Here is a 51,916-nt window from a genome sequence, read left to right as displayed (position 1 = left end):
TCACCTTCTCCCGGGAAATTGGGCAAGGCCTTCCTCTTTGGCTTCCGGCCGGCGCCCGTCTGCGCCGCACGATGGAGCGTTACATCGTCGATTTGGAAGAAAAGCTGGGCTACAGCCACGTCTATACACCGGTTTTGGCGAACGTGGAGCTATATAAAATCTCCGGCCACTGGGACCACTACAACGAAGACATGTTCCCGCTGATGAAGCTGGATAATGAAGAATTGGTGCTCCGGCCGATGAACTGCCCGCACCATATGATGATCTACAAGAGCGACATGCGCAGCTACCGGGATCTGCCTCTGCGGGTAGCCGAGCTGGGAATGATGCACCGCTACGAGATGTCCGGAGCGCTTACCGGTCTGCACCGCGTCCGTGCCATGACATTGAACGATGCGCACATTTTCTGCCGTCCAGATCAAATCAAGGAAGAGTTCTCCCGGGTAATCAACCTGATTCGTCAAGTATACGAAGATTTTGGCATCAAGGAATACCGCTTCCGCTTGAGCTACCGGGATCCCAAAGACACGGAAAAGTACTTCCCGGACGACGCCATGTGGGAAATGTCCCAGCGCATGCTGAAGGAAGTCGTGGAGGAGCTGGGTCTGCCTTATTACGAAGCAGAGGGCGAAGCGGCTTTCTACGGGCCGAAGCTGGACGTGCAGATCAAGACGGCGCTGAAGAAAGAAGAAACCCTGTCTACGGCGCAGCTTGACTTCCTGCTTCCGGAGCGTTTCGAGCTTGAATACGTCGGCGATGACGGCCAAAAGCACCGTCCAGTTGTTATTCACCGCGGGATTATCAGCACGATGGAACGGATGACTGCCTTCCTGCTGGAAAACTTCGCCGGCGCACTGCCGACCTGGCTCGCCCCGGTTCAAGCGAAGATCATTCCAGTAACTCCGGTGTTTGAAGAGCACGCCAAGCAAATGGAAGAACGGTTGAAGCTGGCCGGCATTTTGGCGGAAGGCGACTACCGCAATGAGAAGCTAGGCTACAAAATCCGCGAAGCCCAATTGGAAAAGGTCCCTTATATGCTTGTAGTGGGCGAGAAAGAAGTTCAAGATGGAACATTCTCGGTTCGCAAGCGGGGTGTTGGCGATATCGGCGTGAAGAGCGTGGAGGAAACGATCGCCATGATTCTCGAAGACATTCGGCAAAAAAGCCGGACGGTAGAAGAGTAAAATAGACGGAAACAAACCATAATAAACCGGCGGCGAAGCCGGGATGAATAGAACGGCGGCATACGGTTATCCTAATCTCCGATAGACAGCAACGGCAAATGGAAGATGTGGAAGCAAAAATAAATCCATTTGACCGTAAAATTAGGAAGATGGCTTCGGAATAGTATCCTGCAGGCACTTCCTATGGAAGATGGCTTCGGGAACATCCTGGAGGCACTTCCTCAGGGAGGGTATCCGTTCATGTTCGCCGTTTTTTTCAAACGGACGAAATGGGTTCAAATGGCTGCGATTTTCATTGCAGCTGCTGTGGTATCGGCAAATTGGAGCAGTTGGTTGAAGGGCGCAGATGAGAAACCTGCCATAAGGCAGGAGGCAGAGAGCCAGAAAGCCGTTATCCAGGAAGCTCAAGTCGTACAAGTCGCACAGGCGGACCGGGTGGGTGAATCACAAACGCTTCAGCAAGCAAAGACAGCGGGGGCAGGGGAAAGGATAGAGAAAAGCGCAGGCTTTTTTGACTTTTTGGTGCGAGAGCATTTCCGCGCTGAAAACGTCGTGGCAACTGGATACTATGCCGGGATAGACTCCACAGGAAAATCTCCGGGCCATCCCGAATACGGCATAACGTATTCGGGAGTAAAGGTGAGAAGAGGGCTTTTTTCTACGGTGGCGGCCGATCCGGCTTTGTTTCCCATCGGAACCATCCTTTATATACCCGATTATGGCTTCGGGGTTGTCGCTGATACAGGTAGCGCGATTAAAGGTCGGAAAATTGACTTGTATTTCGAGACCAAACGGCAGGTTTACGACCAGTGGGGCAAGCGGGAAGTGCGGGTATCCGTACTACGCCGAGGCAATGGGCGCTTATCGGAGGCCATCCTGAATCGGCTCAATGAAAGAAAGGCGTATCTTCCTTCAGACAATGAGGTCAAGAAATCTTAAACACAATTGTAAAGCGTCGCATTCTCGCTTTTAGGGCGGGAAGCGGCGCTTTTTTAGATATCAGAAAGTATAAACTTCGAAGCCACAATTTCCTGATATCGCAAGAAAACCTACCTCTGAAACGCGGTCGCTCATCTTTGTAAAGCCTCGATAGAGGTTTTCTTATTGTTCCCATATCAGTTATTCTCGCAGGAAGAAAATGAGAACTTTTTATGTCATTGCGTAGGGATCCCATGAAAACCTGACAATAAATCCTTCACGTCGACAAAGAAACCATCTATAATGTTATAAAAAGTGACATAAGGGGACGAAATCTATGGTCTTTTCGAAAAAACAACTCATACATATGTCATGTTTTGTGTTAGTCCCGATTGCTTTTTCATTGGTTTTTTCTATCCTGCTGACCTCCGATTATGGAACGGTATTTCCTGTGATGTCGCTTCTGGGCATCGCCGCCGCGTTTGCAGGGTATGGACTGAAGGGGCGCTCGGATAAACCTGTTGGAAAAGTTGGCGTTCAAGAGCTGGACGAATCATCCTATGGCCAACTGGTCAATGAATCACAAGTAGCGGCGGATCAGTTGATCGGCATCGTTCAAGAGGTCAACGATTCGGTGACCCGGTTGAATCGAATTGCCGAGGTGTCCAGCGATGCGGAAGAGCTGCTGAAGCAAAAAAGTCAGACCGCGCTCAGCAGCATCGAAAACACCTTCGGCTCCCTTCAGGAGGTCGCGGCATCAGCCGAGAGGATCAACGGCATCTCCGGGCATGTTAAAGACGAAGGGGAATCCGCCCGGAATGCGATCGACCAAGTATGCGCCACGATTCTTCATACGGAAGGGATCATGAACGGGCTGTATGACAACCACCGCGCCGTTCAGGAGCGGATCAGCCAATTGGCGTCCGACGCTGCCCGCATCCAGGAAGTCAACGATTTCATTAAACAAGTAGTTGCCCGCACTTCGCTTCTGGCGCTCAACGCTTCTATCGAAGCCGCGCACGCCGGCGAAAGCGGAAGAGGCTTTGCCGTTGTAGCCCGGGAAATCCGTTCTTTGGCCGATCAAGGCCACGAAGCTGTGGGCCGCTCCGCCGGCATCATTTCCTCCGTAGAAACCAGCGTCTCGCAAGTGATCGAGGCCATTAATCTGGAGAAACAAGGCGTCCAAGAAAGCATCCAGGAGATGGCGGTGACCAAGGAGGGGGCGATGCTGATTCAAAACCGGATGCAAGAAGTGAGCCGGCTTGCCGCTTCAGCCGCCGAGGCCAGCGTCCGCCAGTCTGCCATGATGAGCAACTCGACGTTGCAGTTGGGCAGAGTCGTCGACATGGTGGATAGCACGATGTCTTCTGTGGACAGCACGATTTTACGGATGGGAGAACAGAGAGACCAGATCATTCGGCTTCAACATATATCCAAAGCATTGGGGAATACTTCCCACGAATTGCGTACTTCCTTGAAGTTGCCGCTGGATGACCAAACGACGGATGCCCCTGCAGCTAAAGCGGCGGAGATGCGCGCTCTGCTCCAGGAGATGGCGGAAAGGGAAGATTTACAGAATCTTGATGCCGAAAGTCACCGGAGCATACTTGGCGGCATTTTGCGGGAGTATGGAGAGCTGGAAGCGGTATGGTCCAACCGTGCTGACGGCACGTTTATCTGCTCTTTTCCTGATGCAGGCTTGCTAAATGCCAAGGGCAGAGATTGGTGGAAAGAAGCGATGGAAGGAAAATGCTATATTTCGTCGGTCTATGTCTCTGCGATTACAAAGAAACCTTGCTTTACGGCTTCGATCGCGATTTTGGATAAGTCGGGGCAACCGGCGGGCGTGTTAGGTGTTGATTTTCGGCTTTGATTTTTGAAAATAAGCGCATATCTCCAACAAATTTCCCCTGGAATGATTTTGTTATTCCGGGGGTTTCTATGTTTTCTTTGAATGAAATAAGAGATAATGGGTAATAAGCCCGGATTTTAGCTGTCCCTTAGTTCTTTTTAAGGTTTGCTTAAGGTTAAGTGGTGATAATGAATCATGTAAGGCAATACGAGAGGCCAACAAACATCATGTACTTATTGGATATAAGGAAAGGGAGGATTTTCAAAATGGAAGAGAACAAAAACAGTTATGATGCTTTTTTTGAAAGATCCGACGATAATCGCGAATCCGCAGATCAGCATACAAATGAAGGATCTATGGATCAAGAGGTACCGCGGGTTGAACGAGTCGAAGAACCGGAGGATAAACAAACGGAGGATAAACAACCGGAGGATAGCGATCCCTCCTATTATGCATATGGACCTTATCAATCCCGGGAATCTCGGCCGGCGCCGGCTAGTTGGGACAACGGAGTTGAGGTGACGCCTGCGCGTCCGGTAAACGCTCGTGAAGAAGGGTATAACCAGCAACGACTGGCAAACTGGTCGACATCATCGGCAAATAACAAGACGAAGAAGCGCTCCGGAGTACGTGGTACTTTCGCGACGATTTTAGCGACAGTGGTGGTTGTTGGAGCATTGATGGTCGGAGCGGACAGGACGAATCTTTTCACAGGAAACGGCTCGAAATCCCTGTCTGCCGCAAACCCGATTGTCAGCAGCGTGAATAATTCGAAAACTTCAACAACAAACAGCGGAAGCAATAAGGTCGCTCTCGATATTGCGAGACCGGATAATATCTCCACCATCGTGCAAAACTCCAGTCCGGCCGTGGTGAAAATCGAAACCTACGTCAAACCGCAAACAAGCCGGAGTGGAAGCAGCTTGTTTGACGATCCATTCTTCCGCGAATTTTTCGGCGGCAGCTCCGGTTCCGGTTCAGGTTCCGGCTCCGGTTCCGGTTCTAGCGATCAACAAAGTCAAGAGCCGGTTGAACAGGGAATGGGCTCCGGGTTTATTTTCGAGAAAGACGGCTACATCTTGACCAACGAGCACGTGGTTGAAGGTGCCGATCAAGTCAAAGTATACGTCGAAGGCTATGACAATCCGTTCACCGCGGAAGTTCTTGGAACCAGCTTTGATCTGGACCTTGCGGTCATTAAGATTAAAGCCGATAAGGACCTGCCCACGCTGCCATTGGCAGCTGACGTCAGCACCACTGCAGTCGGCGATTGGGTCGTGGCCATCGGCAACCCGTACGGTTTCGACCATACGGTTACCGTCGGCGTGCTGAGCGCCAAAGAACGTTCCATCGACATTCCGGAAAGCTCCGAGACCCGTCATTATAAAAACCTGATTCAAACCGACGCATCCATTAACCCCGGGAACTCCGGCGGTCCGCTGCTTAACCTGAACGGCGAAGTTATCGGCATCAATACGGCGGTAAACTCGGAAGCCCAGGGCATCGGTTTCGCCGTTCCGATCAACACCATTCAAGAAGTGTTGGATAAACTGAAAAACAACATCGAAATTCCGAAGGAACCGTCTCCTTATATCGGCGTGACCTTGCAGGATATTCAACAACAATACGTATCTCAACTGCAGCTTAAAAACACGGACGGCGCTATGGTAGCTCAAGTCGCCATGGGCAGCCCGGCCTTTAAGGCCGGCATCAAGACCTACGACGTCATCACCAGCTATAACGGTACCGCCATCAAGAATTCGAATCAACTGGTCACCCAAGTACAGAAGAACAAGGTAGGCGACAAAGTCACTCTGGGCATTATCCGCGACGGCAAATCCCAAACCATTACGGTAACCATTGGCGACAAGAACAAGGATCAACAACAGACGACGAATCAATAATGGCGCTGCAGCACTCTGAAAAAATTGAGGAAGCAGACTGGCTTAAGGGTCAGCCTGCTTCTTTTTTCAGGATAAAATCGTTACAATGGTGGAGAAGAGAGGGATTCGGTTATGAAAGAACGGATACTGGTTATCGATGACGACGAAAAAATCACATCCATGCTCCGCCGCGGACTTACCTTTGACGGTTATTCGGTGACGACAGCCGGCGATGGAATGGAGGGGCTGAGGAAGGTCATGGAAACGGAGCCCCAGTTGATCATACTTGATGTGATGATGCCGAAAGTGAACGGCTGGGAGGTATGCCGGCGCATTCGGGAGAGCGGGGCGGACATGCCCATTCTTATGCTTACGGCCAAGGATGAAGTGTCTGACCGGGTGAAAGGACTCGATATGGGAGCGGACGATTATTTGGTCAAGCCTTTCGCACTGGAAGAGCTGTTAGCCAGAGTAAGGGTCCTGCTGCGCAGAACTGCTGATAAACTCCACTCTCAGAACCGTGTGGAATTTGAAGATACCACAATGGATTTTGATACGAGGGAAGTGTATCGGGACGGCAAAAGGATCGATCTGACCACGAAGGAATTCGATTTGTTCCAGCTCTTTTTACTGAATCCGAAACGGGTACTATCCCGTGATTTGATCATGGAACGAATCTGGGGCTTCGATTACAGCGGCGAGTCCAATGTTCTGGAAGTCTATATCGCCATGCTGCGACAAAAGACCGAGGAATACGGAGGCAAGCGCATCATTCAGACGGTCCGCGGTGCGGGATACGTGCTAAGAGGGGATACTTGATGGCGATCCGCACAAGATTAACCTTGTGGTATTCGGGAATATTGGCGGCGACCTTGCTTCTCTTCGGCGTTGCGGTTTACGAAATTATTTCCTATACTCTGTACGAAAATCAGCGGGAGCAGCTGGCAAAAGTCGAACAAATCGCCGAAACCCAAATCTCTTTTGTCGCTCTGGAAACCCAGGGGGGAACGGTTCTATATCCGCAGATGCATGAGCTTACGGACTTTCGATATGCGGGCTACGTTATGCAGTTATATAAAATTGATGAAAACAAGGTATACCCTTTAGGCAAGCTGCAAGGCCCGCTATCCCAGCTCATGACCGCCCATATCGTGACTGACCGGAACGCCTTCATCAAAATGAAAGATTTGAACGGCGAGGATTTTTACCTATATAACAAACATTTGAGCTATCAATACGGAGATACGCCGATTCAACTTGTACTGCAAGTGGGCGTTTCAGTGAACGGCATCTCCCAGGGCATGAAGCATTTATTATACTGGCTAATGCTGATCGCTTTTTTGGTCATCGTGATAGCGGCGTCAATCGGTTTGTTCCTGTCGCGGAAGGCGTTCAAGCCCATTGAGGATGTCATTGAATCGGCAAATCTAATCCAGATCGATACCGACCTGGGGCGGCGTATCGATTATGTCGGTCCGCCAGATGAAATCGGCAGGCTAACCACCACCATAAACGGCATGCTGTCCCGAATTCAAACGATGTACGGGGTGCTGGAGGAATCCAATCGCACACAGCGTCGTTTCGTCTCCGACGCTTCCCATGAGCTCCGCACCCCGCTGACCACAATTCGAGGCAATGTGGATCTGCTGCAGAAGGTTTGGAGTCAACCGTCGGATCGCGGCGAATCCCCTGCCAGCACGATGAGCGAGGATGAGGTGAAGGAGCTGTCGCTGGACGCCATGAAGGATATCTCGGGTGAAGCGGAACGCATGAGCCGGATGGTCAACGATCTGCTGTCCTTAGCCAGAGCGGATGCCGGGCAGATGATCGTGAAAGAGCCGGTGGAGCTGGCGCCTTTGGTGGAAGAAGTAGTCCGCAATGCCGAACGTCTGCCCCGCCATGCGGAATGGCGCATCGGCAATCTGGAGCCCCTCCACGGTGTGCACGTTTGGGGCAACGCCGACAGCTTGACTCAACTGCTGTTCATATTAATCGAGAACGCTTTTAAATATACACCCGATGGCTGGGTGTTGATCGATACGGCTTTGGTGCCGGGACAGGTGGGCATTCGCGTTCAGGATACCGGCATTGGTTTGGATAATGAGGAAATTCCCCACGTATTTGACCGCTTCTACCGCGCGGACCCTTCTCGGGGAGCAACAGCGGGTACGGGGCTAGGGCTTTCCATCGCCAAATGGATTATCGACGATCATGGAGGGTCTATTGAGGTCGTATCCCGAAAGGACGAAGGGAGCGCCTTTGTCATCTGGCTTCCAATACACGGCCGGATACAGGGGTTTGAGGAATAGCATATTGGGAAAGGGGCATGCGCTGGCATGCCTCTTTGCTTTCATCGACCTGCGGAATCCGGTATACTAATGAAGGAAGAAAAATTGATAGAAACGCGGTGTTGAACATGGAAGTTGTAAAAATATCCCCGCGGGGCTACTGCTACGGTGTTGTCGACGCCATGTCTCTGGCGATGTCGGTTGCCCGCAATCTGGAGTTGCCACGCCCGATTTATATACTGGGCATGATCGTCCATAACGCTCATGTGACCGATTTTTTTGAGAAGGAAGGAATTGTGACCCTGGACGGCCACAACCGGCTGGATATTCTCGATCAGATTGAGAGTGGAACGGTCATTTTTACGGCCCACGGGGTCTCGCCAGAGGTACGCAAGCGGGCGCGGGATAAAGGGTTGACTGTCGTCGACGCCACTTGCCCCGATGTCACAAAAACCCATGATCTTATACTGGAAAAAGTCGCGGACAACTATGAAATCATCTATATCGGCAAAAAAGGGCATCCCGAGCCGGAAGGCGCCATCGGCATCGCTCCGGATCATGTGCATCTCATTGAAAAAGCGGACGAGATCGACGATCTTTCTATCTCATCCCCCCGAATCGTGATCACCAATCAGACAACGATGAGCCAATGGGATATCCGGGAGATTATGAACCGATTAATAAAACGATTCCCAACGGCGGAAGTGCATAATGAAATTTGCCTGGCCACACAGCTGCGCCAAGAGGCGGTGGGCGAGCAAGCGAAGGAAGCGGATCTGGTTATCGTCGTTGGCGACCCCCGCAGCAACAATTCCAACAGGCTGGCTCAGGTGTCGGAAGAAATCGCCGGCGTCAAAGCTTACCGAATCGCTGACCTCGGCGAGCTGCAGGTCGAGTGGTTGAAGCCGGTGCGCAAGGTAGCGGTAACCTCCGGTGCATCGACGCCGACTCCCATCACAAGGGAACTGATTTCCTTCCTGGAGAAATTTGATCTTAACGATCCGGAAACATGGGAGATTAAACGAACGGTTAATATGAAGAAACTGATTCCCGCAGCCAAAACCAGGGAATAGGTCCGAGGCGCAAAACCGCAACCAGCGGTTTTGCGCTTTTTCCTGTTTTTAACTGTAAAAGTTTCGTGTACACGGAAAAAACCGTTGACGGATGATGCTTGCCTTGCTATAGTTACTTTAACGATTAAAAGCGTATAAGCGTTGAAGCGTCAAAATGCCACGAGTACTCATCGCTTTCCTACAAGGAGGAAGAATCATGATTGTTATCGTATCCAACCGGGTCCCGGAAGATCGGGTTTCTGAAATTATCCATTATATTGAAAAGCATGATCTCAGCACCCACGTTTCTCGCGGCGAGGATCGTACCGTTATCGGCATTATCGGCAAAGCCGATCCGATGGTAGCCGAACACCTACGGCAAATGAAGGACGTTGAGCAGGTTGTGAAAATCACCAAGTCGTACAAATTGGCCAGCCGTGATTTCCATCCCCTGGATACGGTTATCGATATTAAAGGCGTGAAGATCGGCGGAGCTGAACTGACCGTCATGGGCGGACCTTGCGCGGTTGAATCGCCGAAGCAGATCGACGAAATCGCCCGACTGGTGAAAATGGCAGGCGGACAAGTGCTGCGGGGCGGCGCATTTAAACCCCGGACCGGTCCTTACAGCTTCCAAGGCATCGGTGTCGAAGGATTGGAAATGATGGCCGAAGCTGGCCAAAAGCATGGTTTGCTGACCATTACCGAAGTCATGACGCCGGAATACGTAGATGTCTGCGCCAAGTACGCCGACATTTTGCAGGTTGGAACGCGGAACATGCAAAACTTCGATCTTTTGCGGAAGCTGGGCACGATCCAAACCCCGGTTCTGTTAAAGCGCGGCTTCAGTGCTACCTATGACGAGTTTTTGAATGCGGCAGAGTACATTTTGGCTGGCGGCAACCCGAACGTCATGCTTTGTGAGCGGGGCATCCGCACCTTTGAAACCTATACCCGGAACACGCTGGATCTGGCAGCTATCCCGGTACTGCAAAACTTGAGCCATCTCCCGGTTATCTCCGATCCTAGCCACGGCACAGGCCGTCGCGAGCTTGTTGAGCCTATGGCGAAGGCCTCTGTCGCTGCAGGCGCAAACGGCCTCATTATCGAAATGCACACCGATCCCGACAATTCCATGACGGGCGACGGCGTACAATCGCTATTCCCCGATCAATTCGCGCAGCTTCTGCAAGATTTGGAGAAACTGGCGCCAATTGTGGGTAAAAACTTCCAAACTGCCAAAGAGCCGATTCTTGCAGGCTCCTGGGCAATCTAACCGTTGCGATCGAGCCGGCCAGGTGGGATATCTGGCTGGCTTTTTGCTGTGAACTGAAGTTGGCGTTTTTATGGAAAAAATGTATTCAATGTGATTATACCTTACATAATAAACAAAAATAGCTGACATAAGTATTGACGAAGATTACCACCCGATTTATAATAATCCCAAGAATTTTTTTAAAACTTGAACAATATGCATTAATAACACTAAAAACGTTCGGAAATGGGGAGGTTATTTCATGTCAGTTGCAAAAGTATTGGAGCTTATCAATGAAAAAAATATCGAATGGGTCGATTTCCGTTTTGTCGATCTGGCTGGCCGGGCGCATCACATTACCCTTCCAGCTTCAGAAGTAGAAGAAGAAACCTTCGTTAACGGCGTAGCCTTCGACGGTTCCTCGATCACCGGTTTCAGAGGCATCGAAGAATCCGACATGGTCATGATGCCGGATACGGAATCGGTTTATGTCGATCCTTTCACATCTCATCCGACTCTGAACGTAATGTGTAACATCTTCACTCCGGAAGGCGAGCGCTATGAGCGCGATCCCCGCAGCATCGCTCAAAAAGCTGAAGAATATTTGGCGAAGACCGGAATTGGCACCGCCGCTTTCTTTGCTCCGGAATCCGAATTCTTCATTTTTGACGACGTACGCTATGAATCCTCAATCAATAAATCCTATGCGGAAGTAGATTCCGAAGAAGCGTTCTGGAACACCGGCCGCAAGGAAGAAGGCGGCAACCTCGGCTTCAAGGTAAGACAAAAAGGCGGTTACGTTCCGGTCGCTCCTGTTGATACCCAACAAGACATCCGCAGCGAAATGTGCCGTCTCCTGATTGAATCCGGCCTGCGCATCGAGCGTCATCACCACGAAGTGGCCACCGCCGGTCAAGCGGAAATCAACTTCCGTTTCGATAGCCTGACCAAAACCGCTGACAACCTGTTGAAATATAAATACATCGTACACAACACCGCAAGACAATACGGAAAAGTAGCAACTTTCATGCCAAAGCCTCTCTTCGGGGACAACGGTAGCGGGATGCACGTTCACCAAAGTATTTTCGACGGCGACACACCGTTGTTCTTTGAAAAAGGCGCTTACGCCAACCTGAGCGACATGGCTCTTTATTACATCGGCGGTATTCTCCACCACGCTCCGGCACTGATCGCTTTGACCAACCCGAGCACCAACTCCTTCAAGCGCCTCGTGCCTGGCTACGAAGCACCGGTTAACCTGGTATTCTCCAAGGGCAACCGTTCCGCAGCCGTGCGGATTCCGGTAGCCGCCGTTACTCCGAAGGGCTGCCGCATCGAGTTCCGGACGCCAGACTCCACGGCTAACCCGTACCTGGCTTTCGCAGCCATGCTGCTGGCAGGCCTCGACGGCATCCAAAACAAAATCGATCCTCGCGCTCTCGGTTACGGTCCGCTGGATAAGAACATTTTTGAACTCGCTCCGGAAGAGCTGGCGGAAATCCGCAGCGTTCCAGGGTCCTTGGACGAAGCCCTCGACGCTCTCGTAGCCGACAGCGCGTTCCTGACCCAAGGCGGCGTATTCAGCCAAGATTTCATCGATAACTACGTTGACTTCAAACGCGCTGAAACGAAAGCCGTATCCATCCGGGTACATCCACACGAATACGCTCTGTACTTCGATTGCTAATTCTCCGGCTCTTATTCCTCCCCTTATCCTAATAAAGAAACCCCCGGCATATGGCCGGGGGTTTCTTCGTCATGGAAGCCGCTTAACGATGCAGCAGCATGCGGAGCTTTGATTTCTTCTGTGTCATTTGCGAACGGGAAGAGCCGAGGGATGGATACATGGCGGATTGGCTATCCTGTATGTCTTTGATGGATTGGGTGACGGCATCCAGCGTGCAAGCCAGTTCATGAATGGAGTTGCGGATTTCTTCCAGCTCTCGGCGATGTTCGAGAATTTGCAGGTTGACAACATCTCCCGCTTTACGGGACAGGCGGTGCTCGACGCTTTCCAGTTTGCCTCGCAGCTCCTCCCAAACCGCCAAAGCCGTACCGGCTTCGCTTCTGTCCGTCATTACCCATGGGGGGATTATGGGCAAGGGGGGAAACGTTACATCCCGGTCAGGCAAAACGGCCTCTGCAGCAGCGGCAGCCTCATCTTGCATGTCGGCATCGGCTTGATTAGATGAAATGGTATCCAGAAGCTCGATATCCTTCATGGCATCGCCATTTTCAAGACTGTCTCGTATAAAGCCGATCACCTCCATATCCTCTGGCGAAAAGACGTAGTGGCCGGAGCTGTCTTTGTGGAAGCGATTCGGAAAGGAAGAAGCCCAACGTTTGATCGTAGTGGCGCTTACGCCGAGATAACGGGCGGCTTCTTTCGTTTTCATATATTCCACAGGATTTCCCTCCCCTAAAGATTAGTACGTAACAATTCGCCCTGAAAAACCGATTCCCTGCCCCGTAGACAAAGGAAGTCAGCGTTCGCTAAACAAAGTGGTTATCTTCTCTGTCTCGCTAATTGTCGCGAATGTTGCCGCTAAATGGCGCCCCAAGAGGGAAGGTAAACAACCGCTCATACATCGGTGATCTGCTCATATGCGTTTCAAAGAGTACGATCTCATTCGCCGACCATCCAAGTGGAGAATCCCAATCCTCGGACGACATGCCCTGATGCAGGGCATCCGGCCCACCATCATTTCCCCGGAAATGTTTTGCTAGGGTGATGTGGGGGCGGTAGGGCCTGTCTTCTCCGGGAAAGCCATGAGGGGTCATCGCTCGGACCACCGACTGCTGCAATTGCTTCAATGCGGCTATATCTCCAGATAGCCCAGCCCAAAGAATGCGCGGCGAAGCCGCTAAACCGAAACTGCCCAGCCCTTGAATGGAAAGATCGAAGGAAGCGGATGCCAGACTCAGCTCTCGCATGGATTGTTCAATATGCGCGATGCGATTGATTGGTACGGCGCCGAGGAATTGCAAAGTAATGTGCAGGTCCTCTTTATGGACCCATTTCTTAAACGAAATCGAACGAGACAGCCTTTTGCAACGTACTGCCAATTCTTCCTGTAAGTCGGAGGGAAGGGGGAGTGCGATAAACAACCGGGACTCGGCATTGTCCATGAGTGTAACCTCCATAAAAATAGATACTTTTATAATACCAATTCCGGACAAAAAGAAACGCTTCTCCGACTGCTGTTTTAGCAGTCATTGGAGAAGCGTTAGCCATCGTCTTGTGGTCAAGCTCGCATATCGGCGATAGGAGTTTGCCGTTCTCGAGGGGGATCGGCCAATTTATAACCGACGCTGCGGACGGTCATGATATACTCGGGAATTCGGGGATTGGGTTCGATTTTTTCCCGCAGGTGGCTGATGTGCACATCGACGATTCGGGTTTCACCGGAATAGGAATAATTCCATACGCCTTGCAGCAGCTGCCCTCGGGTCATCACTCTGCCTCGATGACGGCAAAGATAATGCAGCAGTTCGAACTCTTTCGGGGATAGCTCGATGAGGGTATCACCGACGCGTACTTCACGACTTGCAGGAGAAAGGCGGATATTGCCTGCGACAAGGACGATGGCATCATCATCTTTCGCTTCCTGAAGCGTTCCACTTCGGCGAAGCACTGCTTTAATTCGGGAAACCAGCTCTTGGGGGCTAAAGGGTTTTGTCATGTAATCATCGGCCCCGTTATCGAGACCGGTGATCCGGTCGCTTAAATCGCTTAGCGCACTCAGAATGATGATAGGCATATTGAATTTGGCACTCCGCAGATTGCGGCAAACCTGCAATCCGTCTATTCGGGGAAGCATAAGGTCGAGTACGATTAGATCAGGCTGAAATTCTGCACATGCCGGGAGGACGGTATCTCCCTCGTAAACACAACGAACCTCATACCCTGCCGTCCGCAGGTTGAAGTCAATCAGCTTGGCAATCGAGGGATCATCTTCGACGACGAGTATCTTTTGCATAGTCATGATTGCGGACACTCCCTTTACAAATGGATGGTGAAGCGGCGCGGTATAAAGCGGCGATGTTGATTCATTTCTTTCATCATCTCTCTCAAACGTTAAGGATCGATTAATTTATTATCAAAGCGCTGTTAAATTTGTACCTTTGCCAGAATCATGTATAATAGAATGGGATGCGAGGTGACAGCTATATGGCGTTTCATATCGTATTGGTTGAGCCAGAAATCCCAGCCAATACCGGCAACATTTCCCGTACCTGCGCCGCAACCGGAACATGGCTGCATCTGGTTCGCCCCTTAGGTTTTTCCACCGATGATAAGACATTGAAACGGGCGGGACTCGATTATTGGTCTTCGCTCAATCTGGAATATCATGAGTCGTTTGAGGAAGTGAGACTCCTTTATCCTGACAGCCGCTTTTTCTTTTCCACAACGAAAGCGGACAAGTCTTATACGGATTTTTCATTTAGGGATGGGGACTTTCTTGTTTTCGGTAAGGAGACGAAGGGACTTGCTCCGGAAATTTTGCAGGCTAATCCAGGTACTTGCATGAGAATACCGATGGGAGACGGAATCCGCTCTCTCAACCTCTCGAATTCTGCTGCTATCGTACTGTATGAAGGGCTGCGCCAGACGGGATTTATCGGATTGCATTGATAGTTAAAAACAGTGAAGAGTAAATGACATCATCGTGAACGGACCTTGAAATCTTCACATGGACGTACACGCACAATGGGAAAGGGGAACCATATGAAACCGGCGGGGATCGTTAGAAAAGTAGACCAATTGGGTCGTATCGTACTGCCAAAATCGCTGCGCAAAAGATATCAGATGAACGAGGGGGATCCTATCGAAATTCTCGTTCAAGGGGATCAGATTTTGCTAGAGCGCTACCGGCCGAGATGTGTATTTTGCACATCGGTGGAAGAAGTATCCGAGTTCAAAGATCGCTATATCTGTGCAGCGTGTCTAAGAGACATGAGCCAGATCCGATAATAAAACCACAATAACAAAAAAAGGGCTGGAGCAAATCTCCAGCCCTTCTTCTATAATCGCATCATTTTACAAGAAGCGCTTCATTTTACAAGTTCGTTACAGCCCTTTGGTTTTGTCGTCGTTATAGGCCGCTGTCAGAATGGCGCCAAGGGCCAAAATGAATACCGCAAGAACAATCCAAAAGGAAAAGGTCATTGGGTGCGTACCCCCTCTTATAAAGTAACGAGTCTTATTTTAAATTTATTATAACGAACATCTTGGTAAAAGAAAAGCCGAAGGCCGCAAACCTGTGATAAGATGGAGCTAAGCTCAGACATTATAGTGCAGCATGGAAAGGGTTTCTTTTATGAGTCCTAGATGGTTACAGCTTCCGTTTCGCCGGCAGCTGCCGCCTCCTGACAAACGCCTGTCCAAGGATGCGGTGACATCGCTGTTCATTCATTTCTTTTTCCAATTCGGATCCTCCATGTCCGGTGTCTTTATGAACCTCTATTTGTGGCGGTTGACGGAAAGCCTGACGATTAATGGAATTTACAATATCATTAACTTCTGTTGCGGACCCTTCGGATTTGCCATCGGCGGATGGCTGGCCAAGAAGCGGGACCGGATGGTGACGTACCGGGTAGGACTGGCGCTGGTCGCTCTCTTTTATCTGGTTGTGATCATTGTGCGCGAAGGTCTGGTGGATTATTATCCGCTATTCGCTATATTTGCCGGCCTTGGCGGCGGCTTTTACTGGGTTGGTTACTTGACTTTGACTTATGACGTCTCAACCGAGAAGAACCGGATCCGCTACATGGGCTTCAATACGATTTTCTTCACGACAGCGGGACTCATCGGGCCTGCGCTTGCCGGGTTTGTCATCGCCCACAGCAGCGGACTAAGCGGCTATATCGCAATATTTGCCTCCTCCTTCGTCATGTTCTTCATCGCAGCCCTTGGCAGCATGAGGATCAAGGCGCACAGTTCCCGCAGCAAGCGGTATTATCTCCACCTGGGAAGATTGATCATGGACCGCAATCAGGATTGGGTGCGGGGATTGTTTGGTTTTTTGGTGCTGGGTCTGATGCAAGGCATCATGCTGTTTCTGCCGAATATTTTACTGTACCGCGCCTTGCCGCGTGAAGATACCATCGGTTATCTGGGCGTCGTCTTCTCCGGCGTGACCATTTGCATGGGTTTTTATCTCAGCAAATATGCGAGAGAAGAGAGAAGAACGATTTATTTTCTGCTGGCGGCAGTAGGGTATATCATCGCTTCCGGCTTCCTGCTGTTCGATATCAATCTCTATACCGTTATCTGTTATCTTATCGTGTATAATCTGTTCGCTCCGATGCAGGGCAATGCGCTCAGTACGTATTATTACGGCATTATGGCGCGGCTTCCCTTGAAAAACCAATTCCGCATCGAGGCGATGGTGATCCGAGAATATTTCTTGAATGCGGGCCGGGTCATTTCCATTGCCGTGCTCATTTTCGTTGCCGGGGATTTAGCTAATTTGCCGCTGGCTCTCATCCTTCTGGCCGCAGGAACGGTGCAGCTGCTGATCGTCCTGCTGACGCGGAAGAAGCCGCAGCTTTTGCAGAATTTCCATGATACGCAATATAATAAGTAGTAAAGAAGCTCAAGCAAATGGATTGCTCGAGCTTCTTTTTTTCGCAATTCGATATAAATCCGGTACAAGTATGCCACACTCCGAGCCACATACTGTTCCGGGACAGATTTTAGCAGACCGCTCGGACTATGAGATTTAACGGAGCAGCGTTCATTGGCGATCACACACCATTAAACTTCATCTGAAGTTACGGCCTCATTTCCACTGAAGCCGAAATAGGTGGCTGCATTATGGTACGCGATATCCTCAGCCATTCGTCCAAGCTGTTCGATGTCGTCCGGAGCCTCCCCGCGCTCTGCCAGTTGGCCAAGCCATTCGCAAAGCACACGTCGGAAGTATTCGTGGCGCGTGTAGGATAGGAAGCTGCGGGAATCGGTCAGCATGCCGACAAAACGGGACAGAAGGCCGTTTTCAGCCAGCATCGTCAGTTGGTGCCACATGCCGGCGCGGGTATCGTTGTACCACCAGCCCGAACCGAGCTGCATTTTACCGGGAGTGTCTTTCTGATAGCAGCCCATCAAAGCCAAGAGAGCCGGATAATCGCCTGGGTTGAGGGAGTAGAGGATCGTTTTAGGCAAGCCGGATGCACTCTCGGCACGGTCAAGCAGCTTCGACAGCGACTCGGTGATGGACAGGTCGTTTATGCTGTCATAGCCGGTGTCGGGGCCGAGCCGCTTGAACATTGGGGTGTTGTTGTTACGGTAAGCGTGGATGTGAAGCTGCATAGTCCAGCCCTGTTCTTCGTACATGGTGATCAGCTCGCTCAATAGCTCAGTCCTGTAAAGGGTAACTTCGTCATCCGTCAGATTGGCTCCGGAAAGACGGCCTGCAAAAATCCGCTCTACCGTCTCCCTACTTGCCCCTTGGTACCGTAGCACATCTAGGGCATGGTCGGAGAGGCGGCAGCCGTGGGCATGGAACAGCTTCACGCGATCTTTCAGGATGTCTACAAGCTCAGCGAAGGAGGATGCCTTCCGGCCTGAAGCCGCTTCAAGTCGGGCAAACCAGCCGATAAAGCCTTCGGAATCGATGTTCAGCGCCTTATCCGGCCGAAAAGTCGGGTAGACGCTGAAGCGATGCTCTTCCGCAGCCAGCTTCCGATGGTACTCCAGAGTGTCGGCGGGATCGTCGGTCGTGCAAACGACTTTGACATTTGAGCCGGCGATGAGGGCGCGGCGGGTAAAGGCCTTTTCCGCCAATTTGGCATTGACCTGTTCCCAAATGGTTGGCGCAGTCTCCTCATTTAGAGGGAGATCGACATTGAAAAAGCGGCGCAGCTCCAAATGGGTCCAGCTGTACAGCGGATTACCCACTGTCTTCGGTACGGTAGTCGCCCACGCCAAGAACTTGTCATAATCCGCGGCGTCTCCCGTAATATGGGATTCCGGAATGCCGTTCGCCCGCATCAGCCGCCACTTGTAATGATCGCCATACAACCAAGCCGCAGTAATGTTGGCAAAGGGACGGTCTTCGTAAATTTCTTTCGGGTCGAGATGGCAGTGATAATCGATGATCGGCATCGGATTGGCATGATGGTGAAATAAGTGCCGGGCTGTTTCGGTGGACAGCAGAAAATCTTCATTCAAAAATTTGGCGCTCATAAGGTTACTCCCGTCTTGAAGATGGCCAGCTCGCGGACTTCGTTCTCTTCGTTGCGTGTCTTGCGGCCGCTGGCGACTTCAATAATATAGGTAATGAATTGCTCCAACACGGTTTCCATAGGCATCTCTAACAGGGGACCTGCATTGAAGTCCATCCAATGCCCTTTTTTATGGTAAAGATCGGTATTCGTCGCGATTTTGACAGTCGGGACAAAGCTGCCGAAGGGCGTCCCGCGTCCTGTCGTGAACAAAACGAGCTGACAATCGGCAGCCGCCAAAGCGGAGGAGGCGACGAGATCATTCCCCGGGGCCTGCAGCAGGCTGAGACCTTTCTTGGTCAGCTTCTCTCCATATTGAAGAACGTCGACGACAGCTGAAGTTCCCGCTTTTTGCGTGCAGCCGAGAGATTTATCCTCCAATGTGCTGATGCCACCGTCCTTATTGCCGGGTGACGGATTTTCATAAACCGGCTCCCCGTAAGAGAGGAAGTATTGCTTAAAGTTATTGATCAGCGATACGATCTCTTCGTAGATCTCGTTGTTTTCGGCGCGGGCCATAAGCATCTTTTCCGCTCCGAACATTTCCGGTACCTCGGTCAGCACCGAGCTTCCGCCTTGGCAGATCAGGAAATCGGAGAAGGCGCCCAAAAGCGGGTTGGCCGTAATGCCCGAGAAGCCGTCAGAGCCGCCGCATTTGAGGCCGACGTTCAGCTCGCCGAGCGGTACCGGCTCCCGGACGTCGTTTCTAGCGGCCTCGTACAATTCTTCCAAAAGGCTGAGACCGGCTTCTACTTCATCGCCAACTTCCTGGGCGACGAGAAATTTGACCCGCGACCCGTCGTATTCGCCAAGGAGCTGCCGGAATTCGGAGACGATGTTATTCTCGCAGCCGAGCCCGAATACGAGAACGCCGCCTGCATTGGGGTGTTGGACGGCGTCCAGCAGGATGCTGCGGGTCATGCGGTGGTCGTCGCCAAGCTGCGAGCAGCCGTAAGGATGCTTGAGCACCGTAATGTTGTCGAACCCGCCCAACTCTGGATGTACGGCTTTGAATTCCGCAAGCATTTGTTCAGCGATGCCGTTTACGCAGCCAACGGTAGGAATGATAAACAAATCATTGCGGATTCCCACTTTGCCGTTTTTGCGGCGGTAGCCGTCGAAGGTCAGATTGCGCAATGGATAACGAATGGGATGGAGGTCAGGAACATACTCGTATTGCTCCTCGCCCGCCAGATTAGTCTTCACGTTGTGGGTATGCACCCACTCGCCGGTAGCGACCGCACTGGTGGCATGACCGATGGGATAACCGTATTTTACAATGGTATCGCCCTTAGCTAATGGAGCCAGGGCTATTTTATGTCCGCGTGGAATGGCTTGGGACGCCGTCAGCCTGACGCCGCTCTCCTCCAGCAGTTCTCCTTCCTGTATCGGCCGAAGAGCGACGGCGACGTTGTCCCTTGCATTCATTTTCGTCAAAGTACGCATCTTTTCTTTCCCCCTAAACCAGTTGTTGTAAAGCGCTGCGGGCTCCCTTTTCCTCCAGTTCGCGAATGTGTGCGGCAAGCTTCGCGGCAAGACCCGGAACGGAAGTCAGATCGCTCCCCCACAGGCTTTCTTCCTTCAGAATCGTCTCCACGAAGGTTTCTGGATTTGCCCAGGCCTTGTCGAACAAGGCGTTAACATCGGCTCCATCCTGTCTCGGAATTTTGTCACCCCGGTAGCTGTAGAGGAGGGCCGAGAAGGATAGGGTGATCAGTGGCGGGAGCTGTCCGCGTTCGGAAGCATATCGGAGGAGAATCGGCAGAAGCCGCGTCTTGAACTTGGGGATACTGTTCAAGGCGATGGAGCTGAGCTCATGTCGGATAAAGGGGTTGCAGAATCGTTCCAGTACGGCATCGGCGAACGATTTCAGTTCATCTTCCGGCAAGTCGAGCATCGGGATAAGCTCATCGTTTTCCAGTTTCCGAATGAAAGGGGAGAATGTTTCATCCTTCATGACTTCTTCAACGGTTTCTAAGCCAGCCAGCAGTCCGAGAGGAACCATGGCGGTGTGCGGTCCGTTCAACAGATGCACCTTGCGTTCCCGATACCGCGTCATATCGGCGGTGACCACGACGTCAAGGCCGGCTTTGGCAAGGGGCAGGCAGTCGTGGAGCCATTCCGGACCTTCGATGACCCACAGCAGGAACGGTTCCGCGGTGACCATCAAGTTGTCGCGATAGCCGAGGCGATCCTCAAGCTCAGTGGCTTGCGCCCGGGGATAGCCGGGTACGATCCGGTCGACCAGGCTGCAGCAGAAGGTGTTTTCTTCTTCCAACCAGCGCAGGAAACCATCGCCGAGATGCCAGTCGGCCGCATAGCGCTTTACGATTTCCAGTAGTTTCTCTCCGTTGCGGTCGATGAGTTCACACGGGATGATAACGAAGCCCTTTTTGCCGAGCTCATATCTCCGGTGCAAAAGGACGGTCAGCTTGGCCGGAAAGCTGCTGGGCGGAGCGTCATCCGGTTTGTCGCCGGGCACGTAAGCAATCCCAGCCTCGGTGGTGTTGGAGGTGATGAACTCCAAAGCGTCATCTTCGGCAAGAGCTAAAAAAGCCGCATAATCATCATAAGGATTCAAAACACGGCTAACGCTTGAGATGATCTCGCTGGATTCCACCGTATCGCCATTCAGGATGCCGTTCAACAGTACCGTATACAGGTTGTTCTGCTCGGCCAGCATGCCGATGAGGCCTTGGGCGATGGGTTGAACCAGCACTGCGCTGCCGCCGAACAAGCCTTGCTTGTTCATTTGCTGCAGCTGCCAATCGATGAAGGCACGCATGAAGTTGCCCTCGCCGAATTGGATGACGCGCTCAGGATAGGAGGGAAGGTCAGGGAAAGCTTCACGGGAGAGGCGCTTCGTTGTAATCATGATCATGGCTCCTTTGACTTTGTTTGCACACGTTAACATTTTATCTTAAAAAAAGAGCGCTGCTCTTCTTTTAGATCATGGGGAATCCACGGGGCTTTGCTCCGCCGGACACGCGACCGAGCGGCGATGAATGAGCTCGGTTTTCGTAAACTTTTGTACAGGCGGGGTGTTTGGATGTTCCATAAGGCTGATCAGCAATTTCATCCCTTCTTTGCTTATTTCAGAGACCGGCTTGCGGACGGTGGTCAAGGAAGGATTCGTGTACTGGGCGAACATAATGTCGTCAAATCCAATTAAGGACATGTCTTTCGGGATGTCGACGCCCTGGTCATAGCAGGCATTCATGGCTCCGATCGCCATGTCGTCGTTGCAGCAGAAAACGACGGTTGGCGGTGCGGCAAGAGACAAAAGCTGCATCATCGCAGCATAGCCGCTCTCGATGCTGTAATCGCCCTGTACGAAATAGCGCGGATCGAGGGTTATCCCATGAGCGATCAGGCTGTCCAGATATCCTTGTTTCCGCTCGGCGGAGGACTTGAAACCAGATTTTCCCTCGATTATAGCCGGCCTGCGGTGCCCCATGGCGTAGGCGCTGTCAACTGCATCTCGAACGCCTTTGCGGTCGTCCGCAGCCACATTGGTTATACCGGGATCGTCAAGCAGCCGGTTGAGCACGACAAGAGGAATGCCGCTTGCCTTGACATGGTAGATAAAGCCGTTGTCCATGTCGCTCTGGCTCATGACCAGAATGCCGTCGTAGCGCCGGGGATTTATGGCCTCCAGATTATGGACGCTGTCGATGCCGCTTACCGTCAATAAGTAATTTTCATCCAAAACCTGGTGAATGCCCTTCACCGCATCGACAAGAAAGCTTGAGGATGTCCCTTGATCAATGCTGGAAAAGAACAGACCGATGGTGTGGGATTTTTTAGTGACGAGGCTCTTGGCGCTGTAGTTAGGCACATAATTCATTTCCGAAGCGATTTTCATGATGCGCTTGCGGGTATCCGGCTTGATAAGCGGATTGCCATTGAGCGCGCGGGAAACGGTTGTATGAGATACTCCTGCGACCCTGGCAATATCTTTAATCGTGATCATGGGACCTCGCTCTGAAAAATAGGATGGTTAACGCTTTCAGTGTAGTAAGATCTGGGGCAGAAGTCAAGAAAAAGCGTCATTGCACACGTGAAAATAATATTTGTGAAGCACGACGTAGCTTAGGTTATTCAGAAAATGATGCGAATCCCGAAATTACTTTCTCAGCAAAAAAACCGCTCTCCACATTGGGAGAACGGCTTTTGCGTGAGCAGCGGCAGCGCAGGCTTAGCGGCTGTTCGAAACTGCTTGATGATAAGCCTCAACGTAGGTGCGGGCTTTCTCGGCGATCAGGGAGAAATCCTGCTTTTGAACGGCTTCTTTGGTTAGATCCGAACCGATACCGACGGCAAAGGCTCCGGCTTTGATCCATTCCTGCAGATTTTGTAGGGAGACGCCGCCCGTGGGCATCAGGTTGGCTTGCGGCAGCGGGCCGCGGATGCTCGGAATGATGGACGGGGTGAACAGGTTCCCCGGGAAAAGTTTGACCACGTCGACGCCCAGTTCAAGGGCGCTGACGATTTCCTGAATGGTCACGGCTCCCGGCATGACCGGGACGCGGTACCGGTTGCAGAGCAGGATCGTTTCTTTATTAAAGCTGGGAGAAACGATGAAGGCGGAGCCGGCAAGAATGGCTGCCCGGGCGGTTTCCGGGTCTAGCACCGTTCCAGCACCGATAATGGCGTAGTTGTCTGCCGCGGGATTGTCGCTTTGGTATTTTTTCGCCAAGGTCGTAATGGCTTCGAGGGCGAAAGGCACCGTAAGAGTGATTTCGATGACGCGGATTCCGCCCTTGATGGATTCCTCAGCCATGCGCACGACTTCCTCCGGCGAATCGCCGCGAAGCACGGCAACGACACCAGCTTCGTGAATTTGTTGAATGAGCTGTATTTTTTTCATGATATCCTCCTGCGATCAATAAGTTAAAGCCATATAAGCTGGCATTTTAGCGATTTAGTGTTCTGGTGTTTTAGCGTTCTAGCGTTCTATCGTTCGATGTGAACCTGCCGGTGCAGGACGGCTTCCACTTCCCGCAAGGTGGGCAATGCCTCCCAGTCTCCTTGAGCTTGGACGACCAGGGAACCGACGATGCCGGCGATGCGGACGGCTTCCGGGAGCGTCATTCCTTTGGCCAGACCGGAGAGAAAGCCGGCACAGAAGCCGTCTCCGGCGCCGACGGTGTCGACGACTTGCGGCGCTTTTTCAAAGGGAAGAGCAGTCTCCACCACGCCACCCTTGACGATCCAGTTCTCGTCGAAGGCGCTCTTGACGATGACAGTGCCGGGCAACTCGCCAAGGTGGCGTAAGATTTCCTCTTTGTCGTCCGTTTGGTACAACAGCTTCAGTTCATCAAAGCCGGGTAGGAAATAATCCGCCGATGCCGCCAACTCCAGCAGCACGGGGCGCGCTTGCTCTAGTGTCCACAGCTTGAGGCGCAGGTTGGGATCGAAGCAGATTTTCACGCCGGAGTTCTTGGCGATAGCGATGGCTTCCCGTACCGTATCCAGGCATGAGCCGCTGAGAGCGGGGGTGATGCCAGTCAGGTGGAGGATTTTCGCATCCGCTATGTAGGAAGCGTCAAGATCGGCAGGGGTCATGCGACTTGCCGCCGAGCCTGCCCGGTAATAATAGACGGACACTTTGCCCCGTACGGCTTCTCGCAGCATGAGACCCGTGGGGGCAATATTCGTTTGTTTTCCGTGGGAGACGTCGACGCCTTCACCCCGGAGAGCTTTCAGTATGCCGGCGCCCAGCGGATCGTCGCCCACTTGGCCGCACCAGCCGGCGCGGCAGCCTAAACGGGCGAGGCCGATGGCGACGTTGCTTTCGGCGCCGCCGAAGCTTTGGGCCATGGAGCCGCCCTGGCCGATGCCGCGAACGCCTTCAGGGAACAACAGTCCCATGGATTCGCCGAAGGTGATGATATCCAAAGAAGCCGATCGTTGCGGATTAGAACTCATATTAGCGCGCCATCCATCCGCCGTCTACGCAAAGCACATGACCGTTCATATAATCCGAAGCGGCGGAAGCGAGGAAGACCACGGGTCCTTTCATATCATTAGGAGTACCCCAGCGCCCTGCCGGAATGCGGTCGGTAATGGACTGGGTGCGGTGCTCGTCCGCCAGGATCGGGGCGGTGTTGTTGGTGACCATATAGCCAGGAGCGATGGCGTTGATGTTCAAGCCCTTGCCAGCCCACTCATTGGCGAAGGCTTTAGTCAGGCCGGCGATGCCGTGTTTGGCTGCCGTATAGCCGGGAACATTGATGCCGCCTTGATAGGTGAGCATCGAAGCGATGTTGATGATTTTGCCGCTACCCCGCTCCAGCATATGGCGGCCGACCAATTGGCACAAAAAGAAAACAGAGTTCAAATTGATATCGAGAACGTCGTGCCAGTCCTTGCTGCTGTGGTCAGCCGCGGGAGTCCGGCGGATGATACCGGCGTTGTTGACCAATATATCGATATTTCCGGTAAAAGAGAGGGCCTCGCTCACGAGATTCTCCAAGATGTCTTCCTTGCCGAGATCGGCTTTCAGGGTCCAGCCTTTTCTCCCTAGATCTTGCACCGCTTCCGTTGTCGCAGCGCTTCCCGATTGGGAAACGGAGATGACATCGGCGCCGGCTTCCGCCAGTCCGAGAGCCATGCCTTGACCGAGTCCTCCCGACGCACCTGTGACGAGGGCGGTTTTGCCAGTCAAATCAAACAAATTCATGCGTCTACTCTCCTTGTCCGTAATCCAGCCGGATGCCCGCCGCTTCATATTCCTTCGCCGTTTCCGGCGGCATGCCGCTGTCGGTAATAATGAGCGAGATGTCGGACAGCTCCGCAAACGTGCGCAGAGCGCTTTGCCCGAACTTATGATGATCGACGATACCGTAGGCCTGCCCGCAGACGGCGAGCAGCGCTTTTTTGAATTCGAGCAGCTCTCCGGTGTAGATGGTAAAGCCATGCTGCGGATGAACGCCTGTTGCCGAAAAAAACGCCTTGCGGATATTCAGCTTTTGCACGAATTCCGCCGCTTCCGGACCGGCCAGCATGTTTCGCACGCGGTAGCCGCCGGGCACGACAATGCGGATCGCCTCTTTGGGGATCAGCTCGCTGATGATTTTTAGGTCGTTGGTAACCACCGTGAGCGGCTGATTGTCCAGCCTCCTGGCGATCTCCAGCGTAGTCGTGCCGCAGTCCAGCGCGATGGTGTCATTCGGCTCGATGTATTTCAGCGCCCGGATGGCGGCTTCTACTTTTTCATCAGCATGCTTTCCAGCAGGGCCTTTGAAGGTCAGGATACCAAACTGGTCACTCTGCGCCAAAACTGCTCCCCCATGGACCCGTGTGAGCAATCCCTTCTCTTCAAGCCTTGCCAGATCTTCACGAATGGTTTTGCCCGTTACTTGCAGCCGCTCGCTAAGCTCGTTAACGGATATTTCCTTTTGGGCTAGCAGCATTTCCATTATGATTTCTTCTCTGCGTAATGAAGTCACCGGTTACCGCCGCTTTCTTTTAGATAGGTATAACGCCCGTGCCGATGCCGGTCGACGGGCGTGTTCATCCCTCTATTTTAAAGTCTCCATGGCGACGGCGTCCATATCCTCGAAAATTTGATTTTCGCCGGCCATGCCCCAAATGAACGTATAGTTGCTGGTGCCTACGCCGCTGTGAATCGACCAGCTCGGAGAAATGATCGCTTCTTCGTTGCGCACCACCAAATGGCGGGTTTCATCCGGCTCGCCCATCAGATGAAAGACTACTCCGTCCTGGGGCATATCGAAATAAAGATAGACCTCGGAGCGGCGGTTGTGAGTATGGCAGGGCATCGTATTCCACATGTTGCCCGGCTTCAGCATGGTGAGGCCCATGACGAGCTGGCAGCTTTTTACGCCATTTTGGTGAATGTAGCGGTAGATGGTACGTTCGTTCGAATTGGTGAGGCTGCCCAGATGGTTGGGAGAAGCGTCGCTGATGGCGATTTTCGCCGTCGGATAAGCATGGTGGGCTGGGGTAGAGTTTAAGTAGAACCGAGCGGGTTGGGTCGCATCGTCACTGGCAAATTGAACTTCCTGAACGCCGAGGCCGATATAAAGTCCGTCTTTGGTGTCCATGGAATAAACTTCGCCGTTAACGGTTACGGTGCCTTTTCCACCGATATTGATGATGCCGATCTCTCTGCGTTCAAGGAAGAATGCTGAACCCATTTCCTTCAAATCCGCTTCCAGCTTGATGGCGCTGCCGATAGGCACTGCTCCGCCGACGATAAAACGGTCCACATGGGTGTAAGTCAGGTTCAGTTCTCCTGGGACAAATAACGTTTGGATGAGGAATTCTTCCCGCAGGCGAGTGGTGTCGTAAGCTTTCACTTCTCTCGGATGGGAGGCATAACGGATATCCATCGTATAATCGCTCCTTAACGGTTTGATGTTCGTCAAGGTATAATTTACTCTAATTTGAACGTTCAATCAAGTTCATTTAGGTTCTTTTTATGTGCAAATTTTGCGATTTTATCGTGGGGGGAATCAATCACCTTAAGGTGCCGACAATCGGCGACTCCACCGATTCGGATGCGCCTGCTGCTGCTGTTTCGAAGGCAAGGTTCCGAACAGACAGGATATCAGACAGTGCAGGGGCAAACTCCTCCAATCCCAGCACGCCTGCCGGAGTCAGTTCGTAAATGCCCAACCCAGTGCGGCGGAACCAACCGTAGTGGTTATGATACAGGATGCTCTGCACTTGCTTGAAGCCGGTAATCTGCCGCAATTTTCGGGTCGAGAGGGGACCGTGCTGCTGCAGAAAATAGCCGCATAACAGCGCCTTCTCTCGGTACGCTGTCATCAGCTTGCGCCGGGTGCTGCCCCCGGTGTTGTAGTCGCCGCTGCGCTCGCGGAATTCCGTCATAAGACGTGCGGCTCCTTTTTTATTTTTTCGAGGGGTATAGGGTTCGGGATCGCAAAGAATTTCCACCACAGGGGACTTCCGCTGGTAAAAGCGAACAACCATGAGGCCCAAGCCCAGCATGCGGCATAACCGCGTCAAATCATTCCAGCCGAGGCCGTGTGGAGCGCGGCCGTTGCGGTTTTGCTCCGTTGCCAGATAAACTCGGTTCGATCGGCGCAGTCGGTCGATGCCCTGAATCACCAGGGGCAGATTGAAGGTTTTCTTCAATTCTACCAGCACCGGTTCTTCCGATTCCCGAATGGCGACCATATCACAGTTCATCACTTCGCCTTTTACTTCATAACCCATCTTTTCAAAAAAACGTTTCACCGGTTCGTATAATTCCGTTTCGCTGCGAACGGGCATTGTTTCTTCCGCTCCTTATATCGGGAAAATTCCGCCTCTATAGCCGTCTTGAGGGGACGGTTGCGATACCGCCATTATACCATAGCTTTGCGGATTAGCCGTACGAATGTTCGCTTGCGTTGTTCGACTGCTGCTCAAGAAACGTTTGAATTTTCGGTAAACTTCGACCTGTCCCATGCATACGTATTATTACGTTAATTATTTCATGCAGGAGGGAGGAAGCTTTCCATGGACATCTTTCGAAAGATTTCGGAGCATCGGGCGGAAAATGAGAGACTGGCGTGGACGGGAACGTTTGCCGAGTATTTCGACAAGCTGCGAAAAGAACCGTGGCTCGCCATGACTGCTCATACCCGTGTATATCGAATGATCGCTTCCGCAGGAACGACGGAAGAGAACGGAAGGATCAAATATAAGTTTTTTGAAAATGAAATTTTCGGGTTGGACCACACGCTGGAGAAGTTGGTTGAAGAGTACTTCCATTCCGCTTCCCGCCGTCTGGATGTCCGCAAGCGCATCCTGCTCTTGATGGGCCCGGTGAGCGGAGGCAAATCAACCTTGGTGACGATGCTGAAAAGAGGCCTGGAACGCTTTTCCCGGACCGATGAAGGGGCAGTGTACGCGATCAAAGGCTGCCCCATGCACGAGGAACCGCTGCATTTAATCCCGCTGGATCTGCGGCCTGACGTGGAAAAGGAGCTAGGCGTGCGGATCGAAGGGGGGCTCTGCCCGTCTTGCCAGTTGCGACTCAAAACGGATTACGACAACCGTATTGAGGATATGGAAGTGGAACGGGTGCTCCTTTCCGAAACGAACCGCATCGGCATCGGGACCTTCAGTCCGTCGGACCCGAAGTCGCAGGACATCGCCGACCTCACCGGCAGCATCGACTTCTCCACCATAACGGAATACGGCTCGGAGTCCGACCCCCGGGCGTACCGTTTTGACGGCGAACTGAATAAGGCCAACCGGGGACTGATGGAATTCCAGGAAATGCTGAAATGCGACGAGAAATTTTTATGGAACTTGCTATCTCTTACACAAGAAGGCAACTTCAAGGCGGGGCGCTTTGCGCTTATATCGGCGGATGAGCTCATTCTGGCTCACACCAACGAAACGGAGTACCGCTCCTTCATCTCCAATAAGAAAAACGAAGCACTGCAATCCCGGATGATCGTCATGCCGATCCCCTACAACCTGAAAGTGAGCGAAGAGGAAAAGATCTATACGAAGCTGATCGGCCAGAGCGACATGAACCATATCCACATGGCTCCGCACAGCTTGAAGGCGGCGTCGATCTTCAGCATCCTGACCCGGCTCAGAGAATCGAAGAAACAGGGCATGGATCTAGTGAAAAAAATGCGGATGTACGACGGGGAAGCCATCGAAGGTTACAAGGAAGCGGACTTGAAAGAAATGCAGTCTGAGTTTCTGGAAGAGGGTATGTCGGGCATCGACCCCCGGTATGTCATCAACCGCATCTCCAGCGCACTGATCCGCCAGGATGTGCAGTGCATGAACGCTCTCGACGTGCTCAGAGCCATCAAGGACGGCTTGGACCAGCACCCCTCCATCACCAAAGATGAGCGGGAGCGGTACCTTAACTTCATCTCCGTTGCCCGTAAAGAATATGACGAACTGGCGAAAAAGGAGATCCAAAAAGCCTTCGTCTACTCCTTCGAGGAATCGGCACGGACGCTGTTCGAGAATTACCTCGACAATATCGAAGCCTATTGCAACTGGGGGAAAATCAAAGACCCCCTCACCGGAGAAAGCGTCGACCCCGACGAGCGGTTGATGCGATCCATTGAGGAGCAAATCGGCGTATCGGAGAATGCGAAAAAGGCATTCCGCGAAGAAATATTGATCCGTATCTCATCCTACTCCCGCAAGGGGAAAAAATTCGATTACAGCACCCACGAGCGCTTGCGGGAAGCGGTGGAAAAGAAGCTGTTCGCCGACCTCAAGGACGTGGTGAAAATCACCACCTCCACCAAGACGCCGGACGAACGCCAGCTGAAGCGAATCAACGAGGTAACGGCGCGTCTTATCGACAGCCACGGTTACTGCCCGATTTGTGCCAACGAGCTGCTGAAATATGTGGGCAGTCTGCTGAACCGGTGAGGCGTTAGTGAATAAGATAAGAAAAGAGCGGTGAATAGCCGCTCTTTTCCTTGTATTAGAACGTCCCGATCAATAATGCCGTAATCGAGGTGATAGCCGACGATTCTGTCCTTGACTGCGCCCTTGGGGTATGCCTTATGATGCAAACAGAGGTGAGCTCATGGGATATACAATCGGACAGTTTGCGGGTATGCATCGCGTATCCAAAAAGACGTTAAGGTACTATAGAGATATCGGTCTACTGGAGCCGGCGAATATCGATCCGGTCAACGGCTATGCGTTTTATGAAGTGAAGCAGCTCGAACGCATGAGGCAAATTCAATATCTGCGCAGATTACGTTTCTCCTTGGAAGAAATCCGCGATCTTCTGCAGCAGGAGCCCAAGTCATGGAGGGAGTCTGTTCAAGCTAAGCTAGCGGCCATCCGCTCGGAAAAACAATCCCTAGAAATCGTCGAACATGAGCTGTCGGAGCTGGAAAACCGCGTTTGTCAAGGAAAAGGGATTTACACGGCGGAAAGCTTCCAAACTCAATACCGTGCGGATGTTTTCGAACTCCCCGAGCCCCTTCCCGTCATCGGACGAGCAGCGCGCGTTCCTTACAACCACAAGGAAGAGAAGATGATCATCATAGAGGATTTGATCAGCTCATTTTATGGCAACGACGAGCCCGGCATGATCCCACAAAAGGCGCTTCCTACGAGAAGTTTTGGGCTTGTGTGCGAATGCGAAAAGGATATGAGTGTGGGCACTTACATGATGGGGATGCAGGTGAATAGTTTGAGTGCCATTCCTGAAGGCATGCGCAGCTTCATTTTGCCTGCGGGGCTGTATGCTCGGATCACCTTTCAAGCGGGTGACAGAGAAACGCTCACCAACTCGGCGCTGGAAGGCGCTTACGATTACCTGTACAACGGATGGCTTTCGAAATCGGGCTATAGGATGACCGAGATGCTCGCCGTGGAAGTTTACGAGGAAGACCGTTTGGAAGTGCCGGTTCAACCGGAAATGGAGCTTTGGCAGCCGGTGGCCCTAAAATGACAGGAGGTCATTGTGATGTCTGACTATGATTATTTTAAGAGCGAACGGCTTGTTTACCGCCCCTTCCAACTGGACGATTTGCAGGCTTATGTCGCCATGTGCAACGAAGGCTCCCGTCGGCGGTGGTTTTACTTTCAAGAGCCTGCTTGTTTGACGGAGGAGTTTTGGGTGAAAGAATTTGAACAAATCAGGGCGGTATGGTCTAGAAAGGTTCATTTACTTGAGGAACGCGCAGGCTGTGGCCTGGCTGTTACGTTGAAGGAAACCGGGGATTTGATCGGTTTTGTCGCCTTGACGAAATTTCACGGACCGGATGAGGAATTGAAAGATGTGGAAATCGGATACCACATCGGGGAAGCCTATCAAGGTCACGGTTATGGAACGGAGGCGGCAAAAGCAGCGGTGGAATGGGGGATCGCTCATTTGCTCCAAAGGGGGGCGGAGCCGAAGATCGTAGGGAAAGCGGAGCACGAAAACGTTCCCTCCCGTCGGGTGCTGGAAAAGGCCGGGTTCCGTTATGCCCATGCCGAGCAATATGTGAGTGTTTACGAGCTCTTGGCAACGTAAGCCGTCTATGAAACAACCATTTTAAATATTAAGAATGAATCGTGTTATATTGAACTGTAGTTGGATAATGCGCAGTGTGGAAAGTTTATATTGGAGAGGGCGCTAGCATGGACAAGAATGCAGTTTATAAAACAAACAGCTTCTATTGGAATACAAAAGGAAATGACTTTTTAGGAGTAATCGTGCTTCCTTTTTTCGGGGCATTAGTCTCAGAAGAAAAATGCCAACTTTTTGGTGATGTCTCAGGAAAAAAGATGCTGGAGATAGGCTGTGGAAACGGTCAATCCTTACAGTATCATGGGGACCGCAAAGCATCTGAGCTATGGGGTTTGGATATATCAGAAAAACAAATCGAAAAGGCAACGCAACATTTGACGTCGTGTGGCCTTTCAGCAAAATTGATCTGTTCTCCCATGGAAGAAGAATGTGGGATACCAGAGGACTATTTTGACTTTGTTTATTCGATTTATGCCATAGGCTGGACCACCGACCTTGAGGGTACTTTTTGTCGGATCGCTTCTTACCTAAAAAAAGACGGCGTATTCATTTTCAGTTGGTCTCATCCTATACACAAGTGTGTTGTTGCAGAAAATGACAAGCTTGCTTTTAACAAGAGTTATTTCGATGAATCTTGGTATTCGGTATCTCTTGATTTAGCAGGAGAAGGTGACCTAACGCTTTCGGACCGTAAACTATCAACCTATGTGAATGCGTTGGCAAAAGCGGGATTTGTCATTGAGCAAATGATTGAGCAATCTGATGATGAAATTATGCAATCGTTGGACGATAACAGTGATTTTGCAAAAAAAGCTAAGATGCTTCCTTTAACTTTTGTAATCAAGGCAAGAAAACGATAAGTGTACTGTATTAGCCTCTTCCACGGATATTTCATAACTATACAGAGCGTACATAACTCGATAATCTGAATCCTGCAATAAGTGCAGGATTTTTTTTATGATCGCACTGTTTTGGCTGCCTAAAAGGAGGGGGATATAGCCGAGAGACTTATATGACAGTTTCGACTGGCTTCTTCAGATTCACTGTTGTATAATTGGTTCACACACGAAACAGTTTACATACGAAACTAATGGAAGGTGCAAACCCATGCATGATACGAACCATACCGTAGCCGGCGAAGTCTACAAGTCCTTTTTTGCTGTCACCAAGCAGTTAAAACAGCTGTCGCACCAAAGCGCAGGAGAGATCGGCCTTACCATGAGCCAGATGGTTATCCTGAATCATGTCCGGTCGCAGCCGGGCTTGACGCAAAAGGCGGTCACCGAACACTTGCTGTTTTCCAAAAGCCGGGTGAGCATTCATATCGACGTACTTGTGGAAAAGGGGCTGGTCATCCGGGAAATCCCGGAAACAGACCGCCGGGAAACAAAGCTAATCTTGACACCGGAAGGGGAAGCGCTGTGCGAACGCTACAATAAGGAGGCGCTTCCGTTTACCGCGCTACAGGCAGCGTTACAAGCATTTTCCCAAGACGAGATCGACCGGATGCTGGAGTTGCACAGACGGCTGCTGAGCAACCTCCGGAGTTGATTCTACGGAAAAGAAGGAAACCAATATGGGAAGAATGTACGGCGGGGCGGGCATGGCCGGCTCCGGCTTCAGACGAATGAAGTTTGATGACAATTTGGAGAAACCGAATATATCCAAAGCGATGCTGCTGCGGATCTTCAACTATTTTAAGCCTTATTGGAAGCAAACCCTTTTGGTTCTGCTTATTTTGCTGATGACGTCGGTGCTTGGTCTTCTGCCGCCGATTTTCATCCAACAGATTGTAGACCATGCCTTGCCCGGGAAAAACATGAGGCTGCTGGTTACCCTGGTGCTTGCTTCACTGGGAACGACGTTGGCATCCGGCTTACTCGGAGTTCTGCAAACCTATCTGAACTCCTTTATCTCCCAAAGCATCGTTTACGATTTGAAAAACCAAATGTTCCGGCACCTGCAACAGATGCCTTTGCAATTTTATTCAGCGGTAAAACAGGGGGAAGTGATCACCCGGATGACCAGCGATATTTCCGGCATCCAGGGGGTATTCAACAGTACGGTGGTCAGCTTCGCCAGCAATTTGTTCATCCTCTCCAGCACCGTCATCACGCTGCTAGTCATGAATTGGAAGCTGGCGCTTCTCGGTATCGTCATCGTCCCGCTCTTTCTCATACCCACCCGCAAAATGGGCAGCGTACGCTGGAAGCTAGCCAAAGAGACCCAGGAAAAAATGGCTGAGCAAAACCAGATCATTCAAGAGACGCTGAGTATCAGCGGCTATCTCTTGATGAAGCTTTTTACCAAAGAGAAGCAGGAATATGCGGGATTTCAAGCCGTCAATAAAGAGTCTACCCGGCTGCAAATCCGCGAGTCCATGGCGGGCCGCTGGTTCTTTATGACCCTGTCGACCTTTACCAGCATGGGACCGATGATCATTTATTTGTACGGCGGTTATCTCTTCATTCATGGGGAAATTTCCGTGGGAGCTATTATCGGCTTTGTCGCGCTGCTTGGCCGGATTTACGGGCCGTTCAGCCAATTGACCAACCTTTATGTGGACATCAAGCGGTCGACGGCGCTGTTCGAGCGGATTTTCGACTATTTTGATATGGAGCCGGCGATCACCGATAAACCGGAAGCAAAACCTGCGGACTTGGCTATGTGCGACATCGTTTTTGACAGTGTCGGCTTTACGTACCAGCAGGACAAACAGGCGCTGCAAAACATTTCGTTCACCGCAGACGCGGGAACCATGACTGCATTAGTCGGGCCAAGTGGAGCCGGGAAAACGACCATCACCAACCTGATTCCTCGGCTTTATGAGGCGGGCACGGGAAGCATCCGCATTGGCGGGACGGATATACGCGATATGACTCTGGACTCCCTCCGTTCACAAATTGGCTTGGTCACGCAGGACAGCTATCTTTTTAACGGTACGATAAAAGAGAATCTATTATACGCGAATAGCGGCGCTTCTTACGAGGAGATCGTCGCAGCTTGCAAAGCGGCCTATATTCATGATTTCATTATGGATTTCTCTGATGGTTACGAGACGGTGGTGGGGAATCGGGGCATCAAGCTGTCCGGAGGGGAGAAACAACGCATTTCTATCGCCCGGGTTCTGCTGAAAAACCCGCCGATCATCATCATGGATGAAGCGACGTCCTCCTTGGACACCGCCTCCGAATATTATGTCCAGCAGGCGATGGGACTCTTATTGCGCAACAAGACTAGTATCGTCATCGCCCACCGTCTCTCCACCATCATGGCGGCGGATAAAATCCTGGTGGTGCAAGGCGGAACCATTGTGGAGGAAGGAAGGCATGAGGAGCTCATCGTCAAGAATGGCGTTTATACGGATTTGTACAACAAGCAGTTCGAGCGCAAAAAGCTTGAGGCGGACGCATAATCGATAAAAATGGAATAGAGCTAATGGCGAATGGCCGAGGAAAAACAGATGGAGCCGCTCTAGGTATTTCTTTTTTATAATGAAAATCGGAATGTAACTTGGTGCGGCACGCCTATATAATGGACTCTGACAGGGACTTGTATGCAAAAAAAGAAAGGACCTAGAGGAGTGTGAAATTCATGGATGATCTTATTAGGCAAATGCTTATCATGAAAAACGAAAATATGATTCATATGGTGATTGAACGCGTCAAAAGAGACTTTCCCGAGGACATCGCAATCATTGGGTTGACAGGATCGTTTAGCACAGGAGATTTTCATGAAAAAAGTGACCTGGATCTCATCATTATCAATAATACGGACCGCGGTTGGGGCATATCGTTGTGTTTTATATTGGATGATGTTGGATACGATTTATATTGTACTCCGTGGGAAACAAGAATAGAGGCCGAAGCCAATCTGGAGAGTCCAATGGTTTCGCATCTGATTGATATGCAGCTTTTATATTGTGCAAAGCCGGAGTATATGGAAAAATTCAATTCCTATAAACAAAGGGCGCTGGATACTTTGGCCAAGCCCATCGGCAGTGAGTGTATCGGGAGAGCGAAAAAACACATAGACATTGCGAAACAGGACTATGCCAATACCTTGCTTTCGGATGATCTCGGTACGGTTCGGTATGCTTCTTGTGGAGTTGTATACAACCTGGTAAACGCATTGACCCATTTGAACAATACTTATTTGAAACGCGGTATTAAGCGATACCTAGAGGAAACAAAGGAATACCGATACATTCCTGAAAACTATGAAAACAACTATATGGCCGTGATTTGTGCGAAGACGGTGGATGAAATAAGAAGAGCCTCTTGTCGATTGCTGAAAAGCATGAATGACCTCTATCATAGGATGGATAAGAAGTTTAGCGTGCAGCCCGTCCCGACATTTGATAACCTTCGCGGTACATACGAGGAATTGTGGTGCAACTGCCGCAACAAAATTATCGCAAGCGCTGAATTAAATGATAAATCATACGCTTTTCATGCAGCCATGGGCGCGCAAAACTTCCTTGATGAAATGACAGAATCGATCGGAACAAAAAAGGTTGATCTTTTACAATATTTTGACGCCGATCAACTTTATTTAATTAAAGACAAATTCCTGCAGGCGATGGATGATTATCTGGATGAATACAACAAGGTAGGAAGAAAAGTGGAACGATACGATGCGTTTGAGCAGCTATATGACCAATATATGAAAATGAAGACGGTTTGATTGACGGGTTGCCAAGGCGGCGAGCAGCAATTCAATGTTGCCGACTGGAAACTCCTCACATGTGGAGTCGGTCATATTGATGGTTCGAAAATGAGATGTGACAGTACCACTCAAATGTAATGTTGATGAAGGTTTAGTAGACTTACCTCAGCTGAGAGAGCGCTTCGCTGGCAGTGAAGAGGTAAGCGGTTCGATCCCGCTAAGGTCCACCACACACGATAAACGCACGCAGTCCGTCGGGGCTGCGTTTTTCAAAATTGGGGCGTTCCGTGCGTAGGGTGTGCTGAGAAACTTCAACGGACGAAATATCTGGATTATCAACATAAAACTGAACAAAAATAATAAGGGCTCTTTTTTCTGTCTAACTTAGTGTAGCCGATCCAGAGTTGATTATTAATAATAAGGAACTCAGGAGTGTATCAACACTACTTGTTAGAATTTAAGTATAGTGTTAATCAAAGGTGAGGGTTATGTTATGCCAAAAAATGATAATATGCTAACAATTCTATGGATGTTGAATTCGGGAGAGAAATTGACTGCGAAGCAAATATCGGAAAAGTTAGAGATAAATATAAGAACAGTTTATCGGTATATGGATGCACTATGTGCCAGTGGCGTCCCTATCATATCCGACACAGGGCACAATGGTGGGTATAGCTTGCTGCACAATTTTATCAAATCTCCTCTGCTATTTAGTATTAATGAAAAAAAGACACTGCTTCATGCTGCCCTATTTGCAAAAGAAGCCGGCTATCCTTTGAGTGAGGCATTAGAGAATGCAACATCCAAGTTGAAAATGTATTCGAATCAGGAGCAGGAAAGTATACTAAGCCATCATTTAGCCGGATTTGAAGTAATAAACCGTAGGGGATACCCCGCTGTTCAGCCGGTATTGCAGGAATTGGAGCACGCTGTAGCAAATGAATGGTCTGTAGAAATTTCTTATCGTAACAGTCATGATGAGCAGTCCCCCAATAGGGTAATAGACCCCTATGGCATGGTTAATTGGAACAATAAGTGGTACACAATTGCATTTTGCCACCTGCGGAATGAGATCCGCAGTTTTCGGGTAGAACGAATTCTGAACATCACACGCACGCCATTCTCATTTAGGCGTCCCAATGAATTTTCAGCGCGTACTTTTTTTATGAAAAATCTGTTACCAGATGTAGTAGATAAATCCGGATTAATTTCTTTAATTATTGGTGGCAGGGCAGAGGCGTTGGATGATTTATGCATTCATTGGTTTTTGGAGCATCATTTGCAGGAGCGGACATCAACGCAAGCCATTTTTTTACTTGAGGAAGAATTACTGTATACACATGTTCCGTATATAATTCTTCCCTATGGGAAATCCATTCAAGTTATAGAGCCACAGAATCTAAAGAATAAACTTGTGGAGGTTGCTTCAGAGTTAATGGAATATTACCAAGTTTAACAACTTCACTGACAGCAGTTGTCAGTGAAAGTGTTTTATTATAATGATAACCACTCATTACAGATGAAAGGTTGCTGTTACCTAATGATTTTTATGAGGAGACCAAAAAATGAATAGTACAGTATATCTTTATGTGTTTGATACCATGTCCGATTGGGAAATAGGTTATTTAGCCGCCGAACTGAACTCTGGAAGATACTTCAGACAGGGGCTGGCTCCAGTAAAAATAGTCACCGTTGGAATAGAAAAGACTCCAGTAACTACAATGGGCGGATTGAAAATAATGCCTGATGTTAAAGTGGATGAGTGCAGCATTAAAAGCATAGATGCACTGATTTTACCTGGTGGAAATACATGGACAGAAGCTGTTCACGTACCCATATTAAAAATTGCCGAGATGTGTTTAAAGGAAGGGATAGTAGTTGGAGCAATTTGCGGTGCTACCTTAGGACTTGCTCAAGCAGGATTGTTAGATTCACGTTGGCACACAAGCAATGATTTGGCCTACCTTAAAATGATTTGCCATTCTTACACGGGCGAAGAATATTACAAAATGGAATCTGCTGTCACCGATGGGAGATTGATCACTGCATCCGGAGTAGCTCCATTAGAATTTTCTGTTCATGTTTTAAAAGTGCTAGATGTATTTTCTCCCAAAACATTAGACGCTTGGTATCGTCTTAACAAAACTCATGAACCTAAATACTTCTACGAGCTAATGAGCTCAATCCAATGACAGTATAGGATAGGGAATCGGCGCTTGCGCGTATGATGTGCGGACTCCGGAGCAGCAGCGGAACTGAATCAGTTATGTGGTTATGCATTTGCTTTTTTTAGAAGGGGCCGTGAGCCCCTCTTTTTTTTGTACCGTTCATGAATCCTTTTCCTTTTTTGGACATTTGCCTCCTTTGATTTCATTGTTACCATATCCCTTCCCTTGGCGGAAAAAACAATCCGATAATGGATCTGTCCATAGCACGACGTTATCCTAGAGCATATTTTATGCTGGATTCTTTTTCTTACTGGGAGGAGATGTTGATGAAAACGCTAAAGAAACGTATTTATTTGTCTCCTCCCCATATGGGAACCGAGGAGCTATGTTTTGTAGAGGAGGCATTTCAATCGAATTGGATAGCGCCTCTCGGTCCGCAAGTGGATGCATTTGAGAAGGAGATGGCGCAATATGTCGGCGCGAATGAAGCCGCGGCCGTTAACTCCGGAACAAGCGCGATTCACCTCGCGCTACGATATTTGGGCGTTGGACAAGGGGACATCGTTTTTTGTTCGACCTTCACGTTTGTTGCCAGCGCCAATCCGATCTTATATCAAGGGGCCATACCTGTATTTATCGATTCTGAACCGGATTCATGGAATATGTCGCCCTCGGCTTTAAAATCGGCATTCATGTATTGCGAACAAGCAGGCAGGCTGCCTCGAGCGGTTATCGTCGTCAATATGTATGGACAAAGCTCAAATATGACATCCATATTGCAGATTTGCGATCGATTTGGCGTGCCGGTTATCGAAGACGCGGCGGAATCGCTAGGAGCTTTATACAATGGAAAAGCCAGCGGTACCTTTGGCAAGTTCGGTATCTTTTCCTTTAACGGCAACAAGATCATTACAACATCGGGCGGAGGCATGATTGTTTCCGGCGATCGCGATGCCTTGAATAAGATTCGTTTCTGGGCGGCACAAGCGCGCGATGAGGCGCTGCATTATGAGCATAGTGAAATGGGATACAACTATCGGATGAGCAACATCTTGGCCGCCATCGGGAGAGGACAACTACAAGAGATCGATAAACGAATTGATGCGCGGAGACAAATTTTCCACCGATATTATTCGGCTTTGTCAGCCAACGATGGCATCGCGTTCATGCCAGAGCCGGCCGGCAGTAAATCTACCCGTTGGCTGACCGCGCTGACGGTCAACCCGTCGCTTGCCGGCGTTTCCGCTACAGAAATCATAGAAGCGTTGGCGGAAGAAAACATAGAGGCCCGTTCCGTCTGGAAACCGATGCATCTTCAGCCGCTATATAAACAAAATGCGTACTTCTCTCATAGCCCGGAGATGAGCATATCCGACCAATTGTTTAACCAAGGCCTATGTCTACCTTCCGGTTCCAATCTATCGGAGGATGATCAAGATCGGGTGATTGAATGTATAAAAGCAATCGTCAAAGGAGGGATTCGTTAGCTGTGATAACAATGGAAGATATTTTAGGGAGAGAATCGGTTCCTATTCAATTGCATGAAGCAGCTGAATTTGTGCAGGGTAAGGCGATACTGGTAACCGGGGCCGGAGGCTCGATAGGATCCGAGCTTTGCAAGCAAATCTCCGGTTTCCATCCCGAAAAGATCATTTTGCTCGGGCACGGCGAGAACAGCATTTATAATATCGAAAGCGAATTGAAAAACAAATTTCCCGAAATCGATGTCGAAGCGGTTATTGCCGATATCCAGGACAAGAAACGACTGAACGACGTATTTTCGCATTATCGGCCTAAAATTATTTTTCATGCGGCGGCGCATAAGCATGTGCCGATGATGGAGAATAACGCTTCCGAAGCGGTAAAAAATAATATATTTGGAACCCGGAATGTTGCTCAATGCGCCATATCCTATAAAGCGGAATGCTTCGTGTTTATTTCATCGGATAAGGCGGTACGTTCATCCAGTGTCATGGGAGCTACCAAGCGGCTCGCCGAATTTATGCTGTTGAATATGGGCAAATCCCAAGCAACGAAATTTCTAATCGTTCGGTTCGGGAACGTTCTTGGCAGCCGGGGAAGCGTTGTGCCTCTGTTTAAACGCCAAATCGAGGATGGGGGACCCGTTACGGTAACGCATCCGGATATGGTTCGCTACTTTATGACGATTTCGGAAGCGGTGCAGCTTGTCTTACTGGCCGTCACAATGGCCCAAGGAGGAGAAATTCTTATTCTCGACATGGGAAAACCCGTTAAAATTCTCGATTTGGCCCATCGGCTCATTCGTTTAACCGGGTTAGAACCGGATAAAGATATCCAGATCGTCTATACAGGGATACGCCCTGGCGAGAAACTGGCGGAACAACTGTTCAGTCCCGAAGAGAAAATAAATAAGACGAAACACGATTTCATCTTTGCTTGTGAACCGGCTGAATTCTCAAATGAAAATTTGTTAACTACGATATCGAGTTTGGAAAAGATGGTTTCTTCTGAGAATACGTTTGATCTTTCGGAGAAAATACGTTCCGTTACCGGACAATTCCTGGCGGAATATCCAATAGGAACTGTTTCGAGACGAAGAGAAGATAGGCCCGCAAATGAATAAAATAAATATCTTATATTTTTCTATCAATTGGTCAACTTTCACTTACAAACCCGATCATTATTTTAAGCTGGAATTAGCGAAGCGGCGGGATGTCCACGTACGCTTCGTGAAAGGAGAATTCAGCGACAAGAGAAAAAGCGGCGGGTATCTGCCGGATATTCTTCGTCAGCTTGATTTTGTTCCGGACTTTATCTATTTTGACGATTTTGAATCGGTTAGAGGGGTTTACGGGATTCCCTCAGGTCTGAATGAAATAAATATTCCCAAAGGTATATTATTTCACGATGTCTTTAGAGTCAGAGACGAGTTCAGAGATTTTGTGATTGAGAATCAATTTGATCTGGTTTTTGCTCATTACCGTGACAGCTTTTTACGTTATTTTCCGGAATTTCAGGATCGGTTCAGGTGGCTGCCTAACCACGTTTATCCGAAGGTGTTTCATAACTATCAATTGGAAAAAACAATTGATTATTTAATGATGGGTAAGGTCAATTTTAAATACCCACTTCGCAAGAAAATATTGCGGGCAATGGCGGATATGGAAGGATTTGTTACGCATGATCACCCGGGATATACGTGGTTTTCGAAAGAACAAGCGCAATCGAGCTATTTGGACGAACAATATGCGATGGAGATCAGCCGCGCGAAAATGTTTCTCACCTGCGGATCAAGATATCATTTTGCCGTCGGAAAGTTCTTTGAAGTCCCGGCTTGCGGAACATTGCTGCTGGCCGATTATTTTCCCGAGCTGATAGACTTGGGATTCGTCGATAAACATACCTATGTTCACATCCACAAAAAGAATTTTTTGGACGAAGCAAAATATTATTTGGAGCATGAAGATGAAAGAGAGGAAATTAGCCGAAACGGCTATAACTTGGTTCATTCCCGTCATACAACCGAAATCAGGGTCAAAGAATTCGTAGACGAGCTTTGGAGATTTACGGGAAAAACCAGATAGGAGGGGCTGGTAGAGCAACATGAGTGCGTTCAATATTTTATTTACTAGTGCCGGACGAAGAGTATCGTTAATTAAATATATTAAAGATGCGCTGGTTCAATTATCGCCGGAAGGGACCATCGTGACTGCAGACAAGCAAAAAACCGCTCCCGCCGCTTTCGTAGGAGATGTTCATGAAATTCTCCCGGAAGCGGCGGAAGCGGCTTACATTCCGAAGCTGCTCGAAATTTGCATCAAGCACGACATCAAGCTTGTCATCCCCTTAATCGATACCGAATTGCAGGTACTTGCCGATCACCGTTCAGAGTTTGAAAAAATTTCCGTCTGCGTTCTTGTCAGCTCTTCGGAAACCATCCGAATTTGCAGCGATAAAAGAAATACGGCTGCGTTTTTTAGAAAAATACAAGTGACCTCGACGGATTCATTGGACGTACAGCAAATTTTGTCGGACCCGATTGCGAGCTATCCCTACATTATAAAACCGGCTTTCGGCAGCGGCAGTGTAGGAGTTACATCCATCAACAATGCGGAAGAGTTAGCATTTTTTTTGAAATATATACCCGAGCCGATCCTGCAGAAATACATTAAAGCCAGGGAATATACGGTTGACGTCTTAATGGATTTTGCGGGAAAAGCGTATGCGGCTGTACCGCGATTGCGCATGGAAACAAGGGCGGGAGAAGTAAGCAAAGGGATGACGGTCAAAGACCGCAGAATCATATCTGAGGCAAAGAAAGTTGCGGAAGCTCTTCCGGGAGCAATAGGCTGCATCACGATTCAATGCTTTGTAACCGAAGCGGGGCAAATCATATTTAATGAAATCAATCCGCGTTTTGGTGGGGGAGTCCCGCTCACCTTGGCTGCCGGCGCCAAATATCCCGAATCCATTATCCAGTGGCTTTTAAAGATGCCACTAACTTGGACGGACACGGACAATTGGACGGATGGGCTTGTCATGCTTCGCTATGACGATTCTTTTTTTATCGATTGTGGGCGTGTAATCACATAAATGGTGCATATTCATCAGGTAATAATGCCGTCTCTATAAATCATTATCGCCATAACCTATCTTAGGCCGCTTAAAGGAAGGCGGATGGCAAAGACAGATGAAGACCGTTTTGTTTGTTTGCAAAGGGAATATTAACCGTTCTGTCATGGCCGAACTGCTGTTCCGGAAATTGTTGAAATCTGAAAGCTTGGAAGATGTAATTATGGTGGATTCGGCGGGAACAAGCTCCAAGCATTCCGGAGAGCCCCCTTATCCTGGGACTCGAAGAGTTTTGAAAAGCAATGGTATCTCTTATGCCGGTTCCTGTTCACGGCAGGTGACCGCAGAGGATATGCAAAAATTTAATTATGTCATTGCCATGGACCAGTCCAACCTACGCAAATTAATCAAAATGTTCGGAAAGGTGGATGTGAGATTGTTTTCAGAGTTTGAACCTGGCTCACACATCGTGGATATTCCGGACCCGTCGATCACTAAGGAATATGAGTACGTTTTTGAAATGATTGATAAGGGCTGCCGCTCCATTCTTTCCTTTATCAGAGATAAAGAAGATCTGCCGTCATGAGCTCCTTTACGGTTACAGAGCTTGCCGAGGTAATGGAAGGCAAGCTTCTGACAATGGATTTTCAACGGCCGGTGCAACGGATTCGAAATGATTATCAGAAACCTATGTCCGATTGTCTGTATTTTCTGTTCAACCGTATGGTTGATGAGGATGCCCTGTTGACTCATTTGGTACGGCGCCGTGCTACCTGCATCGTCGTGAAGAAAAAGCACTTTCTGACTTTGGACAAGTGGGCGGGTGCTGGCATCGACGTCATACAGGTTGATAGCAATCGAGCTTATTACCGTCTCGCCGCATATTACCGCGACAAATTTGCCTTCCCGGTCGTCGAAGTCATCGGCAGTTCCGGGAAAACGACTACGAAAGATATGATCGGCTCCATCCTCCAAGCCCAATATCCCACTCTTATTAGCTTAAAGAATAAAAACCATCCCCGCGGCGTTGCCAATAACATTTTTCGTCTGAATGAAAAGCATCGGGCTTGTGTGTTCGAAGTTGGCATGAACGAGCCAGGAGAAATCGGTTTCTGTTCAAATCTCGTCAAGCCAGACATCGCCGTACTAACTTCACTGCAAAGAGCCCACCTATCACGTTTAGGAACGATGGAGAACATTATTAAAGCCAAAAGCGAGATTCTGAATCATCTTGCGAAAGACGGATGCCTGATTATGAACGGGGAAGACACCAACTGTAAAAAGTTTCCTGTTTGGCATTATTCGGGGGAGGTTCTCCGCTTCGGGTTATCCCCCAAGCATGACATATGGGCCTCAAATATCGTGATGAAGGCTGAAAGGACTTATTTTACTGCACATGTAAAGGACATGGAGTTCGACTGCCTTATTCATGCGTTCGGCAAATATAATGTCGGCAATGCGCTATCTGCCATTATGGTGGGTTTACGGCTAGGCTTGCAACCTGACGTGATTATTCAAGGATTAGCCCGTTTTAGACCTTATTTCGCGAGACAACAAATTGAACACGGTCCGCAAGGTATAACCGTGGTCAACGATAACTTTAATGCAAATCCCGATTCCGTCCGGCTGCTGTTCGGGGCTATTCCGGATCTTGTGCAAAACCGGCCCCTCATCCTGGTGATGGGGGATATGGAGGGTCCGAGAATGGAATTTGAAGCCTATAATCGCCAGGTGCATTATGAAATCGGAAAGCTAATCGGACAAATGCGGTTTCACAAATTAATCGCCATCGGAAAATGGGCGGCGGAATACGCCGATGGCGCTCGAGATGAGGGCTGCCCTTCTGCAAAAATTTCTTATTTTCAAACCATCCCCGAGGCCGAACAAGAGCTTTTGGAGGCGCTCGTTCTGAACTGTGTTATTTTATTCAAAGCATCTCCTTATGTACAAGTACGCGATCTGATAGGAGTTTTGAAGAGATATTGGGGTGATAGCAGTTGAGCAATATTAAAAAAAATCACATTAGAAGCAAGCTGGCGGTGTCCTTTCTACTCTCTGAAACCCCTTCGACGGCAAGATATATTCCCGATACTCAATTATTATACAGGGAATCACTTATTAAAATGACGGAGGCCCATCAGGACGTATACATTAAACCGGATAGAGGCGTACAAGGAATCGGCATCAAGCGTGTGCAACGAGCCGATGACGGGACGTACCTCCTTCGGACGAATTCATACAGCGTTAACTGCCCTGATTTGAACACGTTATGGAGTGTGTTACACCGACTTACCGGCGATTCCAGACATGTGATCCAGCGGACAATAACGAGCAAAACGTATGATGGAGACCCATTCGATATGCGGGTTCATGTGTTTAGGGTGAATGGAACATGGAAGCTTGGACCTATGTTTGCCAGATTGGATTCGAATGAGAAGATTACGACAAATGTGGCTAGGGGCGGCAAAATTTTGCTTATGGAGACATTGTTTCAAAAGCATCTTCTTTATGATGAGGAAACACAGCAAAAAATGCTTGAATCATTTAAACAATGTGCGGAAGCAATTGGCCAAACGCTGAACGGGATGTATCCTCCTTACAAAGAGTACGGCATAGATGTGGGAATTGATTCAGGAAACCAATTATGGGTTTACGAAGTGAACTTAAATCCGTTGCAGCCGGCAAAGATAATTGAGGGCAGCAATTCTGTTTACTCGCAATATCAGGAAATTAAAGCCATGTCCTCATAACGGAGGAGATAGATTAGATTATGGATAAGGAATCCAAACCATTGATAGGCGTATTTGTTCTCCATCATACGATCCGCAATATCAAGAGGAAAAACTATGACTTCCACAGTTACGTTCGTATGAAGGAGCTCGCTAAGGCAGGCCAGGAAGCCCAGGTGTCATTATTTTATTTCTCGACCTTAATGGTAGATTCTAAGAATGAATCGATAAGAGGCTTGTATTGGTCTGCAAAGTTTGACGAGTGGAAAGAGAAGGTCTTTCCGTTTCCGGACGTTTTATATGATCGGCGGGGCACCGGCGGAAGCGAAAAATACAGTATGTTAGCCCAAAATATCGGAGATATCTTTGCCAGAAAAAATATTAAAAAGGTCAATAGCAACTCTTTTTTTGACAAAGTGGATGTTTATCGCAGATTGAAAGAGGTCCCTGAGGTGAGCCATTATGTTCCCATCACTGAATTATGCGAAGGTGATGAAGATTTAATCTTGTTTCTGTCCAACCATCCAAGGGCGTATTTGAAGGCAGGCCGCGGCGGCCGTGGAAAACAGGTGTTGAGTGTCGTTAAGCTACCTGATAAATCCTATCAAATCAGTTACATGCATGACCAGATCTTTACCCAAATAGCAGCTGGCGCAATGGAACTCATTGATTTAGTAAGAAAATATTTTAACGGTAGAAGCTTTGTTATGCAAAAAGAAATCGATTTGATTCAAATTGGGGCGAGCAAAGTTGATTTCCGTGCGGAACTGCAAAGAAACGGCCGAGGACAATTGGAAGTTGCCGGGATATGCGGAAGATTAGGTCAAGAAAACGCGCCAATCACGATTCATTCTAACGCATTTCCCTTCCAAACGTTTCTTAGACAATTCCAACTTATCCCTGAACAAGAGATCGATTCCCTTACCAGCAAGGTACATCAATTTCTGTTGGACATCTATTTGACGCTGGAGAAGCTTTACGGAACCTTTGGTGAAATCGGAATAGATTTTGGCATAGATAAAAACGGAGAGATATGGTTTATCGAACCGAATTCCAGATCGGCCAAAGTTTCTATGCAAAAAGCTTACGATCCGCAAACTTTTCATAGAACATTTTTAAATCCGGTTGAATATGCCAAATATATATGCCTCGAAAAGGCACGCACTGATTAATTGATCAGTGCGTGCTTTGCTTGGTTATTTCACCAATTGCTAACAGAGGGTTGTACCGACAGTGAAATATCGTTGGGGCTGAATGTATTAGTTGCCGATGCCCATTTGGATATTTATAACTAACAGGAAAAAATGGCCGAGCAAAACCAGATCATTCAAGAGACGCTGAGTATCAGCGGCTATCTCTTGATGAAGCTTTTTACCAAAGAGAAGCAGGAATATGCGGGATTCCAAGCCGTCAATAAGAGTCTACCCGGCTGCAAATCCGCGAGTCCATGGCGGGCCGTTGGTTCTTTATGACCCTGTCGACCTTTACCAGCATGGGACCGATGATCATTTATTTATACGGCGGTTATCTCTTCATTCATGGGGAAGTTTTCCGTGGGAGCCATCATCGGCTTTGTCGCGCTGCTTGGCCGGATTTACGGGCCGTTCAGCCAATTGACCAACCTTTATGTGGACATCAAGCGGTCGACGGCGCTGTTCGAGCGGATTTTCGACTATTTTGATATGGAGCCGGCGATCACCGATAAACCGGGAGCAACACCTGCTGACTTGGCTATGCAGGACATCGTTTTTGACAGAGTCGGCTTTACGTACCAGCAGGACAAACAGGCGCTGCAAAATATTTCGTTCACCGCAGACGCGGGAACCATGACTGCATTAGTCGGCCAAGTGGACAAACTAATGATTTGCCGGGAATAAATGTACTTGAACCTTACGCAACGTAATGTTTTATAATAAAGTTACCGGTAATAAGCTTGGCGAAAACGAAAGGGTTGAGTATGAAGCGTTATTGGAAGGTTGGGGACCTTGCAAAGCTGACGGGACAAACCGTACGCACCTTGCGGTTTTACGATCAGATCAGTCTGTTCTCACCCTCCGGGCAAACGGAGTCGGGACACAGACTTTACGATGAATCCGATTTGATGCGACTGCAGCAGATTTTATCATTGAAAGAACTGGATTTATCCTTGGATGAGATTGAGTCGGTTCTGAGCGGCGAACGGTTCAGCCCGGTTGAAATCGTGAACCTGCAAATCGAGCGGATTAAAGATCAAATCAACCGGCAGCAAAAGCTCCTGGAGCAGTTGCAGCACGCATCCAAGCTTATGCAGGGCAAGGCGGCGCTCACCGTCGACGATTTCACGAAACTGCTGCAAGCAATGAAAAGGGGCCATGAGAAGATGGCCGTCGATTGGCGGCAAGGCTGGGAGAAGCGGCTGGATCTGTTGGGGGATTTTCTTACCGAGGAACAAAAGATGAACCTAGAGGAGGACAAACCGTGACCGAACGAATTGTCAAACATGCGACCTTTACTGTCGAGCGAACCTATGCTGCAACGCCGGCGCAGGTATACCGTGCCTGGTCCGACCCGGTTGCTAAAGCAAAATGGTTTTCTAAAGCTGATGTCTTCGATTTCCGTGTCGGAGGACGCGAAGCCAGCAGCGGAGGACCGCCGGAAGGGCCGGTTTTTACTTTCGAGGCCGTTTACCAAGAAATCGTTCCGGAAGAACGCATTGTCTACACCTATAGCTTGGATTCAGGGGACGTTCGCATCTCCGTTTCGATAACTACCATTGAACTTTTTTTCGCTGAAAAAGGGACAAGGCTGGTCTTTACCGAGCAAGGAGCGTTTTTCGACGGGTATGATACGGCGGAAGTACGCGAGCAAGGTACCAACGAGATGCTGGATGCACTGGGTAGGACGATATAAAGGAGAGGCAGCCATGGCGGCTGTCCTGGAGAATAATACCGTTATTTCTATAAGAGAGTTTGCTGCTCCTTGGAAACTAGCTTTTGAGGCTTGGACTAATCCCGAAGTCGTTTTACGCCAAGGGCAATGAAGCGATTTTCTGCTGGCTGAATGAACTGCTGACCGAATTAACTAGCGCTAAATATTATTCACTCTTTTGACAAGAATTGGGGCAGTCCCATTATGGGATTGCCCCTGAAATATTTTGTGGCCAACACAGAGTTGCCGATGCCCAAGTGGATACTTCTTCCTAATCTATATACACAAATTGGTGCTTTAGCCCCGCATATAAAGTGAATAAATTATTTTATAATGAAAGAAACTTTTTTTCGACATCTATCAACATTTTCTCAGAAAAGGTGAGTTCGTCTATGTTTTCTCCTTTCACAAAGAAGAAGAATGGTCTTGAGGTTCAACAATCGCAAGAAGATTTCGGTGTAAGGAGTGACTTGGAAGAGCCGCAAGAGGAAATGTCGGAACGTTCGGCTAAATTCGAGTCGAATGAAGAGTCTTCAAGCTCAATATTGGTTAATAAGGGCCACTTGGACAAAAGGTCTCTCGACCTGGTTTTTGCCGTTGAGCAGATGATTAAGGCCAAACAGCAGATCGAAATGAGCTACAATGATTTGCAGGATCGACTGAGCCATGCGAACGGTCAAAACGATCGATTGAACAAAGACTTGAAGAATCTGAGCAAGGTTATCGAGGAACGCGAGAAGAGTATCCTGGAGTTGGAGAGAAGACTGGCCGATAAGAATCTTAAGGTCGACCAGATGATGGAAGACTACCGAGAGCTTCAGTCCACTTTGTCTGGCCAAATCGAGGAGCTTAAAAGCGTCATTGAGCTTGAACGACAAAACTATGCAGGCTTGCTTCAGAAGTATAACGAGACAATCGCTGAAAAGAATAAAAGAATCGGCGAGCTTGATGAGAAAGTTGCACGGCTTGAAGCCGAACTCTCCCAAATGAAACAGAAATACGATGCGCTTCGTCAGGAGAAGACGCATCTCCTTAATATTGTAAATGACTTTACCAACCGGATGACTTCTCCATTTATAGTGAATGCAGGCCAAATGGATGGAGGTTCAACCGATTAAGGTCATGCCGGGATTGGGAAGAGAAGGACGAAGATGGTATGGAAACATACAGTACACAGGTGATGGAGCTGCTTTCTCTTCGGAAGACCTTTGATGGTGGTTTTCAAATCAAGGTCGTCGTAAGCGATGAAGACAGGCAAGCTGCATACGTGATTGATATAGACGAGTTTACGTTCCTTGGGCTTGAAGCGTTGCAGCCGCTCACTGGAGGCAGGACTCGACTCTCTCCCTACCCCAAATGGGATCCTTACCGAAATGCATTTTATAGTGCCGTAATCAGAACGACAGGCGTTTCTCGGGATACGCTCTATTTTGCATGCAGTGAAGAATACATAAATAAGATCAAGCAGATTAGGGAAACAGACCTTCCGCTCATATCGATATACGAGGAAGGGCAGGGAAGCGAAGCCAAGAAATTCGATGAAAAACGAGTCCAATTCCTGCCTCGCTTCGCTTTGCGAGCGTTGAGAATGGCGAATCTGCTCTTGATTATATACGGCTTGCTAGCTGTATTATCGATCCCTTCCGAGGGCAAGGCAGATCCTGTGAGCATTATTAGCGACCAAATTGATATAGCGCAGGCCGTTGTAAAAGCGGATGAATCGGATGAATCGAATGAATCGAATGAATCGGTGGTCTCCGCAACCAAGAACGACTTGCTTCAGGATGATGTCTCAATTAAGGCTGCTGCCGCAACCCGAACTACAACCAAACAAGCCTCGAATCAGTCTACCGTCTATCGGAAGGACTATGAAGTCATCGACATCGGTGGAGAGAAGAAGTTTTTCGGATTGCCGAAGAATTACGTCGCCTTAACCTTTGATGATGGGCCTTCCCCGCTTACCCACAAGATCGTGGATATTCTAACAGAGCACAAGGTGGCAGCGACGTTTCTATTCGTAGGGAAAAACGTGGAACGCAATCCGGAAGCCGTTACTTATGCGAGTGAGCACGGCATGTCGATCGGGAATCATTCTTGGGATCACAGTGTACTGACGAAAAACACTGCAAAGAATCAGAGCAGTAACTTATCGTCGACGAGCAGCCTTATCGAATCGTTAACGCATAATCCCGTTACTTTATTTCGTCCCCCCTACGGCGAGGTGAACGATGAGCTGGTCTCCACGGCCAAGCTGCAGCATATGAAGACACTCCTGTGGAATCGAGATCCGGAGGACTGGAATGCCAAGAAACCCGAGGACATCGTTCGCTACTTTCATGAAGTCGAACCTTCCGGAGGCGTATATGTGCTGCATGAAGATAAGTACACGGCGGAGGCACTTCCTGCTATTTTGGATTATTTAAAAAAAGAGAATTTAACCTTTGTGGTCTTTAAGTAAAACTAGCCTTCGAAATGAAAAAGGAGCCGCTCTATAGGCTGATTTCAGCCCGATGGGTCGGCTCTTTCGTATGATTGGATCAATCGGTGAAAGCTATGGACAGGCGTATGCCTGCTGTTACTGATCCAAGTTTAAGCGGGAGCGGATAAATGCGTAGACTTTGCGAGTATGCCCATTTTCCAGCATATGACCCAAGAAGGGGTTCACCTGCAGCTCTTTGTCCAGGGATGCTAATGAATGGTAGGCGGCATAGACTGTTTCCGGCATACAAATCGTGTCTTTAAGCCCGACGGATATACGCACGGGAACGGTGATCCGCTCTGCGAGGTGGACGATATCGAAATAGCTGAGCGTAGCCAGAGCTTGCTCTAGATATTGAGGGTGGCGGTTCAAAAAATCGGCGACCTCCGTCAAGGAACCGGTGGAGTTTAGGATGCCGAAATCCATTTGGCACATGTTCGGAATATCGGCGATGGCGAGAGCGATGCTTGGGACAAGTGCAGTTGCAAGCAGAGTCATGCCGCCACCCTGGCTTGTTCCCATGGCGATAATGCGGGAAGAATCGCTTTCCGGTTGGGCCATGGCACATTGCACAGCCCGGATGGTATCAACGGCCATCGCTTTGTAGTAGCAATCATGGGGGGCCAGAATGCCTTGGGTGATCCACCCCTTGGTCATGCCAAAGCTTTGGGTAAGCCTATTGCCCGTTTCGCCGCCTTGGCCGCGGACATCTACGGCAAATACGGCAAAGCCGAGCAGCAGCCAGTGGGCGTAATC

The 51,916-nt window shown here is 49.5% G+C and carries 49 protein-coding genes (1 of these 49 running past the window's edge); 35 read left to right on the top strand and 14 right to left on the bottom strand.

All coding sequences use genetic code 11. The features are described from left to right. From thrS to glnA, 9 genes are all read left to right on the top strand, one after another. A partial coding sequence (gene thrS, locus TJ79_RS10885) for a threonine--tRNA ligase (protein WP_040950316.1) occupies nucleotides 1–1,184 on the top strand: 1,184 nt, incomplete at its 5' end. Nucleotides 1,185–1,424: 240 nt separating this feature from the next. Further along, complete coding sequence (locus tag TJ79_RS28435; RefSeq protein WP_272944744.1) at nucleotides 1,425–2,123, top strand: 3D domain-containing protein; 699 nt, start codon at nucleotides 1,425–1,427, stop codon at nucleotides 2,121–2,123. A 382-nt stretch (nucleotides 2,124–2,505) separates the two neighbouring features. Further along, nucleotides 2,506–3,975, top strand: a complete 1,470-nt coding sequence (locus TJ79_RS25935) for a methyl-accepting chemotaxis protein (protein WP_238322950.1) — start codon at nucleotides 2,506–2,508, stop codon at nucleotides 3,973–3,975. A gap of 245 nt (nucleotides 3,976–4,220) precedes the next feature. Then, entirely contained in the window at nucleotides 4,221–5,858 is a 1,638-nt protein-coding gene (locus tag TJ79_RS10870) for a S1C family serine protease (RefSeq protein ID WP_040950315.1), read from the top strand. A 111-nt stretch (nucleotides 5,859–5,969) separates the two neighbouring features. Beyond that, the gene (locus tag TJ79_RS10865) at nucleotides 5,970–6,656 is read left to right on the top strand and encodes a response regulator transcription factor (protein ID WP_040950314.1); all 687 of its coding nucleotides are present in this window, start codon (nucleotides 5,970–5,972) and stop codon (nucleotides 6,654–6,656) included. Further along, the gene (locus TJ79_RS10860) at nucleotides 6,656–8,146 is read left to right on the top strand and encodes a sensor histidine kinase (protein WP_040950313.1); all 1,491 of its coding nucleotides are present in this window, start codon (nucleotides 6,656–6,658) and stop codon (nucleotides 8,144–8,146) included. Before TJ79_RS10865 ends, TJ79_RS10860 begins: the two co-directional genes overlap by 1 nt. A 107-nt stretch (nucleotides 8,147–8,253) precedes the next feature. Next, nucleotides 8,254–9,198, top strand: a complete 945-nt coding sequence (locus TJ79_RS10855; protein ID WP_040950338.1) for a 4-hydroxy-3-methylbut-2-enyl diphosphate reductase — start codon at nucleotides 8,254–8,256, stop codon at nucleotides 9,196–9,198. 196 nt (nucleotides 9,199–9,394) lie between these two features. Then, nucleotides 9,395–10,453: a 3-deoxy-7-phosphoheptulonate synthase gene (aroF, locus tag TJ79_RS10850; RefSeq protein WP_040950312.1), complete on the top strand. Its 1,059-nt coding sequence runs from the start codon at nucleotides 9,395–9,397 to the stop codon at nucleotides 10,451–10,453. A 241-nt stretch (nucleotides 10,454–10,694) separates the two neighbouring features. Then, nucleotides 10,695–12,119 (top strand): type I glutamate--ammonia ligase, encoded by a 1,425-nt coding sequence (glnA, locus tag TJ79_RS10845; protein WP_040950311.1) that lies wholly within the window; start codon nucleotides 10,695–10,697, stop codon nucleotides 12,117–12,119. Between the two features lie 82 nt (nucleotides 12,120–12,201). Here glnA and TJ79_RS10840 read toward each other — a convergent pair whose 3' ends face one another. From TJ79_RS10840 to TJ79_RS10830, 3 genes are all read right to left on the bottom strand, one after another. Then, nucleotides 12,202–12,828 carry a MerR family transcriptional regulator gene (locus tag TJ79_RS10840; protein ID WP_238322952.1) on the bottom strand — a complete coding sequence of 209 codons (627 nt, stop codon included), beginning with the start codon at nucleotides 12,826–12,828 and terminating at the stop codon, nucleotides 12,202–12,204. A 127-nt stretch (nucleotides 12,829–12,955) separates the two neighbouring features. Next, the gene (gene thpR / locus TJ79_RS10835) at nucleotides 12,956–13,561 is read right to left on the bottom strand and encodes an RNA 2',3'-cyclic phosphodiesterase (RefSeq protein WP_040950309.1); all 606 of its coding nucleotides are present in this window, start codon (nucleotides 13,559–13,561) and stop codon (nucleotides 12,956–12,958) included. A gap of 116 nt (nucleotides 13,562–13,677) precedes the next feature. Further along, nucleotides 13,678–14,418, bottom strand: a complete 741-nt coding sequence (locus TJ79_RS10830) for a response regulator transcription factor (protein WP_040950308.1) — start codon at nucleotides 14,416–14,418, stop codon at nucleotides 13,678–13,680. A 185-nt stretch (nucleotides 14,419–14,603) separates the two neighbouring features. Between TJ79_RS10830 and TJ79_RS10825 the strand changes: the two genes are divergently transcribed. The 3 genes from TJ79_RS10825 (at nucleotide 14,604) to TJ79_RS10815 (ending at nucleotide 17,022) form a co-directional block, all read left to right on the top strand. Beyond that, nucleotides 14,604–15,068, top strand: coding sequence for a tRNA (cytidine(34)-2'-O)-methyltransferase (locus tag TJ79_RS10825; protein ID WP_040950307.1), 465 nt, complete (start codon nucleotides 14,604–14,606; stop codon nucleotides 15,066–15,068). Nucleotides 15,069–15,161: 93 nt separating this feature from the next. After that, entirely contained in the window at nucleotides 15,162–15,407 is a 246-nt protein-coding gene (locus TJ79_RS10820; protein WP_040950306.1) for an AbrB/MazE/SpoVT family DNA-binding domain-containing protein, read from the top strand. A gap of 346 nt (nucleotides 15,408–15,753) precedes the next feature. After that, a complete protein-coding gene (locus tag TJ79_RS10815) occupies nucleotides 15,754–17,022 on the top strand; it encodes an MFS transporter (RefSeq protein WP_155987846.1) in 1,269 nt (422 codons plus the stop codon). A gap of 170 nt (nucleotides 17,023–17,192) precedes the next feature. Here the strand turns inward: TJ79_RS10815 and uxaC are convergent, their stop codons facing one another. The 10 genes from uxaC to TJ79_RS10765 form a co-directional block, all read right to left on the bottom strand. Then, nucleotides 17,193–18,623, bottom strand: coding sequence for a glucuronate isomerase (gene uxaC / locus TJ79_RS10810; RefSeq protein ID WP_040950305.1), 1,431 nt, complete (start codon nucleotides 18,621–18,623; stop codon nucleotides 17,193–17,195). Then, nucleotides 18,620–20,107, bottom strand: coding sequence for a UxaA family hydrolase (locus TJ79_RS10805; RefSeq protein ID WP_040950304.1), 1,488 nt, complete (start codon nucleotides 20,105–20,107; stop codon nucleotides 18,620–18,622). The genes uxaC and TJ79_RS10805 overlap by 4 nt, the downstream gene beginning before the upstream one ends. 13 nt (nucleotides 20,108–20,120) lie before the next feature. After that, nucleotides 20,121–21,536 (bottom strand): tagaturonate reductase, encoded by a 1,416-nt coding sequence (locus TJ79_RS10800; protein WP_040950303.1) that lies wholly within the window; start codon nucleotides 21,534–21,536, stop codon nucleotides 20,121–20,123. 75 nt (nucleotides 21,537–21,611) lie between these two features. After that, nucleotides 21,612–22,634, bottom strand: a complete 1,023-nt coding sequence (locus TJ79_RS10795) for a LacI family DNA-binding transcriptional regulator (protein ID WP_040950302.1) — start codon at nucleotides 22,632–22,634, stop codon at nucleotides 21,612–21,614. 225 nt (nucleotides 22,635–22,859) lie between these two features. Continuing rightward, nucleotides 22,860–23,531: a bifunctional 2-keto-4-hydroxyglutarate aldolase/2-keto-3-deoxy-6-phosphogluconate aldolase gene (locus TJ79_RS10790; protein WP_040950301.1), complete on the bottom strand. Its 672-nt coding sequence runs from the start codon at nucleotides 23,529–23,531 to the stop codon at nucleotides 22,860–22,862. An 86-nt stretch (nucleotides 23,532–23,617) separates the two neighbouring features. Further along, the gene (locus TJ79_RS10785) at nucleotides 23,618–24,592 is read right to left on the bottom strand and encodes a sugar kinase (RefSeq protein WP_040950300.1); all 975 of its coding nucleotides are present in this window, start codon (nucleotides 24,590–24,592) and stop codon (nucleotides 23,618–23,620) included. A 1-nt stretch (nucleotide 24,593) separates the two neighbouring features. Next, a complete protein-coding gene (kduD, locus tag TJ79_RS10780; RefSeq protein ID WP_040950299.1) occupies nucleotides 24,594–25,346 on the bottom strand; it encodes a 2-dehydro-3-deoxy-D-gluconate 5-dehydrogenase KduD in 753 nt (250 codons plus the stop codon). Between the two features lie 4 nt (nucleotides 25,347–25,350). Continuing rightward, the gene (locus TJ79_RS10775) at nucleotides 25,351–26,115 is read right to left on the bottom strand and encodes a DeoR/GlpR family DNA-binding transcription regulator (protein WP_155987845.1); all 765 of its coding nucleotides are present in this window, start codon (nucleotides 26,113–26,115) and stop codon (nucleotides 25,351–25,353) included. A 72-nt stretch (nucleotides 26,116–26,187) separates the two neighbouring features. Next, nucleotides 26,188–27,021 carry a 5-dehydro-4-deoxy-D-glucuronate isomerase gene (gene kduI, locus TJ79_RS10770; protein WP_040950297.1) on the bottom strand — a complete coding sequence of 278 codons (834 nt, stop codon included), beginning with the start codon at nucleotides 27,019–27,021 and terminating at the stop codon, nucleotides 26,188–26,190. Between the two features lie 127 nt (nucleotides 27,022–27,148). Next, complete coding sequence (locus TJ79_RS10765) at nucleotides 27,149–27,928, bottom strand: DUF2161 domain-containing phosphodiesterase (RefSeq protein ID WP_040950296.1); 780 nt, start codon at nucleotides 27,926–27,928, stop codon at nucleotides 27,149–27,151. 228 nt (nucleotides 27,929–28,156) lie between these two features. On the opposite strand from TJ79_RS10765, the gene TJ79_RS10760 reads away from it, so the two are divergent. The 23 genes from TJ79_RS10760 (at nucleotide 28,157) to TJ79_RS25915 (ending at nucleotide 51,139) form a co-directional block, all read left to right on the top strand. Next, the gene (locus TJ79_RS10760) at nucleotides 28,157–30,052 is read left to right on the top strand and encodes a PrkA family serine protein kinase (protein ID WP_040950295.1); all 1,896 of its coding nucleotides are present in this window, start codon (nucleotides 28,157–28,159) and stop codon (nucleotides 30,050–30,052) included. Nucleotides 30,053–30,212: 160 nt separating this feature from the next. Then, a complete protein-coding gene (locus TJ79_RS25930) occupies nucleotides 30,213–31,091 on the top strand; it encodes a MerR family transcriptional regulator (RefSeq protein WP_052339485.1) in 879 nt (292 codons plus the stop codon). A 15-nt stretch (nucleotides 31,092–31,106) separates the two neighbouring features. Continuing rightward, nucleotides 31,107–31,658, top strand: coding sequence for a GNAT family N-acetyltransferase (locus TJ79_RS25925; RefSeq protein WP_052339484.1), 552 nt, complete (start codon nucleotides 31,107–31,109; stop codon nucleotides 31,656–31,658). Nucleotides 31,659–31,765: 107 nt separating this feature from the next. Continuing rightward, complete coding sequence (locus TJ79_RS10745) at nucleotides 31,766–32,515, top strand: class I SAM-dependent methyltransferase (RefSeq protein ID WP_040950294.1); 750 nt, start codon at nucleotides 31,766–31,768, stop codon at nucleotides 32,513–32,515. Between the two features lie 247 nt (nucleotides 32,516–32,762). After that, a complete protein-coding gene (locus TJ79_RS25920; protein WP_052339482.1) occupies nucleotides 32,763–33,206 on the top strand; it encodes a MarR family winged helix-turn-helix transcriptional regulator in 444 nt (147 codons plus the stop codon). A gap of 25 nt (nucleotides 33,207–33,231) precedes the next feature. After that, a complete protein-coding gene (locus TJ79_RS10735; protein WP_238322949.1) occupies nucleotides 33,232–35,070 on the top strand; it encodes an ABC transporter ATP-binding protein in 1,839 nt (612 codons plus the stop codon). Nucleotides 35,071–35,249: 179 nt separating this feature from the next. Next, nucleotides 35,250–36,341 carry a nucleotidyltransferase domain-containing protein gene (locus TJ79_RS10730; protein WP_040950293.1) on the top strand — a complete coding sequence of 364 codons (1,092 nt, stop codon included), beginning with the start codon at nucleotides 35,250–35,252 and terminating at the stop codon, nucleotides 36,339–36,341. Between the two features lie 475 nt (nucleotides 36,342–36,816). Then, nucleotides 36,817–37,779 carry a helix-turn-helix transcriptional regulator gene (locus TJ79_RS10725; protein WP_040950292.1) on the top strand — a complete coding sequence of 321 codons (963 nt, stop codon included), beginning with the start codon at nucleotides 36,817–36,819 and terminating at the stop codon, nucleotides 37,777–37,779. A 109-nt stretch (nucleotides 37,780–37,888) separates the two neighbouring features. Next, nucleotides 37,889–38,515, top strand: coding sequence for a type 1 glutamine amidotransferase family protein (locus tag TJ79_RS10720; RefSeq protein WP_040950291.1), 627 nt, complete (start codon nucleotides 37,889–37,891; stop codon nucleotides 38,513–38,515). A gap of 296 nt (nucleotides 38,516–38,811) precedes the next feature. Then, nucleotides 38,812–39,978, top strand: a complete 1,167-nt coding sequence (locus TJ79_RS10715; RefSeq protein WP_081756844.1) for a DegT/DnrJ/EryC1/StrS family aminotransferase — start codon at nucleotides 38,812–38,814, stop codon at nucleotides 39,976–39,978. A gap of 11 nt (nucleotides 39,979–39,989) precedes the next feature. Continuing rightward, a complete protein-coding gene (locus tag TJ79_RS10710; RefSeq protein WP_337588940.1) occupies nucleotides 39,990–41,096 on the top strand; it encodes a UDP-N-acetylglucosamine 4,6-dehydratase family protein in 1,107 nt (368 codons plus the stop codon). Nucleotides 41,097–41,202: 106 nt separating this feature from the next. Next, nucleotides 41,203–42,057, top strand: coding sequence for a glycosyltransferase (locus TJ79_RS10705; protein WP_162162942.1), 855 nt, complete (start codon nucleotides 41,203–41,205; stop codon nucleotides 42,055–42,057). 19 nt (nucleotides 42,058–42,076) lie between these two features. Further along, complete coding sequence (locus tag TJ79_RS10700; protein ID WP_040950289.1) at nucleotides 42,077–43,066, top strand: ATP-grasp domain-containing protein; 990 nt, start codon at nucleotides 42,077–42,079, stop codon at nucleotides 43,064–43,066. 97 nt (nucleotides 43,067–43,163) lie between these two features. Then, a complete protein-coding gene (locus tag TJ79_RS10695) occupies nucleotides 43,164–43,631 on the top strand; it encodes a low molecular weight protein-tyrosine-phosphatase (protein ID WP_040950288.1) in 468 nt (155 codons plus the stop codon). 32 nt (nucleotides 43,632–43,663) lie between these two features. Next, the gene (locus TJ79_RS10690; protein ID WP_162162941.1) at nucleotides 43,664–45,046 is read left to right on the top strand and encodes a UDP-N-acetylmuramoyl-tripeptide--D-alanyl-D-alanine ligase; all 1,383 of its coding nucleotides are present in this window, start codon (nucleotides 43,664–43,666) and stop codon (nucleotides 45,044–45,046) included. Further along, a complete protein-coding gene (locus TJ79_RS10685) occupies nucleotides 45,043–45,795 on the top strand; it encodes a YheC/YheD family protein (RefSeq protein WP_040950286.1) in 753 nt (250 codons plus the stop codon). The genes TJ79_RS10690 and TJ79_RS10685 overlap by 4 nt, the downstream gene beginning before the upstream one ends. Nucleotides 45,796–45,815: 20 nt before the next feature. Then, nucleotides 45,816–46,946, top strand: coding sequence for a YheC/YheD family endospore coat-associated protein (locus TJ79_RS10680; RefSeq protein ID WP_040950285.1), 1,131 nt, complete (start codon nucleotides 45,816–45,818; stop codon nucleotides 46,944–46,946). A gap of 132 nt (nucleotides 46,947–47,078) precedes the next feature. Beyond that, nucleotides 47,079–47,246, top strand: a complete 168-nt coding sequence (locus tag TJ79_RS28105) for a hypothetical protein (protein ID WP_238322947.1) — start codon at nucleotides 47,079–47,081, stop codon at nucleotides 47,244–47,246. 66 nt (nucleotides 47,247–47,312) lie between these two features. Next, on the top strand, nucleotides 47,313–47,651 hold the full coding sequence (locus TJ79_RS28100; RefSeq protein WP_238322946.1) for an ABC transporter ATP-binding protein: 339 nt from the start codon (nucleotides 47,313–47,315) through the stop codon (nucleotides 47,649–47,651). Between the two features lie 80 nt (nucleotides 47,652–47,731). Beyond that, complete coding sequence (locus TJ79_RS10670; protein WP_040950283.1) at nucleotides 47,732–48,235, top strand: MerR family transcriptional regulator; 504 nt, start codon at nucleotides 47,732–47,734, stop codon at nucleotides 48,233–48,235. After that, nucleotides 48,232–48,663 carry an SRPBCC family protein gene (locus TJ79_RS10665; RefSeq protein WP_040950282.1) on the top strand — a complete coding sequence of 144 codons (432 nt, stop codon included), beginning with the start codon at nucleotides 48,232–48,234 and terminating at the stop codon, nucleotides 48,661–48,663. The genes TJ79_RS10670 and TJ79_RS10665 overlap by 4 nt, the downstream gene beginning before the upstream one ends. A gap of 332 nt (nucleotides 48,664–48,995) precedes the next feature. Continuing rightward, nucleotides 48,996–49,799 carry a hypothetical protein gene (locus tag TJ79_RS10660; RefSeq protein ID WP_238322944.1) on the top strand — a complete coding sequence of 268 codons (804 nt, stop codon included), beginning with the start codon at nucleotides 48,996–48,998 and terminating at the stop codon, nucleotides 49,797–49,799. Between the two features lie 38 nt (nucleotides 49,800–49,837). Next, nucleotides 49,838–51,139, top strand: coding sequence for a polysaccharide deacetylase family protein (locus TJ79_RS25915; RefSeq protein ID WP_052339479.1), 1,302 nt, complete (start codon nucleotides 49,838–49,840; stop codon nucleotides 51,137–51,139). A 117-nt stretch (nucleotides 51,140–51,256) separates the two neighbouring features. Here the strand turns inward: TJ79_RS25915 and TJ79_RS10650 are convergent, their stop codons facing one another. After that, a protein-coding gene (locus TJ79_RS10650) for an acetylxylan esterase (RefSeq protein WP_040950280.1) crosses the window boundary here: on the bottom strand, nucleotides 51,257–51,916 show its 3' portion. Its footprint extends 300 nt past the window's final position; 660 of the gene's 960 nt are visible here — the last part of the coding sequence; its start codon lies beyond the right edge, outside the window; it ends in the stop codon at nucleotides 51,257–51,259.

This window comes from Gorillibacterium massiliense (assembly GCF_000455485.1).
In the GTDB taxonomy this organism is placed as follows: Bacteria; Bacillota; Bacilli; order Paenibacillales; family NBRC-103111; genus Gorillibacterium; species Gorillibacterium massiliense.
This window is presented reverse-complemented; position numbering and strand designations above follow the sequence as displayed.

What these genes read in the sequence shown, in the direction of transcription:
- TJ79_RS28435 (WP_272944744.1), top strand. Translation starts at nt 1,425, where the DNA reads ATGTTCGCCGTTTTTTTCAAACGGACGAAATGGGTTCAAATGGCTGCG.
- TJ79_RS10870 (WP_040950315.1), top strand. Translation starts at nt 4,221, where the DNA reads ATGGAAGAGAACAAAAACAGTTATGATGCTTTTTTTGAAAGATCCGAC.
- TJ79_RS10865 (WP_040950314.1), top strand. Translation starts at nt 5,970, where the DNA reads ATGAAAGAACGGATACTGGTTATCGATGACGACGAAAAAATCACATCC.
- TJ79_RS10860 (WP_040950313.1), top strand. Translation starts at nt 6,656, where the DNA reads ATGGCGATCCGCACAAGATTAACCTTGTGGTATTCGGGAATATTGGCG.
- TJ79_RS10855 (WP_040950338.1), top strand. Translation starts at nt 8,254, where the DNA reads ATGGAAGTTGTAAAAATATCCCCGCGGGGCTACTGCTACGGTGTTGTC.
- aroF (WP_040950312.1), top strand. Translation starts at nt 9,395, where the DNA reads ATGATTGTTATCGTATCCAACCGGGTCCCGGAAGATCGGGTTTCTGAA.
- glnA (WP_040950311.1), top strand. Translation starts at nt 10,695, where the DNA reads ATGTCAGTTGCAAAAGTATTGGAGCTTATCAATGAAAAAAATATCGAA.
- TJ79_RS10840 (WP_238322952.1), bottom strand. Translation starts at nt 12,828, where the DNA reads ATGAAAACGAAAGAAGCCGCCCGTTATCTCGGCGTAAGCGCCACTACG.
- thpR (WP_040950309.1), bottom strand. Translation starts at nt 13,561, where the DNA reads ATGGACAATGCCGAGTCCCGGTTGTTTATCGCACTCCCCCTTCCCTCC.
- TJ79_RS10830 (WP_040950308.1), bottom strand. Translation starts at nt 14,418, where the DNA reads ATGACTATGCAAAAGATACTCGTCGTCGAAGATGATCCCTCGATTGCC.
- TJ79_RS10825 (WP_040950307.1), top strand. Translation starts at nt 14,604, where the DNA reads ATGGCGTTTCATATCGTATTGGTTGAGCCAGAAATCCCAGCCAATACC.
- TJ79_RS10820 (WP_040950306.1), top strand. Translation starts at nt 15,162, where the DNA reads ATGAAACCGGCGGGGATCGTTAGAAAAGTAGACCAATTGGGTCGTATC.
- TJ79_RS10815 (WP_155987846.1), top strand. Translation starts at nt 15,754, where the DNA reads ATGAGTCCTAGATGGTTACAGCTTCCGTTTCGCCGGCAGCTGCCGCCT.
- uxaC (WP_040950305.1), bottom strand. Translation starts at nt 18,623, where the DNA reads ATGAGCGCCAAATTTTTGAATGAAGATTTTCTGCTGTCCACCGAAACA.
- TJ79_RS10805 (WP_040950304.1), bottom strand. Translation starts at nt 20,107, where the DNA reads ATGCGTACTTTGACGAAAATGAATGCAAGGGACAACGTCGCCGTCGCT.
- TJ79_RS10800 (WP_040950303.1), bottom strand. Translation starts at nt 21,536, where the DNA reads ATGATTACAACGAAGCGCCTCTCCCGTGAAGCTTTCCCTGACCTTCCC.
- TJ79_RS10795 (WP_040950302.1), bottom strand. Translation starts at nt 22,634, where the DNA reads ATGATCACGATTAAAGATATTGCCAGGGTCGCAGGAGTATCTCATACA.
- TJ79_RS10790 (WP_040950301.1), bottom strand. Translation starts at nt 23,531, where the DNA reads ATGAAAAAAATACAGCTCATTCAACAAATTCACGAAGCTGGTGTCGTT.
- TJ79_RS10785 (WP_040950300.1), bottom strand. Translation starts at nt 24,592, where the DNA reads ATGAGTTCTAATCCGCAACGATCGGCTTCTTTGGATATCATCACCTTC.
- kduD (WP_040950299.1), bottom strand. Translation starts at nt 25,346, where the DNA reads ATGAATTTGTTTGATTTGACTGGCAAAACCGCCCTCGTCACAGGTGCG.
- kduI (WP_040950297.1), bottom strand. Translation starts at nt 27,021, where the DNA reads ATGGATATCCGTTATGCCTCCCATCCGAGAGAAGTGAAAGCTTACGAC.
- TJ79_RS10765 (WP_040950296.1), bottom strand. Translation starts at nt 27,928, where the DNA reads ATGCCCGTTCGCAGCGAAACGGAATTATACGAACCGGTGAAACGTTTT.
- TJ79_RS10760 (WP_040950295.1), top strand. Translation starts at nt 28,157, where the DNA reads ATGGACATCTTTCGAAAGATTTCGGAGCATCGGGCGGAAAATGAGAGA.
- TJ79_RS25930 (WP_052339485.1), top strand. Translation starts at nt 30,213, where the DNA reads ATGGGATATACAATCGGACAGTTTGCGGGTATGCATCGCGTATCCAAA.
- TJ79_RS25925 (WP_052339484.1), top strand. Translation starts at nt 31,107, where the DNA reads ATGTCTGACTATGATTATTTTAAGAGCGAACGGCTTGTTTACCGCCCC.
- TJ79_RS10745 (WP_040950294.1), top strand. Translation starts at nt 31,766, where the DNA reads ATGGACAAGAATGCAGTTTATAAAACAAACAGCTTCTATTGGAATACA.
- TJ79_RS25920 (WP_052339482.1), top strand. Translation starts at nt 32,763, where the DNA reads ATGCATGATACGAACCATACCGTAGCCGGCGAAGTCTACAAGTCCTTT.
- TJ79_RS10735 (WP_238322949.1), top strand. Translation starts at nt 33,232, where the DNA reads ATGGGAAGAATGTACGGCGGGGCGGGCATGGCCGGCTCCGGCTTCAGA.
- TJ79_RS10730 (WP_040950293.1), top strand. Translation starts at nt 35,250, where the DNA reads ATGGATGATCTTATTAGGCAAATGCTTATCATGAAAAACGAAAATATG.
- TJ79_RS10725 (WP_040950292.1), top strand. Translation starts at nt 36,817, where the DNA reads ATGCCAAAAAATGATAATATGCTAACAATTCTATGGATGTTGAATTCG.
- TJ79_RS10720 (WP_040950291.1), top strand. Translation starts at nt 37,889, where the DNA reads ATGAATAGTACAGTATATCTTTATGTGTTTGATACCATGTCCGATTGG.
- TJ79_RS10715 (WP_081756844.1), top strand. Translation starts at nt 38,812, where the DNA reads ATGTTGATGAAAACGCTAAAGAAACGTATTTATTTGTCTCCTCCCCAT.
- TJ79_RS10710 (WP_337588940.1), top strand. Translation starts at nt 39,990, where the DNA reads ATGGAAGATATTTTAGGGAGAGAATCGGTTCCTATTCAATTGCATGAA.
- TJ79_RS10700 (WP_040950289.1), top strand. Translation starts at nt 42,077, where the DNA reads ATGAGTGCGTTCAATATTTTATTTACTAGTGCCGGACGAAGAGTATCG.
- TJ79_RS10695 (WP_040950288.1), top strand. Translation starts at nt 43,164, where the DNA reads ATGAAGACCGTTTTGTTTGTTTGCAAAGGGAATATTAACCGTTCTGTC.
- TJ79_RS10690 (WP_162162941.1), top strand. Translation starts at nt 43,664, where the DNA reads ATGGAAGGCAAGCTTCTGACAATGGATTTTCAACGGCCGGTGCAACGG.
- TJ79_RS10680 (WP_040950285.1), top strand. Translation starts at nt 45,816, where the DNA reads ATGGATAAGGAATCCAAACCATTGATAGGCGTATTTGTTCTCCATCAT.
- TJ79_RS28105 (WP_238322947.1), top strand. Translation starts at nt 47,079, where the DNA reads ATGGCCGAGCAAAACCAGATCATTCAAGAGACGCTGAGTATCAGCGGC.
- TJ79_RS28100 (WP_238322946.1), top strand. Translation starts at nt 47,313, where the DNA reads ATGGGGAAGTTTTCCGTGGGAGCCATCATCGGCTTTGTCGCGCTGCTT.
- TJ79_RS10670 (WP_040950283.1), top strand. Translation starts at nt 47,732, where the DNA reads ATGAAGCGTTATTGGAAGGTTGGGGACCTTGCAAAGCTGACGGGACAA.
- TJ79_RS25915 (WP_052339479.1), top strand. Translation starts at nt 49,838, where the DNA reads ATGGAAACATACAGTACACAGGTGATGGAGCTGCTTTCTCTTCGGAAG.